The sequence below is a fragment of the Cesiribacter andamanensis AMV16 genome (assembly GCF_000348925.1).
Taxonomy (GTDB): domain Bacteria; phylum Bacteroidota; class Bacteroidia; order Cytophagales; family Cyclobacteriaceae; genus Cesiribacter; species Cesiribacter andamanensis.
Map to the genome: position 1 here is coordinate 1 of NZ_AODQ01000003.1, position 57,295 is coordinate 57,295.

The 57,295-nt window shown below is 55.6% G+C and carries 50 protein-coding genes, 3 pseudogenes and 1 riboswitch (1 of these 54 cut by a window edge); of the genes and pseudogenes, 23 read left to right on the forward strand and 30 right to left on the reverse strand.

Annotation, left to right across the window (positions count from 1 at the left end; genetic code table 11):
• The 3 genes from ADICEAN_RS00845 to gyrB form a co-directional block, all read left to right on the forward strand.
• Window positions 1–724: NAD(P)/FAD-dependent oxidoreductase (locus tag ADICEAN_RS00845; protein ID WP_040395898.1), on the forward strand; the 724-nt coding region annotated here is incomplete at its 5' end.
• Between the two features lie 34 nt (window positions 725–758).
• On the forward strand, window positions 759–1,127 hold the full coding sequence (locus tag ADICEAN_RS00850; RefSeq protein ID WP_009193596.1) for a CoA-binding protein: 369 nt from the start codon (window positions 759–761) through the stop codon (window positions 1,125–1,127).
• A gap of 259 nt (window positions 1,128–1,386) precedes the next feature.
• Window positions 1,387–3,345, forward strand: coding sequence for a DNA topoisomerase (ATP-hydrolyzing) subunit B (gyrB, locus tag ADICEAN_RS00855; RefSeq protein WP_009193597.1), 1,959 nt, complete (start codon window positions 1,387–1,389; stop codon window positions 3,343–3,345).
• Between the two features lie 159 nt (window positions 3,346–3,504).
• Here gyrB and ADICEAN_RS00860 read toward each other — a convergent pair whose 3' ends face one another.
• A complete protein-coding gene (locus tag ADICEAN_RS00860; protein WP_152426251.1) occupies window positions 3,505–4,017 on the reverse strand; it encodes a hypothetical protein in 513 nt (170 codons plus the stop codon).
• 402 nt (window positions 4,018–4,419) lie between these two features.
• Between ADICEAN_RS00860 and ppk1 the strand changes: the two are divergent.
• Window positions 4,420–6,532 (forward strand): annotated as a pseudogene (gene ppk1 / locus ADICEAN_RS00865) (polyphosphate kinase 1); the annotation flags it as partial.
• Window positions 6,533–6,829: 297 nt separating this feature from the next.
• Here ppk1 and ADICEAN_RS00870 read toward each other — a convergent pair.
• A complete protein-coding gene (locus tag ADICEAN_RS00870; RefSeq protein ID WP_009193601.1) occupies window positions 6,830–7,726 on the reverse strand; it encodes a Ppx/GppA phosphatase family protein in 897 nt (298 codons plus the stop codon).
• 83 nt (window positions 7,727–7,809) lie between these two features.
• On the opposite strand from ADICEAN_RS00870, the gene ADICEAN_RS00875 reads away from it, so the two are divergent.
• The 5 genes from ADICEAN_RS00875 (at window position 7,810) to metF (ending at window position 14,977) form a co-directional block, all read left to right on the forward strand.
• The gene (locus ADICEAN_RS00875) at window positions 7,810–8,352 is read left to right on the forward strand and encodes an LVIVD repeat-containing protein (RefSeq protein ID WP_009193602.1); all 543 of its coding nucleotides are present in this window, start codon (window positions 7,810–7,812) and stop codon (window positions 8,350–8,352) included.
• A 29-nt stretch (window positions 8,353–8,381) separates the two neighbouring features.
• A complete protein-coding gene (locus ADICEAN_RS00880; RefSeq protein WP_009193603.1) occupies window positions 8,382–9,143 on the forward strand; it encodes an LVIVD repeat-containing protein in 762 nt (253 codons plus the stop codon).
• A gap of 21 nt (window positions 9,144–9,164) precedes the next feature.
• Window positions 9,165–9,866: a hypothetical protein gene (locus tag ADICEAN_RS00885; RefSeq protein ID WP_009193604.1), complete on the forward strand. Its 702-nt coding sequence runs from the start codon at window positions 9,165–9,167 to the stop codon at window positions 9,864–9,866.
• Window positions 9,867–9,909: 43 nt separating this feature from the next.
• Window positions 9,910–10,020: riboswitch (SAM riboswitch) on the forward strand.
• Window positions 10,021–10,091: 71 nt separating this feature from the next.
• Entirely contained in the window at window positions 10,092–13,787 is a 3,696-nt protein-coding gene (metH, locus tag ADICEAN_RS00890; RefSeq protein ID WP_040395899.1) for a methionine synthase, read from the forward strand.
• Between the two features lie 236 nt (window positions 13,788–14,023).
• Entirely contained in the window at window positions 14,024–14,977 is a 954-nt protein-coding gene (gene metF, locus ADICEAN_RS00895) for a methylenetetrahydrofolate reductase [NAD(P)H] (protein ID WP_009193606.1), read from the forward strand.
• Between the two features lie 140 nt (window positions 14,978–15,117).
• On the opposite strand, the gene ADICEAN_RS22485 is transcribed toward metF, so the two are convergent.
• From ADICEAN_RS22485 to ADICEAN_RS00915, 4 genes are all read right to left on the reverse strand, one after another.
• The gene (locus tag ADICEAN_RS22485) at window positions 15,118–15,876 is read right to left on the reverse strand and encodes a hypothetical protein (RefSeq protein WP_009193607.1); all 759 of its coding nucleotides are present in this window, start codon (window positions 15,874–15,876) and stop codon (window positions 15,118–15,120) included.
• A gap of 63 nt (window positions 15,877–15,939) precedes the next feature.
• Window positions 15,940–16,854: an AraC family transcriptional regulator gene (locus tag ADICEAN_RS20765; protein WP_009193608.1), complete on the reverse strand. Its 915-nt coding sequence runs from the start codon at window positions 16,852–16,854 to the stop codon at window positions 15,940–15,942.
• Between the two features lie 155 nt (window positions 16,855–17,009).
• The gene (locus tag ADICEAN_RS00910) at window positions 17,010–17,264 is read right to left on the reverse strand and encodes a DbpA RNA binding domain-containing protein (protein WP_040395900.1); all 255 of its coding nucleotides are present in this window, start codon (window positions 17,262–17,264) and stop codon (window positions 17,010–17,012) included.
• A complete protein-coding gene (locus ADICEAN_RS00915) occupies window positions 17,191–18,699 on the reverse strand; it encodes a DEAD/DEAH box helicase (protein ID WP_161622641.1) in 1,509 nt (502 codons plus the stop codon). The genes ADICEAN_RS00910 and ADICEAN_RS00915 overlap by 74 nt, the downstream gene beginning before the upstream one ends.
• A 448-nt stretch (window positions 18,700–19,147) precedes the next feature.
• Here ADICEAN_RS00915 and ADICEAN_RS23660 point away from each other — a divergent pair, with 448 nt between their 5' ends.
• Complete coding sequence (locus ADICEAN_RS23660; RefSeq protein WP_316928495.1) at window positions 19,148–19,252, forward strand: Lacal_2735 family protein; 105 nt, start codon at window positions 19,148–19,150, stop codon at window positions 19,250–19,252.
• A gap of 33 nt (window positions 19,253–19,285) precedes the next feature.
• Here ADICEAN_RS23660 and ADICEAN_RS00925 read toward each other — a convergent pair whose 3' ends face one another.
• Genes ADICEAN_RS00925 through ADICEAN_RS00935 form a run of 3 tightly spaced genes read right to left on the reverse strand, consistent with a single transcriptional unit; the run spans window position 19,286 to window position 22,083 of the window.
• A complete protein-coding gene (locus ADICEAN_RS00925) occupies window positions 19,286–20,680 on the reverse strand; it encodes a hypothetical protein (protein ID WP_009193611.1) in 1,395 nt (464 codons plus the stop codon).
• Window positions 20,664–21,215 (reverse strand): RNA polymerase sigma factor, encoded by a 552-nt coding sequence (locus tag ADICEAN_RS00930; RefSeq protein ID WP_009193612.1) that lies wholly within the window; start codon window positions 21,213–21,215, stop codon window positions 20,664–20,666. Before ADICEAN_RS00930 ends, ADICEAN_RS00925 begins: the two co-directional genes overlap by 17 nt.
• Window positions 21,216–21,240: 25 nt before the next feature.
• Window positions 21,241–22,083, reverse strand: a complete 843-nt coding sequence (locus ADICEAN_RS00935; protein WP_009193613.1) for an Ig-like domain-containing protein — start codon at window positions 22,081–22,083, stop codon at window positions 21,241–21,243.
• 250 nt (window positions 22,084–22,333) lie between these two features.
• On the opposite strand from ADICEAN_RS00935, the gene ADICEAN_RS00940 reads away from it, so the two are divergent.
• On the forward strand, window positions 22,334–22,750 hold the full coding sequence (locus tag ADICEAN_RS00940) for a Dabb family protein (RefSeq protein ID WP_009193614.1): 417 nt from the start codon (window positions 22,334–22,336) through the stop codon (window positions 22,748–22,750).
• A 341-nt stretch (window positions 22,751–23,091) separates the two neighbouring features.
• A complete protein-coding gene (locus ADICEAN_RS00945; protein WP_152426256.1) occupies window positions 23,092–23,493 on the forward strand; it encodes a hypothetical protein in 402 nt (133 codons plus the stop codon).
• A 284-nt stretch (window positions 23,494–23,777) separates the two neighbouring features.
• Here ADICEAN_RS00945 and ADICEAN_RS00950 read toward each other — a convergent pair whose 3' ends face one another.
• The 7 genes from ADICEAN_RS00950 to gndA form a co-directional block, all read right to left on the reverse strand.
• Window positions 23,778–24,404, reverse strand: coding sequence for an SET domain-containing protein (locus tag ADICEAN_RS00950; protein WP_009193617.1), 627 nt, complete (start codon window positions 24,402–24,404; stop codon window positions 23,778–23,780).
• Window positions 24,405–24,589: 185 nt separating this feature from the next.
• Window positions 24,590–25,780 carry an NRAMP family divalent metal transporter gene (locus ADICEAN_RS00955; protein WP_009193618.1) on the reverse strand — a complete coding sequence of 397 codons (1,191 nt, stop codon included), beginning with the start codon at window positions 25,778–25,780 and terminating at the stop codon, window positions 24,590–24,592.
• A complete protein-coding gene (locus ADICEAN_RS00960) occupies window positions 25,777–26,553 on the reverse strand; it encodes a LamB/YcsF family protein (protein ID WP_009193619.1) in 777 nt (258 codons plus the stop codon). Before ADICEAN_RS00960 ends, ADICEAN_RS00955 begins: the two co-directional genes overlap by 4 nt.
• Window positions 26,550–27,578 (reverse strand): 5-oxoprolinase subunit C family protein, encoded by a 1,029-nt coding sequence (locus ADICEAN_RS00965; RefSeq protein ID WP_009193620.1) that lies wholly within the window; start codon window positions 27,576–27,578, stop codon window positions 26,550–26,552. Before ADICEAN_RS00965 ends, ADICEAN_RS00960 begins: the two co-directional genes overlap by 4 nt.
• A complete protein-coding gene (gene pxpB / locus ADICEAN_RS00970; protein ID WP_009193621.1) occupies window positions 27,568–28,299 on the reverse strand; it encodes a 5-oxoprolinase subunit PxpB in 732 nt (243 codons plus the stop codon). Before pxpB ends, ADICEAN_RS00965 begins: the two co-directional genes overlap by 11 nt.
• 12 nt (window positions 28,300–28,311) lie before the next feature.
• On the reverse strand, window positions 28,312–29,661 hold the full coding sequence (locus ADICEAN_RS00975; RefSeq protein ID WP_009193622.1) for a GntP family permease: 1,350 nt from the start codon (window positions 29,659–29,661) through the stop codon (window positions 28,312–28,314).
• Window positions 29,662–29,714: 53 nt separating this feature from the next.
• Window positions 29,715–31,622, reverse strand: a complete 1,908-nt coding sequence (gndA, locus tag ADICEAN_RS00980; protein ID WP_040395914.1) for an NADP-dependent phosphogluconate dehydrogenase — start codon at window positions 31,620–31,622, stop codon at window positions 29,715–29,717.
• A 231-nt stretch (window positions 31,623–31,853) separates the two neighbouring features.
• Between gndA and ADICEAN_RS22215 the strand changes: the two are divergent.
• The 5 genes and pseudogenes from ADICEAN_RS22215 (at window position 31,854) to ADICEAN_RS01005 (ending at window position 36,579) form a co-directional block, all read left to right on the forward strand.
• Window positions 31,854–32,287: pseudogene (locus tag ADICEAN_RS22215) on the forward strand (nucleoside deaminase).
• 239 nt (window positions 32,288–32,526) lie between these two features.
• Window positions 32,527–33,624, forward strand: a complete 1,098-nt coding sequence (locus ADICEAN_RS00990; RefSeq protein WP_152426257.1) for a hypothetical protein — start codon at window positions 32,527–32,529, stop codon at window positions 33,622–33,624.
• 136 nt (window positions 33,625–33,760) lie between these two features.
• Complete coding sequence (locus ADICEAN_RS00995) at window positions 33,761–34,609, forward strand: S41 family peptidase (protein ID WP_009193626.1); 849 nt, start codon at window positions 33,761–33,763, stop codon at window positions 34,607–34,609.
• A gap of 8 nt (window positions 34,610–34,617) precedes the next feature.
• A complete protein-coding gene (locus ADICEAN_RS01000; RefSeq protein ID WP_236612846.1) occupies window positions 34,618–35,139 on the forward strand; it encodes a S41 family peptidase in 522 nt (173 codons plus the stop codon).
• 183 nt (window positions 35,140–35,322) lie between these two features.
• The gene (locus tag ADICEAN_RS01005; RefSeq protein WP_040395902.1) at window positions 35,323–36,579 is read left to right on the forward strand and encodes a pyridoxal phosphate-dependent aminotransferase; all 1,257 of its coding nucleotides are present in this window, start codon (window positions 35,323–35,325) and stop codon (window positions 36,577–36,579) included.
• A 229-nt stretch (window positions 36,580–36,808) separates the two neighbouring features.
• On the opposite strand, the gene ADICEAN_RS01010 is transcribed toward ADICEAN_RS01005, so the two are convergent.
• Complete coding sequence (locus ADICEAN_RS01010) at window positions 36,809–37,831, reverse strand: ferredoxin reductase family protein (protein ID WP_009193630.1); 1,023 nt, start codon at window positions 37,829–37,831, stop codon at window positions 36,809–36,811.
• Entirely contained in the window at window positions 37,794–38,120 is a 327-nt protein-coding gene (locus tag ADICEAN_RS21655) for a hypothetical protein (RefSeq protein WP_009193631.1), read from the reverse strand. Before ADICEAN_RS21655 ends, ADICEAN_RS01010 begins: the two co-directional genes overlap by 38 nt.
• 189 nt (window positions 38,121–38,309) lie before the next feature.
• Here ADICEAN_RS21655 and ADICEAN_RS01015 point away from each other — a divergent pair, with 189 nt between their 5' ends.
• The 3 genes from ADICEAN_RS01015 to ADICEAN_RS01025 all read left to right on the forward strand — a co-directional run bounded on the left by ADICEAN_RS01015 (window position 38,310) and on the right by ADICEAN_RS01025 (window position 40,581).
• Complete coding sequence (locus ADICEAN_RS01015; RefSeq protein WP_009193632.1) at window positions 38,310–39,182, forward strand: hydroxymethylglutaryl-CoA lyase; 873 nt, start codon at window positions 38,310–38,312, stop codon at window positions 39,180–39,182.
• A 99-nt stretch (window positions 39,183–39,281) separates the two neighbouring features.
• Complete coding sequence (locus tag ADICEAN_RS01020) at window positions 39,282–39,725, forward strand: DUF6146 family protein (RefSeq protein ID WP_152426258.1); 444 nt, start codon at window positions 39,282–39,284, stop codon at window positions 39,723–39,725.
• Between the two features lie 244 nt (window positions 39,726–39,969).
• Window positions 39,970–40,581: a tetratricopeptide repeat protein gene (locus ADICEAN_RS01025; RefSeq protein WP_236612845.1), complete on the forward strand. Its 612-nt coding sequence runs from the start codon at window positions 39,970–39,972 to the stop codon at window positions 40,579–40,581.
• 117 nt (window positions 40,582–40,698) lie between these two features.
• Here ADICEAN_RS01025 and dprA read toward each other — a convergent pair whose 3' ends face one another.
• The gene (gene dprA / locus ADICEAN_RS01030; RefSeq protein WP_009193635.1) at window positions 40,699–41,802 is read right to left on the reverse strand and encodes a DNA-processing protein DprA; all 1,104 of its coding nucleotides are present in this window, start codon (window positions 41,800–41,802) and stop codon (window positions 40,699–40,701) included.
• A 16-nt stretch (window positions 41,803–41,818) separates the two neighbouring features.
• Window positions 41,819–42,157 (reverse strand): MerR family transcriptional regulator, encoded by a 339-nt coding sequence (locus ADICEAN_RS01035; protein ID WP_009193636.1) that lies wholly within the window; start codon window positions 42,155–42,157, stop codon window positions 41,819–41,821.
• A gap of 284 nt (window positions 42,158–42,441) precedes the next feature.
• On the opposite strand from ADICEAN_RS01035, the gene ADICEAN_RS01040 reads away from it, so the two are divergent.
• Entirely contained in the window at window positions 42,442–43,356 is a 915-nt protein-coding gene (locus ADICEAN_RS01040; RefSeq protein WP_009193637.1) for a glutamate--tRNA ligase family protein, read from the forward strand.
• A 107-nt stretch (window positions 43,357–43,463) separates the two neighbouring features.
• Here the strand turns inward: ADICEAN_RS01040 and ADICEAN_RS01045 are convergent, their stop codons facing one another.
• Both ADICEAN_RS01045 and ADICEAN_RS01050 read right to left on the reverse strand, forming a co-directional pair.
• Window positions 43,464–43,967, reverse strand: coding sequence for a hypothetical protein (locus ADICEAN_RS01045; protein ID WP_009193638.1), 504 nt, complete (start codon window positions 43,965–43,967; stop codon window positions 43,464–43,466).
• A gap of 50 nt (window positions 43,968–44,017) precedes the next feature.
• On the reverse strand, window positions 44,018–44,479 hold the full coding sequence (locus ADICEAN_RS01050) for a hypothetical protein (protein WP_009193639.1): 462 nt from the start codon (window positions 44,477–44,479) through the stop codon (window positions 44,018–44,020).
• A 95-nt stretch (window positions 44,480–44,574) separates the two neighbouring features.
• On the opposite strand from ADICEAN_RS01050, the gene ADICEAN_RS01055 reads away from it, so the two are divergent.
• Window positions 44,575–44,997 carry a hypothetical protein gene (locus tag ADICEAN_RS01055; protein ID WP_009193640.1) on the forward strand — a complete coding sequence of 141 codons (423 nt, stop codon included), beginning with the start codon at window positions 44,575–44,577 and terminating at the stop codon, window positions 44,995–44,997.
• A 206-nt stretch (window positions 44,998–45,203) separates the two neighbouring features.
• Here the strand turns inward: ADICEAN_RS01055 and ADICEAN_RS01060 are convergent, their stop codons facing one another.
• The 8 genes and pseudogenes from ADICEAN_RS01060 to ADICEAN_RS01095 form a co-directional block, all read right to left on the reverse strand.
• Window positions 45,204–45,665, reverse strand: a complete 462-nt coding sequence (locus ADICEAN_RS01060; protein WP_009193641.1) for a hypothetical protein — start codon at window positions 45,663–45,665, stop codon at window positions 45,204–45,206.
• 193 nt (window positions 45,666–45,858) lie between these two features.
• A complete protein-coding gene (locus ADICEAN_RS01065; protein WP_009193642.1) occupies window positions 45,859–47,046 on the reverse strand; it encodes a phosphoglycerate kinase in 1,188 nt (395 codons plus the stop codon).
• Between the two features lie 73 nt (window positions 47,047–47,119).
• A pseudogene (locus ADICEAN_RS01070) lies at window positions 47,120–48,113 on the reverse strand (L-threonylcarbamoyladenylate synthase).
• A 31-nt stretch (window positions 48,114–48,144) separates the two neighbouring features.
• Window positions 48,145–48,855, reverse strand: a complete 711-nt coding sequence (locus ADICEAN_RS01075; protein WP_040395904.1) for a tetratricopeptide repeat protein — start codon at window positions 48,853–48,855, stop codon at window positions 48,145–48,147.
• Window positions 48,856–48,895: 40 nt separating this feature from the next.
• Window positions 48,896–51,703, reverse strand: a complete 2,808-nt coding sequence (locus tag ADICEAN_RS01080) for a FlgD immunoglobulin-like domain containing protein (RefSeq protein WP_009193646.1) — start codon at window positions 51,701–51,703, stop codon at window positions 48,896–48,898.
• A gap of 53 nt (window positions 51,704–51,756) precedes the next feature.
• Window positions 51,757–52,752 carry a calcium/sodium antiporter gene (locus ADICEAN_RS01085; protein WP_009193647.1) on the reverse strand — a complete coding sequence of 332 codons (996 nt, stop codon included), beginning with the start codon at window positions 52,750–52,752 and terminating at the stop codon, window positions 51,757–51,759.
• A gap of 50 nt (window positions 52,753–52,802) precedes the next feature.
• Window positions 52,803–54,059 (reverse strand): DEAD/DEAH box helicase, encoded by a 1,257-nt coding sequence (locus ADICEAN_RS01090; protein ID WP_009193648.1) that lies wholly within the window; start codon window positions 54,057–54,059, stop codon window positions 52,803–52,805.
• A 380-nt stretch (window positions 54,060–54,439) separates the two neighbouring features.
• Window positions 54,440–55,180, reverse strand: coding sequence for a TerC family protein (locus tag ADICEAN_RS01095; protein WP_009193649.1), 741 nt, complete (start codon window positions 55,178–55,180; stop codon window positions 54,440–54,442).
• Window positions 55,181–55,457: 277 nt separating this feature from the next.
• Between ADICEAN_RS01095 and rpsA the strand changes: the two genes are divergently transcribed.
• Window positions 55,458–57,295: the 5' portion of a 30S ribosomal protein S1 gene (gene rpsA / locus ADICEAN_RS01100; protein ID WP_009193650.1), read on the forward strand. 145 nt of this gene lie beyond the right edge of the window; 1,838 of the gene's 1,983 nt are visible here — the first part of the coding sequence; its start codon is at window positions 55,458–55,460; its stop codon lies beyond the right edge, outside the window.

Genomic DNA, 57,295 nt, shown 5'->3' on the forward strand with positions numbered 1-57,295 from the left:
CCATTGCACCTCGCGCAGCGCATGGCTGCCGGCTGCAGCCTATTCGCTGGTGGCGCAGGTGCCCTTTAAGGGGGTAGAGCGCGGGGTGTTCTCCTTCTGCATGTGCCCCGGAGGTTTTATTGTGCCCGCCGCTACGGCGCCCGGTGAGGTGGTGGTCAATGGCATGAGCCCAAGCCGCCGCGATTCGCGCTTTGCCAACTCGGGCATAGTAGTGGCCGTGGAGGCCGATGATGTAAAGCCCTATGCTCAATGGGGTCCGCTGGCCGGCCTTATGTACCAGCAGGCAGTAGAGCAGGCTGCCTGCCAGGCTGGAGGGGGTACGCAGGTGGCCCCGGCCCAGCGACTGGCCGATTTTGTAAACCGGCAGCCAAGCAGCAGCCTGCCCGATACCAGCTACCAACCCGGCCTGCAATCGGTCATGATGCAGGAGGTGCTGCCCCCGGCCATCGGGGAGCGGCTTCGGGAGGGCTTTAAGGTGTTTGGGCAGAAAATGCGCGGCTACCTGACCAACGAAGCGCAGATTGTGGGGGTGGAGAGCCGCACCTCCTCTCCGGTAAAAATTCCGCGCCAGGCCGATGGGCTGGAGCATGTGCAGATCAGCCGCCTGTACCCCTGTGGCGAGGGGGCGGGTTTTGCCGGCGGCATCGTATCGGCGGCCATGGATGGGGAGCGCTGTGCCGAGGCCCTGGCCCGAAAGTGGGCGCCCAAAGGGGCGGGTATGTAACCTGGCCGGTCCGGAAGCAGTTTATATAGATGTTATGAACAAGAAAACGGTTGTAATCGGCGCTACCCCCAATCCCTCCCGCTATGCCTACATAGCGTCCCACATGCTTAGGGAGTATGATCATGAGATTGTGCCCGTAGGCATTAAAACCGGCGAAGTGGCCGGCGAGCAGATCCACGACATGCGGGACAAGCCCCAGTTCACTGAGGTCGATACCGTTACCCTCTACATTGGCACCCATAACCAGGCCGAATGGTATGAGTATATCCTGGGCCTCAACCCCAAGCGCATCATCTTTAATCCCGGCACCGAAAACCCCGAGCTGGTACAGAAAGCCAGGGAAAAGGGTATTGAGACCGTTTATGGCTGCACCCTGGTGATGCTGCGGGCCGGAACCTATTAAGAGACCTACAGCAACTTTTCTTACATACTTGAATTTTTTGAAGAAGCTCCATTTATTTAGCCTTTAAGATAAGAGGCTGAAAATGAATGTTTTTCGTTGCGGAATTGTTTTCAAAGTAGCATCAGAATTTGCCAACACTGCTTTTGCAGACAGTGCCTTTTTTGTATTTTTCAAATCCTAAAAAGGGGCATCTGCAGGCGGTTTTTCTGTGCTATATTGGGAATTAATTGCTAACTTTGATCTTTTCGAAAACGTACATATGAGTCCTCAGGAGAAAGCGAATTCAAGTGAATACGGCGCCAGCAATATACAGGTGCTGGAAGGTCTGGAAGCGGTGCGCAAACGCCCGGCCATGTACATTGGTGATGTAGGGGTAAAAGGCCTCCACCACCTGATCTGGGAAGTGGTGGATAACTCCATCGACGAGGCGCTGGCAGGCTACTGCGACCACATCATCGTAGAAATTTTTGAAGACAATTCCGTAAGGGTAACCGACAATGGCCGGGGCATCCCCACCGACCTGCACGTAAAAGAAAACCGCTCTGCCCTGGAGGTAGTAATGACGGTGCTGCATGCCGGTGGCAAATTTGATAAAGATACCTACAAAGTATCCGGTGGCTTGCACGGGGTAGGGGTATCCTGCGTAAATGCCCTCTCCATACCCATGCGGGTAGAGGTGCACCGCAAAGGCAAGATCTTTGAGCAGGAGTATGCCAAGGGTATTCCGCAATACAGTGTGCGCGAGATCGGTACTACCGAAAAAACCGGTACCATCGTGCACTTTAAGCCCGATGCCGAGATCTTCACCACCACGGTTTACAATTTTGAAACGGTGGCTTCGCGCCTGCGGGAGCTTTCCTTCCTGAATGCCGGCATTACGCTTGAGCTGTTTGACCACCGGGAGAAAGACGATGACGGCAAGGCGATCCACCAGAAGTTTCACTCGCAGGGCGGCCTGAAGGAGTTTGTGGAGTACCTGGACAGTACCCGCGAAAAACTGATCCCCAGCCCCATCCACATCACCAACGATAAGGGCGATATACCGGTAGAAGTGGCCATGAGCTACAATACCTCCTATTCCGAAAACGTGGTGAGCTATGTGAATAACATCAACACCATAGAAGGGGGTACGCACGTAGCCGGTTTCCGCCGCGCCCTTACCCGCACCCTCAAGAGCTATGCCGATAAATCGGGCATGCTGGAAAAAGTAAAGCTGGAGATCAGCGGCGACGACTTCCGTGAAGGCCTCACCTCTGTGATTTCGGTAAAGGTGGCCGAGCCGCAGTTTGAGGGCCAGACCAAGACCAAGCTGGGCAACTCCGATGCCATGGGCGCAGTTGATACCGCCGTGGCCGAGGCCCTGGGCTACTGGCTGGAGGAGCATCCGCGTGAGGCCAAGCAAATTGTGCAGAAAGTAATTCTGGCTGCGCAGGCCCGCCATGCTGCCCGCAAAGCCCGGGAAATGGTGCAGCGCAAAAATGTACTGGGCAGCAACTCTCTGCCCGGCAAACTGGCCGACTGCTCCGATAGTGATCCGGCCGTATGCGAGCTGTACCTGGTGGAGGGTGACTCGGCCGGTGGATCGGCCAAGCAGGGCCGCGACAGAGGGTTTCAGGCCATTCTACCCCTGCGGGGGAAGATCCTGAACGTAGAAAAAGCGCAGGAACACCGCATTTATGACAATGAGGAGATCAAAAACATGATCACCGCCATGGGCGTAAGCTTTGGCACCCCTGAGGATGATAAGGCGCTGAACATGGACAAGCTGCGCTACCACAAGATCATTATCATGACGGATGCTGATATTGACGGTAGCCACATCCGTACGCTTATCCTTACCTTCTTCTTCCGCTACATGCGCGATCTGATCGATAAAGGCTATCTCTACATTGCCCTGCCACCCCTTTACCTGGTGAAGCGCGGCAAAGACGAACGTTATGCCTGGAGCGAAGAAGAGCGTATCCGTCTGGTGAAAGAAATGGCGCCCGAAGGCAAGGAAGACAGTGTGGGCATTCAGCGTTACAAAGGTCTGGGTGAAATGAACCCCGAGCAGCTCTGGACTACCACCATGGATCCTGAAATGCGCAGCCTGAAGCGCGTATCCGTAGAGTCAGCTGCCGAGGCCGATCACCTTTTCTCCATGCTGATGGGTGATGAAGTGGCCCCGCGCCGCGATTTCATCGAGCGCAATGCCAAGTATGCCAAGCTTGATGTATAAGAAGTGTACGAGCTAATGATAGAACGAAGGCCTGCTTTAAAAAGCAGGCCTTTTTTGATAGGAAGGTTTCGGAGATAGTCTTTTCAAACCTAACCGGTTTTGGAAACCGAGCCGCGTAGGCCTGTCAGATTCTTTCATTTGCATTCAGGTACACCTGCATCAGTTCGCCCGACGTACCCGAAAGCGGCCTTCAATGGGGCTGCTGCCAGTGGCTTTTTCATCTGCTACACGAAGGCGGGTGGCCGGATAGAGAAAAAAGGTGCCGGAAACCAGCTCATCGGTCTCCTGGCCAAATTCTGTGACCACCAGCGCCCCGCGGGTATCGGTAAAGGTTTGGGTGCTGTCCGGAACCAGGCCGGTAAATACCCAGTCTAGCGAAGGGGGGTAGTAGCTAAACGCGATGTCCTGATCACCCTCCCTATCCAGCCGCCAGGGAAAGCGTCCCTGTCCGCCGGTCCAGCTCAGGCTCAGGGAGCCGCTTTCCTCATCGCCTCCGGCAATAATGAAAATGCCCTCCATGGGGGTGTACGCCAGGCCCTCCATCCTGATCCAGGGACCTTTGCCAATCTTTAAGAAAATTCCTTCTGCTTCAGGCTCAGCCTCCTGAGACACAGCGGGTGTAGCGGCAAGCAGCGCTGTTCCGGCGGTCTCCAGCTGAGTAGGTTCATCCACTGGGCGGTAAGCAAGCCGCTCCGTAGCCAGAGGGGTAGTGCTGTCGGGTGCAGAGACTAAGGCTGCATCAGGGCTTGCACCATCAGGGAAATAGTTGATTCCCAGCAGGGGGAGCAGGAGCAGCCCAAAAAAAAGAAGGCTGGAAAAAAATTTCATTTCAGCACAAAAAAACTATTTAATTGACTATTTCCCATAAAGGTACAAAACTGTCATTTGCCGGTAAAGCACTTTTCGGGCTTTTATGTAAAGGGGCATTGGCCGGGATGAGCGGATAAAACAGGCGAATTTTGTAAAGTTGCTGGATAGGGGTAGAGGGGGGTGAAAGCGGCTGTTGCTTTCTTGCCAGGAGCATGGCGATGCGTTGGTTTTTTTCGTATATAGGGCTGGAGATTATTTTTTACTATGCTCAGACCAGATCGCATTTCTTCCTACATTGAAAGTAGCCCCTTTATCAGCCGCGATTTAAGCTGGATCAAATTCAATGAACGGGTGCTGGACCAGGCTCGTCATCCGGAACGGAACATTTTTGAAAAACTGAAATTTCTGGCCATCTGCTCTTCCAATCAGGATGAGTTCTTTATGATCCGGGTGGGCAGCTTGTATAACTATATCGACTATGGCCGGGAGCGGATCGACTACTCGGGCCTGCGGGAGATCCCCTTTAAGCGCAAGCTGTTTGCCGATCTGCAGTCCCTGCATACCGACCAGCATGCCCATTTTCTTAAAAACCTGGTGCCGCAGTTTCCGGAATGGGGCTTTCGCCTGGTGGGCCTGGAGGCCCTGGAGGAACATGAAGTGAAGCAGGTAAAGCGCTATTTCAAGAAAACGGTCTACCCCATGATCACCCCCATGGTGTATGATAGCTACCATACCTTTCCCATTCTGATGAACCGGCTGCTGATCTTTGGGGTAATCACCAACAACCCTACAGATAAAAAAGATCATCGCAAGCTGTCCTTTATTCAGATCCCGCAAAACCTGCCCCGCTTTTGAGATCGAGCGGGAAGAAGAGATCCTTTTTGTACCCATTGAGAACATTATCCGGGAATACATTGCCAAGTTTTTTCGCAATGTGGAGATCCTGGCCATAAACCTGTTTCGCATTACGCGTAATGGCGATTTTACCCTGGAGGAGAGCGAAGATATTGATACCAACTTTCTGGAAGAGATAAAACAAAAGCTCAAAACCCGCAAAACGGGCCGGGTAGTGCGCATAGAGGTAGAAGAAAAATACGACCCCTGGATGATGCGCCTGCTGAAAAAACGCTGGGCCATAGATACCGACAATGTCTTTGAAGTATCCAAAAACAGCCTGATGGACTTTACCGGCCTGTGGCAGATCATTGGCCATCAGGAGTTTGTGGATGTAATGCCGCCTCAGCATCCGCCGGTGCCCCCGCTTACCTATTCCAATGCCGACAGGGGGGATAATATTTTTGATATCCTGAAGGCCAAAGATGTGCTGCTGCACCACCCCTATAATAGCATTAGTCCGCTGCTTACCCTGCTGAGCCAGGCTGCTGAAGATCCCGATGTACTGGCCATCAAGATCACCATTTACCGCCTGGCAGATGACTCCCGCATCATCTCGGCTCTGCTCAAAGCAGCCGAGAATGGCAAGCACGTATCGGTTCTCTTTGAGGTGAAGGCCCGCTTTGATGAAGAGAATAACATGCGCGAGGCCAAGCGCCTGCAGCAGGCCGGCTGTTTTGTGATCTATGGGGTTGGCAGTTTTAAAACCCACACCAAGCTGCTGATGATCGTGCGCAAGGAGGGAAACAAGGTGCGCCGCTATGTGCACATGAGCAGCGGCAACTACAACGAAAAGACTGCCCGCCTGTATACCGACCTGAGCCTGCTGACGGCCAATGACAAATACGCCGATGACGTATCGGAATTCTTCAATGTAATTACCGGCCATAGCAATCCTGAGACTTACCGCTACCTGATCACAGCCCCGCGCGATATGCGCCAGCAACTGATTGAGCTTATCCGAAGCGAAGCCCGGAATGCCCGAGAAGGTAAGGAGGCAGGCATTATCATAAAGGTAAACTCGCTGGAAGACCGCGAAACCATTCATGAGCTTTATCAGGCCTCACAGGCTGGGGTGCCCATTAAGCTGATCGTTCGGGGTATCTGCTGCCTGCGGCCGGTGCGGGAAGACCTGAGCGAAAACATACAGGTACGCTCCATTGTGGGCGAGTACCTGGAGCATGCCCGCATCTACTATTTTCACAACCAGGGCAAACCGCTGGTGTATGGGGGCAGTGCCGACATTATGGTGCGTAGTTTTGACCGTCGGCTGGAATCGCTCTTTCAGGTACTGGATCCGGCCGTGCTAAAAGAGTGCATGCTGATGCTGGATTTTAACCTGCGCGACAATACCAACAGCTATACCCTGCAGGAAGATGGCAGCTACCGCAAGATCGTGCCTGCTGAGGATGACCTGCCTTTCAACATCCACAAAGAATTCTTTCGCCTGACACAGGAAGATCTGGAGGCCGTAAACCTTTATGAAGACCACCTAAAGGGAGTAGTGCAGCGACTCCTTAAGACCAAGGCGGCTGAAGATAAAAAGGCCCAGGCAGCCGTAAAAAAGGCGCAAAAGGCAGAGCCGCAGCAGGAACTTGAAGATGAAGCCGTACAGGAAGTGAAAAAGTAAGTTAACGCAAATTATGGCTTCCTTTTCTTGGAAAGTTACTATGCCAAACAAATCCCCCTTGGCGAAGGGGGATTTCGTACGTAATCCTACTGTGGGTTAAGAGCTTAATCCAAAATTCACGTTAAGATAGCGCCGCCAGATGTGCGGCGCTCATTTTTTATCTATTGCTGCCTGGTCCTGGCGCTGGCGGTAGAGGTGCCGCAGCAGGCCGTCTTTTAAGCCCACATTGGGTACCAGTATGCTGGTGCAGCCCGCCCAGCGCATGATGGTCAGGTAGAGATCGCTGGCCGGCAGGATCACATCGGCCCGGTCGGGGTTCAGCTGCAGCTTTTGAATACGCTCATCCAGGCTGTGCCGGCCAATAAAGGAGCGAAGCTCCTGCAGCTTGCGCAGGCTCAGGCGCTGGCCCGGCTTTTTACCCGACATGCTAAAGAGCTTTGAGATGTTACCACCGGTACCCAGGGCTACAATCTTATCGTCGATCTCACCGGTGTGCGCATCCACCCAGTCTTCCAGCAGATCCCACTCCTGTGCGCTGTCTTTTTTATTTAGATTCCGCACCGAACCGAGGGCAAATGAGCGGGCGGCAATCTTGGCACGGTTCAGGTACAGGTTAAGCTCGGTGCTGCCACCCCCAACATCAATGTGCAGACAGTACCCCTCGGGCAGCGAATCCATCAGCGCCAGGCTGATAAAGGCGGCTTCCTGGTCGCCATCGATGATCTGAATGCGAATGCCGGTGGTTCGGGCCACCTCCGCTACCAGCGCCTGCCCGTTGTCGGAACTGCGCATGGCCGAGGTAGCGCAGGCTACATAATCCTCCACCTCAAAAAGATCCATCAGCAACTTGTAGGCCTCCATGAGCTTCAGGAATTTGGCATAGGCCTCCGGCCCTATAACCCCCCTGTCAAACACATCCTGGCCCAGGCGAAGCGGAAAGCGCACATACTCTACCTTTTTATAGACCGGAACCAGATGTCCGTTCAGCAGGGCGCTGATCTGGAGCCGAACGGCATTAGACCCAATGTCTATGGCTGCAAATTTCAAGTAGTTAATGTTAATTTAATTTGTAACGATGTTGCAAAAGCAAAATCATTTTATACCTTTGGTAAAAGTAAACAAAAAAAGCTGTGAACCGTCCAACTAATTTTTTGCTGGCCCTCCTGCTAGTCGGAACCTTTCTGACCGGCTGTATGGGTCCTGATGAGGATGAACAACCCTTCAGAGAGTACTACCGACCTGTGTATGCCGCAGAGCAGCTAGCTTACCGCATCCAGGTGCAGCCCGCCCGCACCCTCCAGAATCCGGGCAGGATCTATGTAAAAGATCATCTGCTGATCATCAATGAACGCTTTAAGGGCTTCCACCTGATTGACAATAGCGATCCGGCCAATCCGCAGCCCCTGCTCTTTCTGGAAGTGCCCGGCGCTGGCAACATGGCCATGCAGGGAAGCTTTATGTACGTAGATAACATGACCGACCTGCTTACGCTGGATTTGAGCAACCTGCAGGATATCCGGGAGGTAAACCGCCAGAAGGGGGTGTTTGACGGACGCCAGAACTACCCGCCCATGCGCAATGTAGCCTTTGAATGTGTAGACCCCAAGCGGGGCGTGGTGGTGGGCTGGGAAAAAGCCGATATGCCCGGCAAGGGATATGAATGCTTCCGCTGATATTTTTTTAACGCCTAATCTCGATCCTCATGTTTAAAAAATCCTTTTATACCCTTTTGGCGGCAGCCCTGCTGCTAAACCTAAGCAGCTGTGAAGACTCCGCCGCCACGGCCGAAGTGGGTATTGGCGCCGGAATTGGTGGTTCCATGGCCCAGTTTACCGTCTACAATGGGCAGCTCTACCTGCTGCAGGCCGATAAGCTACACACCTACGATCTGCAGGATCCGGCCACTCCCGCCAAAAGCAACAGCCTTACCGTGGGGCAGGATGCCGAAACCGTATTTCCCTATGCCGGCAAGCTCTATATCGGTACTCAAAGCGGCATGCACATCCTGTCGCTCCAGAATCCCCGCCAGCCCCAGTACCTGTCTACCTATCAGCACATTACCAGCTGCGATCCGGTGGTGGTAGAAGGCAACTATGCCTACCTTACCCTGCGCACCGAATCGGAATGCCGCTGGGGCGTAGATCAGCTGGAGATCCTGGACATCAGCAATCCGCAAAACCCCCAGCTCATCTACCAGCGGGTAATGCACAACCCCAAGGGGCTTGCCGTAAACAATGGCATCCTTTACGTATCCAATGGCGATAGGGGACTACTGGTGCTGGATGTGAGCAATCCTTACAATCCTGTAGAGCTAAAGGAATATCCCGATTTTAATGGCTGGGATGTGATCTACACCTGGCGCAGCCTGATGATGGTAGGAAGTGATGGCCTGGTACAGTATGATCCGGCAGACCCGGCCAACCTGCGTCAGGTGAGTGTAATTCCGGTGCAGCCTACGCTTTAATATTTCCTGACAAACGAACTGATGAAACTCCTCTATAGCCTGGCGGCACTCTTGCTGCTGCTCCCTTTAGCCGGCCGCACGCAGCAGGCCACTGTAAGCCCTGAGCCCCTGCCTGCAGCCATTCCCTGGACCAAAAGCATAACAGCGGGATTTAGTATCTGGCCGGTGGCAAAAGAGCGCCTGCGCCTGGGCTATAGCTGGGAGCATATGCCCAATAAGCATTGGGTGCTGGAAGGGGCCTATGTAAATGCCATTGAACGGGATTTTCTTTTCCAGAACAATTCCACCGTGCTGGAAGGGGGGCAACTGCGGGGCGAGCACCGCTGGTATGATCCCGGCAGCCGCAATAGTTTTTTCTACTACGGCGCCATGCTGGCCTATATGTACTCCCAGTATCCCGATCGGGTGGTAGAAGGCTTTGAGTGCAATGAGCAGGGCGATTGTGCCTATTTTAAGCAAAGCCAGGTGCCTGTACGCCACCATACCGGCAATGTTGGCTTTACGCTGGGCTGGGTTGTGCGGGCTACACCCGTCTTTATGTTCAACTTCCACGGCGGTATTGGCCTGCAGGGTACCCGTTTTTCGGGCCAGAAAAATGATGATTTTTTTGGCAGGGGGGCTGTATTTGCTGAGAGTAAGCAGTTTGTGCTGGAGCCCCGCCTGCGCCTGGGCATGAATCTGCAGTTTGCCCTGCGCCAGCGCAATCAGGCCGCGAACGATTAGGCAAGGGACTTGCAGAAGAGGCTTTAATTTAGCACCTTTGCTCTGCTTATCCAGAAAGACGGAGGGATCGGGCCCGATGATGTCTTAGCAACCTGAGCAACGTGCTTGGTGGTGCTAACTCCCTTGCCAACTGCATGTTGGCAGAAGATGAGCGCATCCGAATTCATTCCGGTGCATCCGCTCGCTCCCCTTTGTGGGTAAGCCTTATTATAAGAGCGGATATTCATGACACCACAACCTGCCCAGCGTACCACCCTTCTCCATCAGCAGCTAAAAAAGCGCATTCTTGTACTTGATGGCGCTATGGGTACACAAATTCAGAAATATACCCTCACCGAAGCCGATTTCAGGGGCGAGCGCTTTCGGGATCATCCCCATGACCTCAAGGGCAACAACGACCTGCTGAGCCTTACCCGGCCCGACATTATCAGCGCCATTCACCGGGCCTACCTGGAGGCCGGGGCCGATATCCTGGAAACCAATACCTTTAGCGGCACCTCCATTGCCCAGGCCGATTATGGCCTGCAGGCAGCGGTATACGACATCAACAAGGAAAGCGCCCGCCTGGCCCGGGAGGCCTGCGATGAATTTACCCGACAGAACCCAGACAAGCCCCGCTTTGTGGCCGGGTCCATCGGGCCTACCAACCGTACTGCTTCCATGTCGCCGGATGTGAACAATCCCGGCTACCGGGCCATTACCTTTGATCAGCTGGTGGAGGCCTACACCGAGCAGGTGCAGGGCCTGGCCGATGGGGGCGCCGACATCCTGCTGATCGAGACCGTTTTTGATACCCTCAACTGCAAGGCCGCTATTTATGCCATTATGGAATGGCAGCAGCATACCCGCATTGAGCTGCCCATCATGATCAGCGGCACCATTACCGATGCCAGCGGCCGAACCCTCAGCGGGCAGACCCCCGGGGCTTTCTGGGCCTCCATCAGCCATGCCCCCCTGTTAAGCGTAGGCTTTAACTGTGCCCTGGGCGCCCGCCAGCTGAAGCCCTACCTGCAGGAGCTGAGCCGCCTGGCCTCCTGCGGCATCAGCGCGCACCCCAATGCCGGCCTGCCCAATGAATTTGGCGGCTATGATCAGTCGGCCGCCGAAATGGCCGGCATCATCGACGAATTTTGCAGAGAAGGCCTGGTCAACATCATTGGCGGCTGCTGCGGCACCGGGCCCGAGCACATCCGCGCCATTGCAGCCGTAGCGGCCCGGCACCAGCCCCGCCAGGCCCCACAGCCCGGCATACAGCCCCTGTATAGCGGCCTGGAGGCCTTTACCATTACGCCTCAGACCAATTTTGTGAACATTGGGGAGCGCACCAATGTGACCGGTTCCCGCAAATTTGCACGGCTTATAAAGGAGGGGAATTTTGAAGAAGCCCTTAGCGTGGCCCAGCAGCAGGTAGAAGGGGGTGCCCAGATCCTGGATGTGAACTTCGATGAGGCCATGCTGGATTCCGAAGCTTCCATGCAGCATTTCCTGAACCTGATCGCCTCCGAGCCGGAGATTTCCCGCCTACCCATCATGATCGACTCCAGCAAGTGGAGTGTGCTGGAAGCCGGCCTTAAGTGCGTGCAGGGCAAAAGCATTGTTAACTCCATCAGCCTGAAGGAAGGCGAGGAGGCCTTTCTGGAGCGGGCCCGCAAGATTCGCCAGTATGGCGCTGCTACCGTGGTAATGGCCTTTGATGAAGAAGGCCAGGCGGCTGATTACGAACGCCGCATCGAGATCTGCCAGCGCAGCTACGAGCTGCTGACCAAAAAAGCTGGATTTGCCCCGCAGGACATTATCTTCGATCCCAACATCCTGACCGTTGCCACCGGCATCGAGGAGCATAACGGCTATGCCGTAGACTTTATCCGGGCTACTCGCTGGATCAAAGAAAATCTGCCGGGCGCCCTTGTGAGCGGCGGGGTCAGCAATGTATCCTTCTCCTTCCGCGGCAATGACCACGTGCGGGAGGCCATTCACAGCGCTTTTCTCTACCACGCCATCCGGGCCGGGCTGGACATGGGCATTGTAAATGCCGGGCAGCTGGCCGTGTATGAAGAGATTGAACCCGAGCTGAAGGAGCGGGTGGAAGATGTGCTGCTCAACCGCCGCCCCGATGCCACCGACCGCCTGCTGGCCTATGCCGAGGAAGTAAAGGGGCAGGGCCAGGAGAAGACCGCCGCTCAGGAACTGGCCTGGCGCCAGCAGCCTGTAGCCGAGCGCCTCAAACATGCGCTGGTAAAGGGGATCGTTGAGTTTATCGAAGAAGATACCGAAGAAGCCCGTCAGCAGTTTGCCAAACCCCTGCAGGTAATTGAAGGCCCCCTGATGGCGGGTATGAATGTGGTGGGTGATCTCTTTGGCGAAGGTAAGATGTTTCTGCCCCAGGTAGTAAAAAGCGCCCGGGTCATGAAGCGGGCCGTGGCTTATCTCTTTCCCTATCTGGAAGCCGAAAAAGAAGCCGGCGCCTCCAGCAGTGCCGGCAAGGTGCTGATGGCCACTGTAAAAGGCGATGTGCATGATATTGGCAAAAACATCGTGGGCGTGGTGCTGGGCTGCAACGGCTATGAGGTATTTGACCTGGGGGTGATGGTGAGCCTGCAGAAGATTCTGGATGAGGCACAGGCCCACGGGGTGGACATCATAGGCCTGAGTGGCCTGATCACCCCCTCGCTGGATGAAATGATCTATGTAGCCCAGGAAATGGAAGCCCGCAAGATGCGACAACCCCTGCTCATTGGCGGCGCCACTACCAGCCGCATCCATACGGCCGTAAAAATTGCGCCGGCCTACTCCGGTCCGGTAGTGCATGTGGCCGATGCCAGCCGGGCTGTAACCGTTGCCTCCAAACTTCTGGGTGCCGAAGGGGAGGCGTATACGGCTGAGGTGCGGGCCGAGTATGACCACATGCGTGCCGGGCATGGCCAGCGGCAGCGCGACAAAAATTACCTGAGCATCGAAGAGGCCCGGCAGAATCGCTTCCAGCCCCAATGGGAGGGGTATCAGCCGCCCAAACCCAAGTTTCTGGGGCAGGAAAAGTTTGTAAACTACCCCCTTGAGGAAATTGCCGCCTACATTGACTGGACTCCCTTTTTCCAGACCTGGGAGCTTAAGGGGCGCTACCCCAATATTCTGGACGATGAAACCCAGGGCGAAGTGGCCCGCAAGCTCTTTGATGATGCGCAGCAGATGCTGCAGGAGATCATCCGCGGCCGCAAGCTGCAGGCCAATGGAGTCATTGCCTTCTGGCCGGCTACCGTCCTTGAGAGCGATACTATTCAGCTCTTTACTGATGATAGCCGCCAGCAGCCGCTGGACCAGTTCCATACCCTGCGCCAGCAGGGGCAGAAAGCCAGTGGCATCCCTAACCTGAGCTTCGCCGACTTTGTAGCCCCCAGGGAAAGCGGTCTGCCCGATTATGTGGGCGGCTTTGCCGTAACGGCCGGTCTTGGTCTTGATACGCTGGTGAAGGAGTACGAAGCACAGCACGACGACTACAGCGCCATCCTGGCCAAAGCCCTGGCCGACCGCCTGGCCGAAGCCTTTGCCGAGCGCATGCACGAGCGGGTGCGCCGGGAGTTCTGGGGGTACGCGCCAGACGAGCAGCTGGATGCCGAGGGGCTCATCAAGGAAAAATACAGGGGGGTACGTCCGGCGCCGGGCTATCCCGGCTGTCCCGATCATACCGAAAAGATCACCCTCTTCCGCCTGCTGGGGGCAGAGGCCATTGGCATGCAGCTGACCGAAAACCTGGCCATGCTGCCCGCCGCCGCGGTCAGCGGTCTTTACTACAGCCACCCCGACAGCCGCTACTTTGGCCTGGGCAAAATAGGCCGGGATCAGGTAGAAGACCTGGCCCGCCGCAAGGGGGTGCCTTTCGCCGAAATGGAACGCTGGCTAAAACCTAATTTGAATTATGAGTAAGAGAAGTTAGAGGGTAGACTGAAGCTCTGGAAACAGCTGGCAAACACTTCTAACTTCTGCGTTCTAACCCCTCTATTCTCTTTGATACGTGTTGTTGGTGTTTTCACCAACAATTCTTCCGGCAGGCTTCCAATTAGTTGTTGGTGAAAACACCAACAAAGGGGGTGCATCCAGCCTCTAGCCTATACCTTTTCATGTCTACCTTCTACCTTCTTTCTTCTAGCTTTTAATCAAAAATGAAAATAACCGAGCATCTCTCCAGCGCCAGTAATACCCTTTTTTCCTTTGAAGTGCTGCCGCCGCTGCGGGGGCAAAGCATCCACAGCCTGTATGAGCACATGGATCCCCTGATGGAATTCAAGCCCCCCTTTGTGGATGTTACCTATCACCGGGAGGAGTATGTGTATAAGAAACGGGAAAATGGCCTGCTGGAAAAAGTGAGCGTGCGCAAGCGGCCCGGTACGGTTGGCATTTGTGCGGCCATTAAAAACCGCTACAATGTGGATACCGTGCCGCACATGATCTGCGGCGGCTTTACCAAGAGCGAAACCGAAAATGCCCTCATCGACCTGGATTATCTGGGCATCGATAATGTGCTGGTGCTGCGGGGCGATCCCATTAAATCTGAGTCTACCTTCACCCCTGAGCCAGACGGCCATCCCTATGCCATAGACCTGGTGCACCAGGTACGGAACATGAACCGGGGCATTTACCTGCATGAAGAAATGGAAAATGCAGCCCCCTCTAATTTTTGCATCGGCGTGGCGGGCTATCCCGAGAAGCATGAAGAGGCCCCCAACCTGCGCACCGATATCCGCTACCTGAAGGCCAAAATGGAGGCCGGCGCCGACTACATTGTGACCCAGATGTTCTTTGATAACAGCAAGTACATCCGCTTTGTGGAGATGTGCCGGGAAGAGGGGATCACCGCCCCCATCATTCCGGGCCTAAAGCCCATCACTGTACGCCGGCAGCTGGCCATTCTGCCCAAGATCTTCCACATTGATATACCTGATGCGCTGGTGCTGGAACTGGAGAAGTGCAAAACCGATGCCGAAGCTCGGCAGGTAGGCATCAACTGGTCCATTCAGCAAAGCCGGGAGCTGATGGAATGGGGAGTGCCCTGCCTGCACTACTACAGCATGGGCAAAAGCGACAGCGTGTACCGCATTGCCCGGGAATTGTTCTAAGCCCTCTTCATTACCTGCAGGAGTAGGTGTACACAAGCCTGCTCTTTATAGGCCTGAGGCTGCGTAGGGGTACTGCAGGCATGCTCTGTGCCACACCTCAGCCCTGAGAGGCAGGAAACACCTTAGTGAATGGGGGTCAGTTAAAGGCTTTGATGGAAGAAACTGATTTGCCGGCAGGACTTTTTTTTACGCAGCAGGAGCAACTGCCTGATCGAGAACACATGCAGGTAGTAGGCCAGGGGTACCAGCACCAGCGGCAAAAATGAAACCGGAAAATGGGTGATCAGCGTATTGGCGGGTTCGTTCATAAACACCCGCAGCGGAAAGGGAAAAGAAAGAATGGCAATGATAACAATGTTCAGGAGCAACCCCAGCCCCAGCACATTCCAAACCAGGGCTGCATGTATACGCCACTGGCCTTTACCAAGCAGCAGTATTCCCATCAACGGACCGCTCAGGCCAACCAGAATATCAAAGTTCTGGCCTTCCAGGGTCATCTGAACGGGAGTAAAGCCTACGAGAAACTGTGCCCACAGCAGCAGCTCTACCGGAATGCGAAAAGCCTGCAGGTACAGCAGCCACTGTGGGGGGATGGCCAATAGGAGCTGGCGTGTGCGCGCTTGCCTCATCAACCAGATGAGCGCTATCACTGGCAAAAGTAAAAAAGGAAAAAGGCGCGGCGGAAACGTGTCAAAATGCTGCAAAAAGCCGGTGAGTGAGAGAATGCTTACGACTGCAATCCATCCCAGTATCACCAGCAGGCTTCTACTGAATAGTCTTTTTCTAACCTGTACTTCTGGCTCAGCATGTTTAAGCGCGTAGGCCAGACCATAGCCTATGGCAAGCAGGCATAGGGCAGTAAGCAGGAGGTAGCCGATTTTAATATAGATCAGTTCCATGGGGGTAGGGGTTGTTTTATCAAATATCCGCAGGCAGTGTCAGACAGCGCATACCCAAAATTGCTAATTTTTTGCGCGCAGCAGAGAGGGCGCGCGGCCACTGTGCTGAGAGACCAAGCGGCTCAGGGAGGAAGCGCTTTGCAGCCCAACCCGATCGGCTATTTCACTCAGGGTATATCCGGTGTTTTGCAGCAGGGTATAGGTGCGGGCCAGCCGAACTTCCTGCAGGTACTGGTTTGGCGATTGGCCAAAAACCTGCCGGAAAAGGCGCAAAAAATGAAACTTCGATAAACAGGCAGCCGCTGCCAGCCGCTCCAGGGAGAGGGGTTCGGCATAGGCCTCATGGATCAGATTGGCGGCCAGGTGCAGGCGGCGCTCAATCTCAGTTCGGGTAGCTTTTTTCTGAAGGCCCAGCTGCTGCATAGCCCTGTGCTCCTTTAGCTGCCCGGCACACAGTAGGCTAAACAGGCTATAGAGATCCTCTTCAAAAGTCTCCTGGTGAAAATTGGTAGAGTGTCGCTGCAGACGCTGGATCAGGAGGTTAAAGGTGGGACTACGGTAATGGGTGCGGTTGGGGAACTGAAAGGGGCGTGTGCTGTCAGGATGTGGATTATCCAGCAGCTGCCCCTGCGTATGGAGCAGGCTATGCAAGGCCTCCCGGGCAAAAGCATCTCCAAAGTGAATGTTAAAGGTTTCGGTTCCCTGTTTCCGGTTATCCAGTTCCAGGCTGTAGACCTGCTGCTGGTTGGTGAGTAGAAAGGTATCGTCCTTCAGGAGGGTCCACTGCCCGCCGGCCATCACCCGACTATAGCCCTGCAGGTTCAGAAAAAGTGAATAGGGTCCCTCAATTTCCGGCCTTAGCTCCTGGTGCCCCCGCACATGCAGCACTACGGTGGGCCATAGGGGCAGGCCCTCAGACTTTCTGCTGTGAAGTAGTGCTTTCAGCCAGGCCAGTTCCGGAAAATTATGGCGGACCATTGGAGGACATGTTGTGAAAGAAAGGTAAAAGGATTACGTATAAGTTCAAAGTGGTATTTCTGCCATGGGCACTATTCTTCCGGGAATGGAACTAGGGCAAAAAAAAGCAGCAGTCCCAGGGGAACTGCTGCCATTTTTATCAGGAAAAAAGCTGCTTACCAGCTTCGTTTCTTATCACTTTTCTTATACGCTTTTTTGGCGCTGGGATAGCTTTTCTTATCGCTGGGCGCTACAGAGAACAGGGGGTTCTGTCGGCCGTATTTCTTTGAGAATACCTGTAGGATCTTCTCGGCTTCGGCTTCGCCCAGGTTCAGGTAGGCATGAGAATCGAACAGCTCAATCTTGCCAAGACGGCCCGAGCGGATGCCGGTTTCCTCCTGGATCAGTTGCAGCAGATCGGTCTTGCTCATATCGTCCCGGCGGCCCATGGCCACAAACAGGCGGGTCTGCTGGCTTTCGCCACTTCTTTCCCACTTGTTGGTTTTTCGCCAGTATCTTTTTGCGCTCACCGGCAGCCTGAATATCGGGCATGTTCACAAAATCAGGCCCAACCGACTGCATCAGCAGTGCGGCTACGGTGTCTTCGGCCGAGTACTGCTCCAGCAGGCTGGCAGCCAGTTGCTTGAAATCGTCGGTGCCGCCCTGGTTCAGCGCAGCAATCACAGACTCTTTCAGGCCATTGAGGCGGCGCTGAATTACTTCCTGCTTGCTGGGCAGCTGGCCTTTGCGCAGCTCTACCTTGGTTACCTTGCGGATAATGTCCAGCAGGCGGCGCTCGCCGGGAGCTACCAGGCTAATGGCGGTACCCTGCTTGCCGGCACGGCCGGTACGGCCAATGCGGTGCACATAGCTTTCGGGCTCATAGGGCAGGTGGAAGTTCACCACATGGCTGAGATCCGTTACATCAATACCCCGGGCGGCCACATCGGTCGCTACCAGAATCTGGATCTTACGATCGCGGAACTTCTGCAGGATCTTCTCCCGCTGGGCCTGGGCTACATCGCCGTGCAGGGCATCAGAGGGGTAGCCACGGCTGTCCAGCATCTGGGCCAGCTCGGTGGTCTCAATCTTGGTGCGGCAGAAGATAACGCCATAGAAGGCGGTTTCCGCATCGATCAGACGGGCCAGGGCATTGAACTTGTCACTCGGACGCACCTCATAATATACCTGGTCGATCAGGGCGGTGGTCATCTCGGCGCGCTTGGCTACCAGGTTCTGGTAGTCGCCCATATAGGTCTTAGCCAGTTGCAGAATGCGGGGCGGCATGGTGGCTGAGAACAGCAGCATGCGACGATCGGCATTTACACTTTGCAGAATACGCTCCACATCTTCGGCAAAGCCCATGTTCAGCATTTCATCTGCTTCGTCGAGCACAACGTACTTTACGCCTTCCAGCTTCAGTACGCCGCGATCCAGCATGTCGATTACACGACCGGGTGTACCTACTACAATATCGGCACCCCGTTTGAGGTCCTTAATCTGCAGGCTGATGCTCTGTCCGCCGTAAACCGTTACGATGGATAGTTTCTTGTCGCCCCTCAGGCTGTCGATCTCGCTGGCTACCTGCATACAAAGTTCGCGGGTAGGTGTAAGAACAATGGCCTGCACAAATCCAGCTCTCTCTTCGGCACGGTCGATCACAGGAATGCCAAAGGCGGCCGTTTTACCGGTGCCGGTTTGGGCCTGTGCTACTACGTCGGTACTGCCGTTCAGCAAAAGCGGGATGGTGAGGGTCTGGATTGGTGTGGGTGTTGTAAAACCTTTTTTCTCCAAGGCCGCCAGTACGGCATCGGAAACACCCAATGAACGAAATTCTTCCAATGAATAGATTTTTTGAAGCCGCAAAGGTATGTCTTTTTTTTGGCTTTGCAGCGCGTGATTACTAAAACTCTGATGTTGAAGCCTGTAGCGGTATCAGAATAGGTGTCGCTTTTCAGGGGAGAGAAAAACGAAGCAGGTCTTGTTAGGCGGGGGTGGGCTACCTGCTTATGGTATGCTATTGGCTGTTTACTGCCTTGCGTCAGAGGGTATAACCTGAGGCAACCCTCCAGAGTTCCCGGCTGGGTAAAATAGTCGCTTAGCAATGGATATCAGTATAGTTAGATACGGGCAGGTTGCAGGGGGCGCAGAGGTTTGCCGGCATTGGAAGGAGATGATGTTTATTTATATGTATTAAAAATTAAACAAAAATATCCTCCTGTGATTATCTTTATACCCCATTAAACCCTTTACCCATGTTCGGATTATTCAAGAAAAAACAGAGCGGGAAAAACTGCAGGAACAGTATAAAAAATTGCTTGCTGAAGCCCATGCGCTTTCCCATACCAACCGCCGGGCAAGTGATCAGAAGGCGGCCGAAGCCGACGAGGTAGCCCGCAGGCTGGAGCAACTGGGCTAATTCCACCCGGCAGAACAGGGCCGCCCCATATCCCTAAGGCCTGTTCATGCTGGCGCCCAGCTGCAGGCCAAAAACCAGCGGCTTTTCCTGGAAGTGAGGGCTCAGCTCCTCACTGCTGTGCAGCTGCACCTGCAGGCTGGGGCCTATGTGGATACCAAACCCGGTATCGAATGGCAGTTCGATGCTGTAGGCGAGGGTAACGAAGCTGCTTATTTTCTGATAGCTGTTGTAGAAGGTAAGCAGGCGGGCATCGGCATGGCTGGTGCTAAAGCGGGTAGGCATGCTGTAGCGGAAGCCCGATGTAAGCCCCAGGTTATGCAGGGTGTGGTTAATCTCACTGGTATGGGTGCGATATTCCGGCACTACGGTGTAGGCCCCCGACTCGCTTATGCTGGTCCGGTAATAGTCGGCCTGTGCATTGCGGTAGGTATAGGACCATTGTTCCTGCTGCATTCCATAAAAAGCACCTGTTTTCCATTCCAGGTTTTTCCGCACCGGCAGTGAAACTCCCAGGGCCGCCTGTGCCCCAAAGCGGGAGCCCGAGAAAGCCGGCTGCGATTCCATGGCAGTGATCACTACAGCATCGGCTGGGTTAGGCTCTACCTGCCGATACGACCAGGTGGGCATCAGCTCTGACCAGAGCAGTGCCTTACCCCCTTTTTTTGCTTGCTTCTCCGCTGGCACCACGGCATACCAGTCGTCCTGTGGGCGCTCTAGCCTGGGTACTGCCAGCTGGTAGGTGAGGGGAAAGCCCTCTGGGCGGCGTGCAGCCAGCTGGGGCAGGGTAGTGTAGGTAGCTGCCTCTACAACAGGTGTCATGCTGCGTGTAGCTGGTTTGTCATGCATGGTACTGTGTGCAGTCTGTCGGGCGTAGGCCCTCTCAGAAGCCGTGTGTGCCTGAACTGCGCCTGGCAATGCAGCCTCCCTACTGCTGGAAGCAACAGCAGCCCTGGCTGGAAGGGGTGTTTCTCCCCCTCTGTTTATTTTTAATCCTTTGGTTACCGGAGCTGTAGCGTCTGTAGGCCTGTGGGTGGTGGTGGGCGACTCAGCAGACACTACCTGCTCGTTATCAGGCGCAGCAGCAGCAGCAGAGGGCGAGGGCACTGCAGGCTGCGGCACGGCCTGCTGCTGGTGAAGGTTCAGAGCAGTAGGGTCATCTGCCGGGCTGAAATTCTGGTCCGGAGCGGGCGCAAGGCTGTTATCTCCTGCCAGTTGGTTCAAAGGGGCGCTGTCGCCAGCTTGCCAGGCCATATACGCGCCGGAAGAGATCAAAAGACCGATGGCAGCTGCCATCCACCAGGCGCTGCGGCGGGGCTTCTGGTCCAGTTCGGCTTCCAGCCGCTCCCAGGCGTCTGCCGGAGGCTGGCCTTCCAGCCCCTGAAGGCGCTGGCCTAAATGGGATTCCCAGGAGTTATACTGCTTTTTCATACCGTTTTACCCCCATTTCTGCTAATCGTTTCTGAAGTAGGTGTCGGGCAGCGTGCAGCTGCGATTTTGACGTGCCTGTGCTAATGCCAAGCATCTCGGCTATTTCGGGATGGGTGTAGCCATCCACCACATAGAGGTTAAAAACCAGCCGGTAGCCCTCTGGCAGGGCCTGTATGAGCTCGGTCAGGGTCTGGTCGCTCAGCTGGTCAATGATCTGGGTGTAGCTGTCATCTACCACCTGCACCCCCTGCACATCCAGATGGGCCATGAGTTTGGCCGAGGCCTTATACTGATTAATGGCATGGTTGATCATGATGCGGCACATCCATCCCTCCAGTGAATCGGGATTCTTCAGGCTGTCAAGGCTTTTGAAGATCTTTACAAAGCCCTCATGAAAAATGTCTTCGGCATCGGCAGCAGAGCGCGTATAGCGGAGGCACACCCCCATAAGCTTATGGCGGTACGCTTCGTACAAAGATCGCTGTGCCCTTCTGTCGCCGTTTCTGCAGCCGGCCAGAAGCTCATTTTTCGTCATACAGCTCAGGTGGGCCCGTCGCCCGCTAGGTGCTTACGCGCATTGATTGATGGTTGATGCTGGTTTCCATACTGGGGCTTCCGGTGCAGCTCCTGTCCTTGTCCAGCCTATCGAGCGCTATACGTTTTGTGATAATCTCCGTATTGGCAGAACGTATAAACATTTCGGGTTTGAATTCAATACTACAGCTTTCTGCGGAGCTTTCCGCAATCTGCAACTGTACATAGGCATAGCTGCAGGCAGGGGGTGCTCCCGTGCCGGATTGCTGACAAAACTGGTAAATAAAATAGTCCGACCCTTTGTAGCCGCGTGCCGGTGTATAGTACAGCTGGTCGCCCTCCTGACGAATAGCCCCATGGGCGGGCGCTACTGCAATGCTTATGGCAGGTGCTGCGCCCTGGCAGTAGAGGTCATTGGTTAGCACGTCCAGCCGCTGGTCAATGCAATTTGGAACAATTTCCAGACTATCACTAAAGGCACCCGTCTGGCAGGGGGGCTGGCTACTTTCGGTCAGCATCTGGATATAGAGGGTATCACTGGCGAGCACTTGTCCGTTTTGCAGCACCATATACCCCATGCGGTCCCGGCCGCTGCGAAAATCCGGGTCGGGCTTGTAGAGCAAAAAGCCATGGGGATTGATCTGCAACTCACCCCGCCGGGGAGCAGCCGTAATCTGCAGGCTAAAGGGGCTGGTACTGGAATACAGGCTCTCCAGGGTAAAAACGCTGGGCCCATGCCCGGATGCCCAGATAGACCGGCTGCCGTTTGCCAGAAGTTCTCGCTGGGGAACTACATCTTCTGCCAGCTGATCGCAGCTGTAGAAGCCAGGGCCAAGGAGTAGGAGCAGAAAAAATAAGGGCCGTTTCATGCTGGGGGTAGAAGAGCGGTTTATCTCTATGACAGCAGCTCTGCAAAAAGGGTTGGGTGGTTCCCCAAACTGCAGGGAGAATTTTTATAGACGGCTGGCGGACGCTATAAAAGGGTCTCTGCAGCCACTGAAAAAGGGAGGTCCGCCAGCGACAGCCTGAAATTTTACGGGAGTCTGCTGCGGTCTTCCGGCCGATAATACTGGATTCCTACCTGCTTTTTTATACCTTACTGAAAAAAACATTTCTGCCATGACCGAACAAACGCGCCGCTCCTTTCTTGGGAGATTAGCAAAGGGGGCAGCCCTTGGCGGACTGCTGCTACTGCCTGGCCAGCCTGCCAGTGCCGGATCTGCTAAGAAAGGCTTTATCCATCAGGTTTATTTCTGGCTTCGCAAGCCCGAGAATGAGCAGGACAAGGCCCGTTTGCTGGAGGGCCTGCGCATGCTCAGCAAGGTAAAAACCATCCGGGAGTACCATATAGGGGTGCCGGCCGGTGCTACCCGGGATGTAGTGGATGCCTCTTATGCCATTTCCTGGATGTTGGTCTTTAAGGATAAAGCAGCTCAGGATGCCTATCAGGTAGATCCCATTCACCTGAAATTTGTAGAAGAGTATTCAGCTTTATGGAGCAAAGTAGTGGTGTATGATTCAATTGCTGTTGAATAAGTACCCTATTCTTATAATTTGCTGCAAAATCAGTTCCTGTTTAGTTGTTATTTCTATAAAAAGAGAATATTAATTTGCTATTGTTGATATTTTTTCGTATACTAAAATAAAGGCTTTTCGGTGCTCTATACTCCTGCAGTCCTTTGATAATACTACATAATCGAGCCTTAATTTGCTGATTGATAGTAGGCTATAGGAGGGTAGTTTTCGGTACTATATAAAATACCCTATATATCTTATTTGCCTGAGTGGAAGCAGAAAATGTGGATCTGGGCATAGTATAAAACTACTGTAGGTTACAGCCGTTAGCCGCTTTTATAATGATCAACAATTGCCCTATTATGCTTTATACACGCAAAAACACCCAAGATTATACCTCACTGGCCGAACAGGTGATCCTGTATGCTGAAAAAAGAGGATTTGAAGAGATCAAAGCCGACTTTGATGGATACGATAAGCCTGCATCGCTTAACATGCTTCAGCAGCAAATTAAACTTACCCCTGATTTTACGGCAAAGCGTGGCAACAACAAGCACTACTTTGAGCTGGTGGTGAAAAATGAAGAGCGGGAAGATCAGCTAAAACTGGTTAGCAAGTGGAAGGCCCTGGAAATGATCGCCGGTATGAAGGGCGGTCGCCTGCACCTGTTTGTCCCCCGCGGAAGTTATAAATTTGCCACCGACCTGGTGCGGGAGCATGGCATCGAGGCCAGGATCACCAAATTATCCGATATCCAGAACTAACAATTCCAGTCTCAGCCAGATGAAAAACATGAGTCATCCCGAATTTTTAGCGGGACACTTAATAAAAAGGCCTCATAATGAATCTTGAGGCCTTTTTTATTAAGGTAGGCTGTCATCTCGACCACCGGGAGAGATCTTGGAAAGTTTTAAGTAATGAGTTGTCCTATGCCGGATCTCTCCCGCTGGTCGAGATGACGTCCCTTCTTTATGTTTTTGGGCTAGAATACAGTAATCTAAGGCTGTTTTAGCCATTTAGAAAATTCGGGATGACTCATGTTTCTTATTTATCTGCTACCATTGTTTCTGAAAAGCTGTGATGCAGTCTGTCCCTGAAGCCGCAGGCTATACACCGATTTGTAGTGGCTGGGGTCGGCCAGGTATTGCTCCAGCTCTTCCCGGATCTGTGCGTCCATCAGCGGCAGAAGGGGTTGGGCTACCTGTTCAAACTTTTTCATCGATTGCTGAATGCGGGCATCCCATTGAGGATAGAGGCGGTCAAAATCATCGGGACGGATCACTTTGCGGCACTGGCTGTTTCCGCAAAACACCTCCATTTCCCGTTCCAGGTTAAAAATGCCGTATTCATCGGTGATCTGTTCGCCGGCCTCAATGTCCCGTATGGCAAACTCAAAGCCCCAGCCCGTGGAGATGGTATTGCACTGGCAGCAGTGGTTCACATACTTGGCAATATCCCAGCTCACAATGCGGTAGCCCCGCTCATCGATATAGGAATATTTATCAATGGCCTGCTGCATCACAGGCGGATGTTTCTGAAAATCTGCTGGCGCCACCTCTATTTCCAGGCTATCCCGGATGTAGGTAATAGTGCCCTCGGGAATCCTTTTTTTCGCAAACACACCATAGCCTATGGCGTCGTTGATATAGCGAAGCTCGATATCGGGATGTATCATAGAGAGTGTAAACTGGCCGAACGGAAAATGTGTTCTGCCAACCATCAAATTACTGAAAGTGTGCAATATCACAAGCGCTGCCGTGGGCTTCAGTAGAAAAATATCTCTGACTATTTCTGGTACAGTATGGGAGTATGTGTTGTGAAATGAAAATGGGCAAAGCTACAATTGTCTCCTTTGCTCTCTCAATCAACTAGCAAGGGTACTTGCTGCAGCAGCGTATAGCCTCCCATCCAGGCCATGAGCACCACTACCACTCCCCCAAAAATGCTCAGCCAGAGGGGGTGCCGGTACTGGCCTACAATGCGCTGCTTGTAGGCCGCCAGCAGCATGGTGGCCAGTGTAATGGGCAAAATAAGGCCATTGAGTGCTCCGGCCAGGATCAGCAGCTGTACCGGCCTTCCTATCCCTACAAAAACCAGTGTTGAAATGGCAATGAAACCAATGATGAACCAGTTTTCCTGCCTGGCTACAAGTGGATGAAAGGACTTTAGAAAGGAAACCGAGGTATAGGCCGAACCAATCACCGAGGTAATGGCGGCAGAAAGCATCACCAGCCCAAAAAACCGGTAGCCCAGCGCACCGGCGGTTAGCTGAAAAACTGAGGCTGGGGGATTGCTCTCCTCCAGCACCAACCCCTTGCTCACCACCCCCAGGGCGGCCAGAAAAAGAAAGATCCGGACCAGGGAAGCGACCCCTATGCCTGATACGGCACTGCGGTTTACCTGCGGCAGCAAGGCCTGCCCGCTGATGCCTGCATCCAGCAGCCGATGTCCGCCGGCAAAGGTGATGTATCCGCCTACCGTACCCCCCACCAGGGTAATAATGGCTATGAAATCAACCTCAAGCGGAAGTACTGAGCGCAGCGCAGCTTCACCCAGGGGAGGCGCCGAGAGGATAGCTACATAGATGATCAGCAGGATCATCAGAAAGCCCATGACCTGCGCAAAGCGGTCCATAACCTGTTTGGCTTCCCGCATAAGAAAAACCCCTATGGCAACGCCCGCAGCCAGTACAGCGCCCAGTTTAGGATCCAGCCCCAGCAGGGCTTGTAACCCCAGCCCGGCACCGGCCACATTGCCAATGTTAAAGGCAAAGCCGCCCAGCACAATCAGCAGGGCAACAAAGTAGCCCAGCCCCGGCAACAGAAGGTTGGCAATGTCCTGCGCCCGCTTGCGCGATACCGCTATGATGCGCCACACATTCAGCTGCACCCCTATGTCCAGCACAATCGACATCAGGATCACAAAGCCAAAGCTGGCCCCCAGCGATTGCGTAAACACAGTGGTCTGGGTAAGAAATCCCGGCCCCACCGCAGAGGTGGCCATCAGAAAGGCGGCGCCCAGAAGTACACTCCAGGAAGTGCGAGCGTTCATGCTTGCACAGAAGTAAAGGGTTGCAAACGTACCCCTTCCTGCTGCAGGCGGGCATGGAGTTGCCGGGCAAAGTCCAGCGCATGGGGTCCATCGCCATGCAGGCAGACCGTATCGGCCTGCAAGGCTACATCCGACCCCTGCACCGACTGCACCCGGCCTTCCCGCAGCATGCGTAGCACCTGGCCAACGGCAACGTCTGCATCCTCAATGAGAGCGCCTGTCTGGTTGCGGGGGGTAAGGGCGCCGTTCTGCTGGTACGTGCGGTCGGCAAACACCTCCTGTGCCGTGGCAAGTCCGCGCTGCTGGCCGGCCTTTACCAGCGCGCTGCCGGCAAGGCCAAACAGGATCAGTTGCGGATCGAAGTGGTAGACAGCTTCGGCTATGGCCCTGGCCAGGGAGGGGGCGGCAGCGGCCATGTTGTAGAGCGCGCCATGGGGCTTTACATGCCGCAGGGAGCTGCCTGCTGCCCGGGCAAAGGCGGACAGGGCGCCCGTCTGGTACAGCACCAGCTCATAGGCCTCCCGGGCCGAGATCTGCAGCGGGCGGCGGCCAAAGCCCTGCAGATCGGGCAGGCCCGGATGGGCGCCTAGGGCTACCCCGTGCTGCAGCGCCAGGGCTACCGTTTGGCGCATAACGGCCGGGTCGCCGCCATGAAAGCCGCAGGCAATGTTAGCGGAAGTGATATAGGGCATCAGGGCCTGGTCCTGGCCTATGCGATAAGCGCCAAAACTTTCGCCCATGTCGCAGTTCAGGTCTATGGAAAGGGTACTCATGCGGGATAGTTCATTTTAAGATCAAGGGCCCGTTGGAGCTGCTGCAGCTGCGCCTCCTGCTGCATAAGCGCCTGCTGTGCCTCTGCCATGCCCACTTCCCTAAAGTGCAGGGGGGTGCCTGGGCGGGCCTGGGCCAAGATCGGTAAATCGGCGCTAATAACCTGAGCAATGCGCGGATAGCCGCCGGTGGTCTGCCGGTCGGCGCCCAGCACAATGGCCTGGCCGCCGGGCGGAACCTGCACCGTACCAAAGGTTACGGCACTGGAGAGCAGCTCTGCCTGCTTCTGCAGGTGAAGCGCCGGTCCCTGCAGGCGGCAGCCCATGCGGTCGGACTGAGGACTCAGCACAAAGGGGGTCTGCCAGAATTGTTGCTGGCTTTCGGCGGTGAACACTTCCCATTCCGGGCCAGGCAGGCAGCGGAGAGAAAGGGGCTCGGCCATGGCAGGAGCCAGGGGGAGGTCCCTATTCCAGCCAGAAATACCCCAGCCCGCCGGTGCCCAGGGGGCTGGACCTGCCTTGGCCCTCAGCAGCTCCATAAGCCGGAGCGTCTGTGCCTCTGCAGGGCCTGTCTGCAGAAGGTCATCCGCCTGCAGGGCCCTTCCCCTGAATCCTCCCAGGCCGGCTCGCAGATAGGTAGAAGCACTGCCCAGCAGTGGCGGAACGCTTACCCCCCCGGCCAGCGACAGGTAGCTTCTGCAGCCCCTGCTAAGGGCGCCCAGCCGAAGTATGCTTCCCTCTTTTGCCCAAAAAGGCTGGTGAAGGGGCAGGGGAGTTCCCCCCAGGCTGGCCCGCAGGGGAGCACCTGTGAGGGCCATCAGCTGGTCTTTTTCCAGGAGGAGGGTGGGACCCGTCAGCGTAAGCTCCAGGGCGGCGGCTCCCGGCAAATTGCCCACCAGCAGATTGCCCAGCCGAAGCGCTACTGCATCCATAGCGCCGCTCACCACCATCCCCAGGGCTTGGAAGCCCCGGCGGCCGCAGTCCTGCACGGTTGTTTGCAGGCCACTCTGCAGTACCCTAAGCGCCATGGGGCCTCCTTTCCAGTTTGCGGAATTCAGGCTCGCTGATGGCCACAAAGCGCAGGCGGTCACCCATCTGCAGCTGGCTTGGAGAATCCTGCCGGGGATCAAAGAGCTGCAGCGGACAACGGCCGATCAGCTGCCAGCCGCCGGGGGTTTCCAGAGGATAAATGCCGGTTTGCAGGCCCGCTATGCCCACCGAGCCGCTGGGAATAGCTTGCCGGGGTTCTGCTTTCCGGGGTGTTGCCAGCTGCTCCGGTAGCCCGCCCAGGTAGGCAAAGCCAGGGGCAAAGCCCAGCATGTATACCAGGTACTCCCCCTGCTGGTGCAGTTTAATTACTTCCTCAGGGCTAAGGTGGCAGTGGCGTGCTACCTCATCCAGGTCAGGCCCAAAGGCCCCGCCATAGCAAACGGGAATTTCTACCAGCCGGGCGGGAGGGGGTGCAGCCTGCTGCAGTTCCGCTACGATCTCCTCTACCTGACTCAGAAACTGCTCATAGGGGGTGATCTCTGTACGGCTGGCTACTGCTGCCGGCTTGTAATAGAGGGTAAGGGTGGTATAGGCCGGTACTATCTCCAGCAGGCCGGCCAGGGGGTGCTGCTCCAGATGGGTGGCCAGGCTGCGCACCCGGGCATGCACCTGCGGGGAGATGGCATCGCCAAACTGTACCACCAGGGCGGCATCGCCCAGGGGGTAAAAGCAGGGATAGGAGGGGGTCGGTTCAGGCATTTAACGTAGCGGCTAAGTAAACAAAAGGCTCAGCAACAGTACACCCCCCAGGCCACAAAGGGCAATCAGGCTGGTCATCACCGTCCAGGACCGCAGGGTCTGCTGTTCGCTCAGGCCAAAATACTTGCTTACCAGCCAGAAGCCACTGTCGTTTACATGCGAGAGTATGGTGGCGCCCGAAGCGATGGAGATCACCAGCAGCGCTTTGTGGAACTCACTGTAGGCTGTGCCTTCCAGAAAGGCGGCCGTCATGCCCGCAGCGGTGATCATGGCTACGGTAGAAGAACCCTGCATGATGCGGATGGCCGCAGCCGTTACAAAGGAAAACAGGAGTGCGCTTAGCCCCCAGTCAGTCATTACTTCAGCCAGCATTTTGCCGGCGCCGGTAGCGGTCAGGATCTCTTTAAACACCCCACCCGCCCCGGTAATGAGAATGATAAGTCCCGCAGGTGCCAGCGAACGGGCGCTGATGTCCAGTAGCGCTTTGCGGCTATACCCCTTTCGAACCCCCAGCAGGTACCAGGCCAGCAGGTTCGCCAGAATGAGGGCCATGAAGGGATGCCCCAGCAGGGCCATGCTGTTCCTAAGGCCCGAGCCAAAAGGCCAGCTGGTGCTGAGCGGGCTGTTTAGCAGGGTGTTGAGCAGGATTAGCAGCAGCGGCAGGCCTACCAGGCCGCCAATAAGGCCGGCAGAAGGCAGCCGCAGGGGAGGCTGACCGGATTCTGGAAGGCCTGGGGCAATGGCTACGATACGGCGGGCAATGTAGCGGCCAAAAAGGGGACCGCTCACCACGGCAGCCGGCAGCCCCACCAGGGCCCCCACCATGATCACCCAGCCCAGGTCGGCCCCCAGGATATCGGCCACCGCTACCGGCCCGGGCGTAGGAGGGATAAAGGCGTGCGTAATGGCCAGGCCCGCCAGCAGGGGAATGCCATAGAGCAGCAGCGATTTGCCCGTTTTCTTCTGCAGGGCATAGGCAATGGGCACCAGGATCACAAAGCCCACATCAAAGAAAACCGGAATGGCCACCAGAAAGCCGGTTGCCATCAGTGCCCAGGAGGCCCGCTTTTCGCCCAGGCTGCCCAGAATGGCGGCCGCCAGTGCCTGCACCCCGCCCGAATGCTCCAGCATGGCCCCAAACATGGCGCCCAGCCCAACCACAATGGCAATAAAACCCAAAGTATTGCCCATGCCCGTCTGCACACTGCGGATGATCTCCAGGCCAGGCATGCCCGCCATCAGACCAACCGCAATGCTGGCAATCAGCAGGGCCAGAAAGGCCTGGATCTTTACATACAGGATCAGGAACAGCAGCAGGCCAATGCCTGCCAGGACGGCCAGAAGCAGGGAATAATCAAGCATGCAGAGGGGCGCGCAAAGAGGTTAGTAGTGGGTAAGTGTATGCAAAAGTATACCTACGGCTGGCCCCATTCTGTATGAAAGTACTCATCTGCTGCTCTATCTACCCGCCGGTAGGTATGTGCGCCAAAGTAGTCCCGCTGGGCCTGGATCAGGTTGGCGGGCGACTGGGCGGTCTGGTAGCCAAGATAGTAATTTAGGGCAGAAGTAAACACAGGCAGCGCAATTCCCGCCCCTACACTTTCGGCAACAATTCGGGCAAAGCCCGGAGCAAAGCCCTTCATGCGCCGGATGATGGAGGGGGCCAGCAGCAGCTCCTCTTCAGTTTTATAAAGCTCTACCAGTTCCTCCATCAGCTCGGAGCGGATAATGCACCCGTTGGTCCAGATACGGGCAATCTCGCTAAAGTTCAGCTGCCAGCCCTCCCGCTCCGATACGGCCCGCATCAGCGCAAAGCCAATGTGGTGGTTGAGGATGCGGCAGGCCTGGTAGGCCCCCCGGAGCTGCCCCAGAAATTCCTGTGCATTGCCGCTATGGCGGGCAGGTGTGTGCTGGTACAGGGTGGCGGCCTTTACCCGCTGGGCCTTGCGGGAAGAGATTGCCCGCGCCATCACTGCTTCGGTAAGGGGGCCATAGGGCACCCCATGCTCCAGGGCAGCGCTAACCGACCAGCCTCCGGTGCCTTTTTGCTCGGCCTGGTCCAGGATCTTGTCCAGCAGCAGTCCACCGCCTTCCTGCTTGCGCATAATATCCACCGTAATGCCCAGCAGGTAGCTGTTGAGTTCTTCCTGCTGCCAGGCAGCAAAGGTATCGGCAATGGCGGGGGGTGCCAGCCGCAAATATTCCCGCATCAGCTGGTAACACTCGGCCAGGGCCTGCATCTCGGCATACTCAATGCTGTTGTGCACCATCTTGATAAAGTGGCCGGCGCCCTCCGGCCCAATGTAGGCGGTGCAGGGCAGGCCGCGCCGGTCTTTGGCCGCCATCAGTTCCAGGTAGTGCTGCACCAGCTGATAGCCCTTCTGGGCGCCTCCGGGCATCATGCTGGGCCCCTTACGGGCACCCTCTTCACCCCCCGAGATGCCGGTGCCGACAAACTCAATGCCCTTTTCGGCCAGAAGGCGGGTGCGGCGGGCGGTATCCTTATAAAAGGAATTGCCGCCGTCTATGAGCACATCTTCTGCATCCAGCAGGGGCAGCAGGGCTTCTATCTGCAGGTCTACCACCGGTCCGGCTACAATCATGAGCAGGATCTTGCGGGGCCGCTCCAGCGAGGCTACAAAGGCCGCCAGATCATCAAAGCCCTGCATGCCGGGAATGTGGGGATGCTCCTCCAGGATCCTGCGGGCCACCTGCTCTTCGGTGCCGGTCACATGCCGGTTGTACAGGGCCAGGCGCACCCCTTTTTCGGCCAGGTTCAGGGCCAGGCTTTTGCCCATGACCCCCAGGCCAATAATGCCAAATTCAGATAAGGTATTCATAGCGTTCAGATTTGTTACCACTTGCTCTACCAGCTCCTGGGGTGATAGAGCAATGTTCAGATGGATGCCATAGTCGGGCTTTTCAAGGGTAGCCAGCTGGGAGTCCAGCAGCTCGGGCGACATAAAGTGGCCGGTGCGGTTCTTGAGGCGTTGCTGAATGAGCGCCCTGGACCCCTCCAGAAACACCCAGCGCAACTGGGTGCGGGGTATGGATTGAAGCGTAATCCTGTACTGCTCTTTCAGGGCCGAACAGGCCAGCACGGCACCTCCGCCGGCCTCCCATTGTTTGATGTGGGCGGCCAGTTGTTCCAGCCAGTCCTTGCGGTCCAGGTCGGTCAGGGGCTGGCCCTGCTGCATTTTGCGAATGTTGGCCGGAGGATGAAAATCGTCGGCATCATGGAAGGGAAGCCCCAGCCGTTGGGCCAGCAGTTGGCCGATGGTGGTTTTTCCGCTTCCCGATACCCCCATTATGATACAGATCATGCGAAAAAGTAGTAATGTAGGATCGGCTTCCTCAATATAGCGAAAAGCCTGAAAAGCGGCAGATGGTTTTGGGGCTTCAGCAGTCTTTGCCCAAAAAATGGCTGTAACATCCCGCAGCCCGGCATGTTTACTAGCGGTAGCCTTCCCCCTGTTGCTGCAGAAGCAGTGCAGCCGGGTGGAAAAATTCTGGCTACGACAGGGCCACAGTATAAACGAAAAAAAGCAAAACGTATGGATGACTTTATGGAACTGGCCATTGCACAGGCCAAAAAGAGCCGCTCCGAAGGGGGTATTCCCATTGGTTCGGTGCTGGTGCAGGGGGGCATGGTTGTTGCCCAGGGCCACAACAAGCGGGTGCAGGAGAATAACCCCATTCTGCATGCGAAATGGACTGCCTCAACAATGCCGGACGGCTTGGCAGCTACCGCAATACGGTCATTTATTCCACCCTTATGCCCTGTTACATGTGTGCCGGTACCATTGTGCAGTTCAAGATCCCGAAGGTAATTGTGGGCGAATCGCAGACCTTTCCCGGCGCCCGGGAGTTTATGGAAAGCCATGGAGTGGAAGTGATAGACCTCAACCTGCCCGAATGTGTAGAGATGATGCAGGCCTTTATCCGGGAAAAGCCCGAGCTCTGGAACGAGGATATCATGGAGGAGTGAGGGCAAAAGCTCAGAACTAAGGGGAAAAGCAGAAAAACAGCCTTGCCCGAACTGCCAGCCTCAGACCGGTGTTTATCAGGCAATTGTCAGTAGTCAGCATGCCTCCGCCCATCCTGTAGTAAGAAGGATAGACGATGGCCCGGTGGCAATTCCTGTTGCATCCTATGAACCTTAGCTGTTTACAATACCTCCCACTCCAGTTGCCATCAGGTGCCGGCGGCCCTTCCTGTAGGCTGCTGTTGGGCATATTGCTGCTGGTAGGGGTGCCGGCCATGCTTTCGGCTCAGGTAGCTCAGGCGAGGGAGGGGCTGCCCGTTTCCCTGCAGCTGGAGCCCCAGAAGCTGCCGTTTACCCCCTCCGAATTCTGGATTGCCGATGTGCAGGACGAACGGGACATACGCTCGGCCGTAGCCTGGCTGCTGCCTGCCGGGCCCGAGCCAACAGGGTCCGCCACTCAGGCCATAGACCTGAAGGGAGGGGGGCATGCGGCCATACGGCGCTTTGTGCAGCAAAGCCTGCCAGCCAATAAAAAACTACGCCCCCTGCAGATTCGCCTGAAGGGCTGCAGCATTACCGAAACGCCGGGCCAAGCCGGAAAGGTAGAAGGGCGCATCTCCGTTTCCATGGAATTTGATCTGCAGACCGAAGCCGGGCCTGTACACCTGACCAGCTACACCGGAGGGGTACGCTATAGCCGGGATGCCCGCCACCATGCCGTCGTGGAGCCGGCCCTGCGCCAGTCGCTCAGCCGGGCGTTGGAGTATCTCCAGGACTGGATGAACGAGCAGGCGCCCCACAACGAAAAGCTGGCCAGGGGGGTCAAGATCTTTTTTACCGACTACAGCAATCCCCTGGCGATCGATACCGTCTACTACTCACCCGAGCGCCCCCTGCGCTGGGACGATTTTAAGGCGGCCCCCAGCCGCAGCAGCCGCTTTGCCGCCAGCGTATTTCCCAGCTTTGCCTATAGGGGCAGCAGCGAGGTGGTAGAGGGGTACATCCACCTTACGCTCAGCATGCGGGTCTATGTGCTGATGGAAAATTCCTGGGTAAAACCGGCCTCCCGGGATGCCTACGGGCTCAACCATGAGCAGCGCCATTTTGATCTGGTAAAGCTGGTGGTAGAGCGCTTCAAGCAGCAGCTGCAGGCACAACGCTATCCGGTGGCCGATTATAACGGCCTAATAGCCACGCAGTACATTGATTTTTTCAGAGAGATGAACAAGGTGCAGGAAGCCTACGATGGCGAGACCGGTCATGGTCTGAACAGGGCAGCCCAGCAGCGCTGGAATGAAAAAATTGATGCCGAGCTGCGTAGTTTCGGCATTAAGGAGTAGGCTGTTCAGTTGACCGGAAAGGGGAGACTTCCATAAATTTAATGGTAGTCCTGGAAGAAAATATGCTACCGATTGCTGAAATTTGCCCAGGACGGGCGTTGTCCGGTCCTTTGCACTTCTTTTCTCACTCGCTACCATGAAACGCATTTTCTTTCCGCTTCTGCTGGCCTTTTGTGCCAGTGTAGCCTATGCGCAGCAGCAACAGCCGGCCTTTAACGAAGAGGCCTATGTGAACGCCCAGCAGCAGGTCCTCAATAATCCGTATCTGCTTAGCCCCTATGCTGAACAGCTGTCTCCGGAAGATCGCCTGGCCGGGCTTAGCCTGCTCTGGTCGGAGGCAAAGTTCAATTTTGCCAACTTTGATCTGGCCCCGATCAACCTGGACAGCCTCTACAAAGCCTACCTGCCGCAGGTTATGGCGGCTCAAAGCACCTTTGACTACTACCAGCTGCTGCGCTCCTTTTACGCCCGCCTGCGCGATGGCCATACCGGCGTAGGCCTGCCACAGGAACTCTGGGCCCGTGCCTATGCCCATCCCGGTGTAGAAGCAGCCCTGGTAGAGGGGCGGGTGGTGCTTCACCAGCTCTATGCAGGGGTAAGCCTGCCAGCCCCCATGGCCCTGGGCGATGAGGTGGTAGCCATTGATGGACTGCCGGTGGCGGAGTACATTCGCCAGCGGGCAGCACCCTATGTCAGCTTCTCCAGCCCGCAGGATAGCATAGCCCGCATTCTTCGCTATGACCTCTTTTTTGGCGATGCCAGCCAGCCCATTCAGCTGCAGCTGCGCAACAGAAAGGGAAAGCTGTATGCGGGTACACTTCAGCGGCTGGCGCCTAAAGGCTTTTTTCAGTCGGGCCTGCCGGTGGGCGAGTATAAAGTGCTGCCCGGCAATATCGGGTACCTGGCCCTAAATACCTTTAATGATGAGGCCGTGCTGCCTTTTTTGAAACCCGCTTTGAGGATATCAGCAAAACCAGCGCCTTAATCATTGATCTGCGCAACAATGGCGGCGGAAATGGCCAGCTGGGCTTTGAGATTCTGGGCCAGCTAACCGAGCAGCCTTTTATGCAGGCAACCACCATTTCCCGCACCTATAGCCCTATGGGCCGGGCCTGGGGCAAGCCTATTGAGATCGCCCAAACCGCCTATGACTGGAAACCGCATAAGGGGCGGGCCTATGAAAAGCCGGTGATTGTGCTGGTAGGTCCCTCTACCTATTCGGCTGCCGAAGATTTTACCCTGGCCTTTAAGCAGTCCGGCAGGGGCCTGATTGTGGGGGAAGCCACCGGAGGCAGCACAGGCCAGCCCTATTTCTTCCAGCTGCCGGGCGGAGGCTATGGCTGGGTGTGCACCAAGCGCGATCTGTTTAACAACGGAACCGATTTTGTAGGCACCGGCATCTATCCGGACATAGAGATAAAACGCAGCCTGGCCGAGATGCAGAAAGGCCGCGATAATGTACTAGAGTTTGCCCGTCAGCGGCTGGCGGCAGCTGCGCCTACCTCTAAACGGTAAGGAAGCAGGGGGGGCTGGCCAGAAACGCAGCAGAACCTGCAGGTCTAATCGGCTCTCACTGGTTCATAACCCCCTATCATGCAGAGTAGGGAGGCTTTCATAAATATTTAGGCCCCGTCCGGTACTTCCTTTTGGATATACCGGGCGGGGCCTTTAGCTTTGTTCAGGTAAATCCAGATAAACATGCAAGTTTCAAAAATGGCCGGTGGCCTGATCGGCTCGGAGATCATCAAGATTGGCAATGAGGTGAATGAAATGATTCGCCGGGGCGAACAGATCTGCAACCTGACCATCGGCGATTTTGATTCTGCCCTGTACCCCATTCCGCAGGAGCTGGAAGATGAGATCACCCGCGCCTACAAGGCAGGGCATACCAATTACCCCCCGGCCAATGGCATGGCCGATCTGCGCCAGTCGGTTGCCGCCTTTTTGCAGGAGCACCTGGGATTAGACTATTCGGTAAATGACATTCTGGTGGCCGGTGGCTCCCGTCCGCTCATCTATGCCACCTACATGGCGCTGATCGATCCCGGCGATCGGGTGGTGTTTCCGGTACCTTCCTGGAACAACAATCACTATTGCCACCTCTCCGGTGCCCTGCAGGTGCCGGTAGAAACCAGCGCCGCCAACAATTTTATGCCCACGGCAGCCGAGGTGGCCCCGCACCTGAAGGGGGCTACGCTGCTGGCCCTTTGCTCTCCCCTGAACCCAACCGGCACCGTTTTCTCCCGAGAAGATCTGGAGGCGATCTGCGAGCTGGTAATTGCCGAAAACAAGGGACGCGGCCCCGGCGAAAAGCCCCTCTACATCATGTATGACCAGATCTACTGGATGCTGACCTTTGGCGACACCGGCCACTTTGATCCGGTAAACCTCAGGCCCGAGCTGCGAGACTATGTGATCTATATTGACGGCATCAGCAAAGCCTTTGCCGCCACAGGTGTGCGGGTAGGCTGGGCTTTTGGCCCTTCGGGGGTGATCGATAAGATGAAGTCCATCCTGGGCCACATAGGCGCCTGGGCACCAAAAGCCGAACAGGTGGCTACTGCCCGTTTTCTGCAACATCAGCCTGCTGTAGCGGGCTATGTTGAGCAGTTTAAGGGAAAGGTGCAGCGAAGCCTGAATGCCCTGTACGAAGGACTAAAGGAACTGAAGGCCGAGGGCCTGCCGGTGGATGCCATAGTCCCCATGGGGGCCATTTACCTGACGGCGCAGATTTCGGTGCTGGGCAAAACCACTCCCGAGGGCAAGCTGCTGGCTACCAACAAAGACATTACCTTCTACCTCATTCAGCAGGCCAGGCTGGCCCTGGTGCCCTTTGGCGCCTTTGGCACCTCCGATACGGCTACCTGGTTCCGGATGTCGGTGGGTGGCGCCTCGCTGGAGTCCATTCAGGAAGCCCTTCCCCGCTTAAGGGAGGCCCTTTTGCAGCTTCGATAAATACGGAATATACCTATATATACAGCTGTACGGCCCGGTTCTGCATTCCCTGTGGGGGTGTGGGGCCGGGTTGTATGGTGTAAGGAGCGCCTGTCCATAGGTGTTCTATCCCCGCAGGGCAAAGAGCAGCGCAGCCAGCAGCAGTACCAGGCCTACCAGATCGGCCATGCGGCGGATCATCAGGTAGAGGATCTTGTTTTGTCGGGCCATGGTGTAGTCAGAGGGGGGGTTAAACAATTTCAAAACGTTCGGTATACACGCTGCGCCAGTCAATGCCCAGCTTGCGCAGCTCCAGCTCGGTTACATCCATCAGGGGTCTGGGGCCGCAGATAAAGTACATATAGTCCTGCGGATTCTCGGGCAGGTATTTTTTCAGCAGCTCATGGGTAACATAGCCCTTTTCGCCTTCCCAGTCGGGCTCGGGATCGCTCAGCAGGTGCACCACCTGCAGGTCTAATTGCTGCTGCAGCTCTTCCAGCTCGTCCCGGAACGTAATGTCTTTATACTTTTCACTTCCATAGATCAGTATTGCCTTGCGGGGATCCTTGGTATCGCGCATCCAGCGCAGCATGCTCATGGCAGGGGTTACGCCTATGCCCCCCATGACCAGAAACAGGTGCTTATCGGGCTCGGGCGTAAAGGAGCCATAGGGCCCTTCCAGATAGGCTTTGGTTCCTTCCTTCAACGAGCCCCACTGGCCGGTAAAATCACCCGATTCTTTAGCCGTAAAGCGGATCACCTCCTCTTTGGGACTGGAGGCAATGGTAAAGGGGTGTTGCTGCAGCGAGTAAGGAGTAGGCCCCAGGGTGATCCAGGCAAACTGCCCGCTTATAAAGTCCATGTTGGGGTGGCCTTCGGGCTGCAGGCTGATGCTCCAGCTACTGTCTTTTTCGGCTCGTACCTCCACAAGGCGGTAGGGGCGTTTTTTGAGCTGCCGGGGCCGCACCAGCCGGGTATGGATCACCAAGTACATGCAGCCACCCATTAGGGCTGCCAGCACTATCTTTTTCCAGAGGGGGTCCAGGTAATGGCCCACCTGCACCGAATGCACTATGCCTACAAACACAATGGAAAGCGCCAGAAAGCCATGCAGCAGGCGCCACTTTTCATAGCTGAGCCCAAAGGCCGTACGCCAGATGCTGGTGATGACGATGAGGACAAGGGCAATGGTAACCAGACTGAGCGAGATGGCGCGGGGCAGGTTTACGGCCGGATCAAAAAATGACAGGTAGCCTGAGTTGGCCAGCAGCATGCAGATGGGATGGCCCAGCACTAAGAAAAAGGAGATGACGCCCCACCTCCCGATGAAACTGCACCACATTGTCCATGCCAAAGGTAGGGGCTATTTTGGGATACCTGCCCGAAAAGAGAAACTGTATCCCCATCATGCCCAGACCAATCAGGCCCAGGGCTACGCCAAATTCTTCCAGAAAGCTGCGAAAAGGGGGCAGTTTACCCAGCAGGGCAATGCCCATGGGCAGCAGGGAGAGCAGGCTGTAAACCAGCAGCCAGAAAAAGCCAAGACGGTAGGTGTAGCGCATAGGGTAGGCTGTAGGCAGGGCAGGAGGTACGCAACCCTCCCTGCCTTATTATAGTAGCCAACCCCTTTCCAGCTTTTTTGTTAGGTCAAAAGGGAGGGCAGGCACCTGCAGGAAGGTTGCAGGAAGGGGCAGGCTTGCCTATCTTTAGGCAGATTTTACCCTCAAGAAGCTGCCGTTATTTTTTTTGATATGACACGTTCTGCTACCCCCCACCTGGTGGAATGCCCCCGCGATGCCATGCAGGGCCTCCACGATTTTATTCCTACCCAAACCAAGATTGACTATCTTAACCAGCTGCTGCAGGTTGGCTTTGATACGCTGGATTTTGGCTCCTTTGTGTCGCCTAAGGCTATCCCCCAGATGCGCGATACTGCAGAGGTGCTGGAAGGGCTGGACCTGAGTACTACCCAGACGCAGTTGTTGGCCATAGTAGCCAATGAGCGCGGTGCGCAGGAGGCCGCTCAGCATGCTCCCATCCGTTACCTGGGCTTTCCGTTAAGCTTGTCGGAAACCTTTCAGCAGCGCAATACCAACCGCAGCATTGCCGAAGCCTTTCAAAGCCTGGAGGCCATCCAGCAGCTCTGCCAGCAGAGCGGCAAGGAGCTGGTCACCTATATCAGCATGGGCTTTGGCAACCCCTATGGCGACCCCTACAGCCTTGATGAGGTGGCCGCTTTTGTGGAGCGCCTGCACCAGATGGGAGTAGGGATCGTAAGCCTGTCGGATACCATAGGCACAGCCACAGAGGGGGAGATACGGGCGCTGTTTGGGCAGATCAGCGGGGCTTTTCCCCAGCTAGAAATTGGGGTACACCTGCATAGCCGCTATGCCGATGTGGCCGCAAAGACCCGGGCTGCCTGGGAGGCCGGATGCCGCCGCATTGATGGGGCGCTTAAAGGTTTGGGCGGCTGCCCCATGGCCAAGGATGAGCTGGTAGGCAACATGGCAACTGAAGAGATTGTGCGAAGCCTGGATGCCCTGGGCGTACCCCTTTCGCTGGACCGGGAAGCGCTGCAACTAAGCCTGCAGCTGGCGGCCAGTATTTTTCCGCCTGCTCACTAGCCGCAGTCGGCAGGGCCGCTGTGCCTTCGGAGGGTCTACACCAGCGCTGCAAACAACTAATTGGGGGGCTGAGCGTTAGGATAGTGGAGACAGAACCCCATGAAACACTTCCCTCTTTTATATGCACTAGCGGCGCTGATGCTGTTTAGCGCCTGTGCCGGCAGCAGCTCTCGCACGGCCGACCGTCCCGCTGCGCCCAACCTGGTGCCGCAGCAGGGCGATGACGAAGAATATGAGCTCATCATCATTGACCCGGGTTTTAACAGCTGGTTTGCCACCAATGCACGGCCGGTCAATTACTACTCCCCCCAGCACTACAAGCAGTGGAACGACCGCTATGTGCGGGCCTGGAATGAACTGGCCGACCGGCAGGGGCCACGCACAGGGCCGGATTACCCCTTCCAGAACCATATTCAGTATGACCCCTCGGAAGACTATGGTCTGGAACTGAACTACGAACTTTACTGGTACTTCCGCTATGTGGAATCTATTTGGGGGCGGCGTTACAACTTTCCCGGGCCAGGCGGTGGACGGCGGTTTTAACGCTATTCCTGCACTCGCTGCTGGTACTCAGCCAGATAGGGAAGTAGAAAGGCGCCTGCCCGTGCCATTTGCAAAGTAGGCTCACCGTTCACTTTAGGTAAATCCCGGATGAAACCTTACACTGTACAGGAATAGGCCTGTTTGGGTTAGATTAGGGCTTTAAGTCCCGCTACCTTAGCAGCTGTATCGGAGGAGTTTTATCCAGGATGTTACGCTTATGAGATCTTTACTACTTACCGCAAGCTTGCTGCTTTTCCTTAGCCTGGGGGCTAGTGCGCAGGGCGATGCCATTGCTTATCTGCAAAACGGCTCAAAATTGTACGCTTCCAAAAACTACAAGGAGGCCTTTGAGAGTTTTAACCGTGCCATTGAAACAGATCCTACTTTTGCTCAAGCCTACTTTATGCGGGGCAATGCCAAAAAAGGATTTGATGACCTGCATGGTGCCATGAAGGATTTTAACAAGGCCCTTGAGCTGAACGGAAACCTGGCCGATGCCTACCATATGCGCGGTAGCCTGAAGTTTGAGCTGCAGGACTACTATGGCGCCATTGCGGATTTTACACGCGCCATCGCCATTAATCCCAGCCATCAGGAAGCTTACTACGCCCGCGGTATGGCCAAGCAGCAGATCGAGGCGTATGAAGATGCCATCAACGACTGCTCAAAACTGATCGAGATCAACCCCAAAAATATAGATGCCTACTTCCTGCGCGGCATTTTGCGCCTGGAGCATGGCCAGACCGAGGCAGGCTGCCTGGACCTGAGCAAAGCCGGTGAACTGGGCGATATCAAAGCCTATGAAGTGATCCGGGAGAAGTGTAATCAAAAGTGTTTTGTACGAGAGGCTTACTAATGTTTAATAGATAAGCTAAGATAAACAGGTGTTATGTGAACGTGTGCTCTGACGTTGGTCAGAGCTTTTTTTTGTCTCAGAAAACGCAGAAGGGGGTGCTGTCTGCAGGGTGCAGGTCTAGGCCAGCAGCGCAAATTTTTTGCCCGGCAGGGCACGCACAAGGCCTCGTAGCTCCAGCTCCAGCAGCAGGCCAGCCAGCTGCGAAAGGGGTACCTGGCTGCGCCAGCTAAGCTCATCGATCTGGTAGCCGCCGGCCTGCTGCTGCAACAATTCCACTACGGCCCGCTCGGCAGGGCTTAAGTCTGGCGGCAACTCCTGCAGGCTGGGGTTTGCGGGTGCTGCTTCGTTCCAGCGCAGCTCCTCTACCACATCGGCTACGGAGGTGTACAGGTGGGCCTGCTGGCGCCGAATTAGCTGGTGGCAGCCGGCCGAGGCCTCGCTGTGCAGGCTGCCGGGTACGGCAAATACCTCCCGGTTGTAGTCCAGGGCCAGGTTGGCAGTGATCAGGGCACCCCCTTTACTGGTGGCCTCTACCACAATGACGGCATCGGCCAGGCCGGCAATGATGCGGTTTCGGGCGGGAAAATTAAAGGCATCGGGTTGCGTGCCATAGGGATATTCGGTGAGCAGACCACCCTGTTTGAGCATCTCAACCGCCGTAGCCCGGTGGGTAGCGGGGTAAAGGATATCCGGTCCGCTGGCCATGACCCCTACCGTAGGCAAGCCTGCCCGCAGCGCAGCACGGTGGGCTACAATATCAATGCCATAGGCCAGTCCGCTTACAATCAGGGGGTTATGCGGGGCAATGCCCTCCAGCAGCTGCTCGGTAATGGCCTTGCCATAGGGGGTAGAACGCCGGGTGCCAACAATGGCTAGTGTTTTGGGAAGGTTGAGCAGGCCGGCGCCACGGTAGTAGAGCACATAGGGAGCATCGGGAATCTGCTTAAGGCGGTGGGGGTAGTCGGGATCGGTATAGGCCAGTATGTGGAGACCTTCTTTTTGGGCCCGTTCCACAATTCGTTCGGCTTCCCGCAGCGGGCTGGGATCGGCCAGGGCTTCAAGCGTTTTGCTGCCAATGCCCGGCACGCGGCTGAGTTTGTTTCTGGGTGAGCTGAAGACCCGGCTGGCGGCTCCACTGTAGCTAACCAGCTGTTTGGCCAGCAGGGGGCCAACCCCCATAACCTGCGATAGGGCTACCTGGTACAGCTTTTCATTGTCCATACCCTACAAACCGTTCTCAGGGCATGCTGTTCTTTAGCTCGTCCAGAAAAACACGGATCTCTTTGAGGGAATCGATCAACTTGAGGCGGTCCTGCAGATGGGGCTGGTTGTTTTTGAGCATGTCTTTGGCGCCCTGCAGTGTAAAGCCTTTCTCCTTTACCAGGTGGTAAATGAGCTTTACATTTTCAATATCTTCCCGGGTAAACTGGCGGTTCCCCTTGCGGTTTTTCTTGGGCTTGATGATGTCAAACTCATTTTCCCAAAACCGGATCAGCGAGGTGGTAACGTTCAGCTGGGTAGCTACTTCGCCAATCGAAAAATATTTCTTCTCTATTTTCTTTTCTTTGTACGCCACGGTGCTCTGGTTTGCTTATCGTACAATCCTATTGTTCAGCTGCAAAGGTACTTCAGGAAACGCTTCTGCCGAATCTTTTGCTGCATTTTAAATTAATTCTTTCAACAGTTCAAGCTAAATTACTGATGTTCAATTAATTAGAATGCATATGAAAGCATTCTGCCAGTGCTGAAGGTACTGCCAATTGCTGTAAAGAAAGTCAGGGGCATGCTTGCATGCTTCCCTTAAAAATAACAACTTTTAGGCCTGTCAAAAAAGCGGCAGGCCGTAAATCTTTATCCACAATGGAGCATGTACCTGCTTTGGCAGCTTCCGGACAACTGCTCAGCCGCCTGGCGCCTACCCCCAGCGGATTTTTGCATAAGGGCAATGGGTTTTCATTTGTTCTCACCTGGCTGCTGATGCGCGCAGGGGGTGGCAAGCTGCTGCTGCGCATTGATGATGCCGACGCCGGCCGCACCCGCCCCGAATTTCTGGACGATATTTTCCGGAGCCTGGACTGGCTGGGCCTGGACTGGGACCTGGGCCCGCAGAGCCCCGATGACTTTCTGGCGCGCTACTCACAGGGCCTGCGCTACTCCCTCTACCACCAGCTGCTGGAGGGCCTGCAGCAGCAGGGGGTGCTCTATGCCTGCCGCTGCAGCCGCAAGCAGATTGCCGAACAGTATACCGATGGCATATACAGGGGCAGCTGCCGGCAAAAGTCCATTTCCCTGAAGGCAGTTGGTGTTAGCTGGCGAATTCGGGTAGCCGAAAAAGAAGTCTGTTTTCAGGAAGCGGCTATGGGCAGGCGCTGCCTGGACCTGGCCCGGCAAATGGGCGATTTTGCCGTAGGCCGAAAGGATGGCCTGCCGGCCTATCAGGTTGCGTCCCTGGCCGATGACCTTCACTGGGGTGTCAACTACATTGTGCGAGGAGAAGATCTGTTGTATTCCACGGCAGCACAGCAGTACCTGGCCCGGCTGCTGGCCAATGGAGCTGGACTTAGCCCTTTAGGCCAGCAGGCCGCTGCATTCTTGAACATTCCTTTTCTGCATCATCCCCTGCAACTGGATGAGCAGGGGCAAAAGCTCTCCAAATCGGCGGGCAGCACAGCCCTTAAAAGCCTGACGCGAAGCCGGAGGGTCGCCGCTGCCCGTTTACGCCCTTGTAGCCGACTACCTGCAGCTACCACCGGATGCGGCTGCCTCCCTGCCTGATCTGCTAACAGCGGCCCAGACCAGTTCTACTGTTCGACAGCTTATCAGGGTGTAAGGGGTCCGGCACAAAAAAGGCAGCTCCGGATAGAGCTGCCTTTTGGCGTAAATTACAGATTGCTGATCAGGAAGCGCAGGCTCAGGGCCACATCATCAAACCAGAGCCCCTGGTGGCCGATCAGGTTTAGGCCCGGTTTCCAGTCTACCCCCAGGCTAAAGGGAATTTCCCGGAAGGAGTATTCCAGGCCCAGGATCAGGTCGGCCCCAAGTACGGTATGATTCACCTCATCATGATCATCAAACCAGGGGTGGTTGCGCCAGTGACGGTGCCGGTGGTTGTTCCAGACCCCTACGTGGGCCCCTAAGCCGCCATAGTACTGCAGCTGCTTTATCTGAAAGGCGGTAGCATGCTTTTCGTACAGGCCTGTAAGGAGTATGCCACCCCAGCGGGGCGATACGATGCCTTCTATAGCCGTATTGCTGTTAACAAAGTGCTTTACGGTAATTCCGTAAATATAGCCGCCCCGCAGACCTACACCGGTTTTGTAATTCTGTGCCCAAAGCGGCGTTGCCGAAAGCAGCAGGGCTGCCAGCGGAAGGATGATCCATTTCATGGCTGAAAAAATTGATACTATCCTTCTATACGCAGCTTTGGGCGGCAGGATTACAGACCGCGAAACAGGCGGGCGCTTTCGGCCCAGGGAATGCGGCTTAGCATTAAAATAAGGGCAATGGTATACCAGATGGCCTGTGTTTTATGTTTGGCCAGATCGCTCACCGCTTTTTTGGCTTTGCTGCGGCCTATCTGGGCCACAACCACGGCTATGATGTTCACCAGAATGTGCTCAACAGCCCAGAAACGCAGGTAAGAATCCTTCATGGCAGCGCCAAAGTCTCCAAAAGCCTGCTGGGTATAAGGGCTCAGAAACACATAGAGCACCAGACCAATGAGCAGGTTCAGGTGCAGCAGGCCCATAAAGCCGGCCGATAGGCCGTTATCGCCTTTCAGGTAGGGCTTGTTGCCCTGCCAGCCGGCAAAGGATTTGAAGATCACCACCAGTCCGATAATAAGAATGAACCAGCGGATCCAGGAATGGAGAAAAAGAAAAATCTCGTATGCGCTCATGTGGGTTGAATTTTTGCGACAAGATAAGCAGGAAGGGGTACTGCACCAAACAATCCGGGCAGGCAGACGCTTTATCTAGGTAAAAGAATACCACCATGATCGATAATCTCTTAACGGAATTAAAAGGGGCCCTGCGGCAGGACGTAAAGCAGAAAACTGGCCTGGAACAAGATAAAGCAGACCAGGCCATAGAACTGGCCGGTCAGAGCGCCAAAGAAGTGGCCGAGGAGGAAGTAAGCCGGGGCAATATACAGGGCCTGATGCAGCTGGTGGGCAACAAGGGAGGAGAGACCCATGCCAACCCGCTGGTATCCAAGATCGGGGCCAATTTTGTGGGCAAACTGGTAAGTCAGCTGGGCCTCACCCCTGAGGTGGCCAAGCAGGTAGAGGGGGTGGTAGTACCGCTGATGGTGCGTTTTGTATCGCAGCGCTTTCAGGAAGGGGGAGGCATGGGCGCCCTCAGCAGCCTGATGGGGGGCGGCCTTGGCGGAATGCTGGGCGGATTCTTTAAAAAGTAAGGGGTAGACTACTGGACAATGGACAATAGACAATGGACGATAGACAATAGATTTTAGACAATAGGGTATACGGATAGATACTAGAGGCAGGGTTAGCGTTTTTGGACATTTTGCGCTAGCCCGCGCCCAAAGACAATAGGCTATGAGTACAGCTGCAGGGAGGTACAGGTTCCGGGCGGCAGATCAGGGTCTGTTGTCTTTTTTTATTACAGATCGATGAGCGTATAATAAGGGCCTTGTTTGCGGATGCGCAGGTAATGTACCTCCCCCTGCTCACCCCGATTAAAATAGCCCGTAAAGCGGTGAATGGTGCTGCCGTTTGGGGCAAAAATGTTGAGCTCATAATCGGTGGTGCGGCTTACGTCGATGGCGCCAATGTAAATATCGTAGGTGCCATCCCGGTATACATCCCGCAGGTGTACCTCCTCAAACTGGCGCAGGCTTTCGGAAGCGGCAATGGGAGTGGAGCCCAGATCCAGGTACAAGTCCAGATCGGTTTCGTAGAGCGCCTGGCTGGCGCTGCCACCGGTAGTCCACTCCAGTTGTATGATCAGGCCCTGGTGGCTGCTAAGGGTATAGGCGGGCACTACAGGGTCTTTATCGCGGCTGCAGGAGGCAGTGAGAAAAATCAGCAGCAGAAGGGTCAGGGGATGCAGGAAGCGTTTCATAAACAAGGCAGGTTTGGTAAAGGAACGGGCCTGAGTTGTGCAGGCATCAGGTCCTATCACTACTATCTGCAAAGCTTGGGCCAAACCGGAGAAAGGTTCCGCAAGGAGCAGAAATATTTTTTAATGGCTTCTTCAAAAAAAGGGAGCTGCTCCCTATGGAACAGCTCCCTCACCTGTAGATACTAGCCAATCCCTACTTACCCAGGGCGGTAACGCCGGGCAGCTCTTTGCCTTCAAAATATTCCAGCAGGGCGCCGCCGCCGGTTGATACATAGCTTACACGCTCACCAAAACCCAGCTGGTTTACAGCTGCGGCCGAATCGCCCCCGCCTATGAGGGAGAAGGCGCCTTTTTCGGTAGCTTCTACTACGGCCTTAGCCACCGTGCGGGTACCTTCGGCAAATTTTTCCATCTCAAATACCCCCATGGGTCCGTTCCAGAGAATGGTTTTGGATTCGCGGATGGTACGCATAAAGATCTCCTGTGCCTCAGGTCCTATGTCAAGGCCCATCCAGCCATCGGGGATGGCGTGGTTGCTGGCTACCTGAGTATTGGCATCTTTGTCAAACTTGTCGGCAATGATAGAGTCGATGGGCAGCTTGATCTCTACCCCCTTCTCCTTGGCCTTTTTAATAAGGCTGTTGGCCAGCTCAATTTTGTCTTCCTCTACCAGTGAATTGCCCGTTTGGCCACCAAAAGCCCGAAAGAAGGTGTAGGACATGCCACCGCCTATGATGAGGTTATCCACACTGTCCAGCAGCTTTTCGATGATCTCGATCTTGTCGGAGATCTTGGCGCCGCCCATGATGGCGGTAAAGGGGCGCTCGGGATTACCAAATACCTTTTCGGCATTGTCCAGCTCGGCCTGCATCACATAGCCGGCTACTTTATCGGGCACAAAGCGAGCCATTACAGCTGTAGAGGCATGAGCCCGATGGGCGGTACCAAAGGCATCCATTACCCATACATCGCCCAGCTGGGCCAATTCCCGGGCAAAGCTTTCATCACCTTTTTCTTCCTGTTTGTGGAAGCGCAGGTTTTCCAGCAGCAGCACCTGACCGGGCTGCAGCGCCTGGGCTTTCTGGCGGGCTTCGTCGCCAATGCAGTCGGAGGCAAACTGTACGTCTCTGCCCAGCTCCTTTTTCAGGTAGGGGAGTAGGTGCTTGAGAGAGAATTTCTCCTCAGGCCCTTCCTTGGGGCGGCCCAGGTGGGACATCAGGATCACCGAACCCCCATCGCTCAGGATCTTATTGATGGTGGGGAGCGCCGCTTTCAGGCGGGTATCGTCTGTGATTTCATGCTGCTTGTTCAGGGGTACATTAAAATCGACCCGTACCAGGGCCCGCTTTCCTGAAAAATCGTATTGATCTAGCGTTTTCATGTAAAAGTATAGGTTAGAATGTAGTGCTCAAGATACGCAAAGGGGTATAGGCAAAAGGTGATAAAGATCACCCTTAAGGAGTTTCTTTTCGGGTCTCGGGTTTCAGCTGGCTGTCTGCCTGACGGCTTCCGGCCGAGGCGCGCCTGAGGCGGTCGTTGATAGCGCGGCCCAGGCCATAATCAGGCACTTCTTCGGCCAGGATGAGGCTCACCGGCAGGCTGTCCAGCAGGCGCAGGGCCTTAAACAGGTTGCGCGCGGCTTCGCCCAGATCGCCGGCGGGCGAGAGGGTGGTCTGGCAGGTTTCGGGATAGGAATCTTTAAAAGAGAGCACTCCCACCCCCTTTTTGCCATGCTCCCGGATCAGGTCCTGCAGCTTGCCCAGCAGCAGGGGCTTGCGGGGAGCATAGTGCCCCTCCAGCTGGCCCGGAGCCACGGGGTTGGAGCTGCTGTGCGCCATCACTTCCAGTTTTGGCACCAGCTGCTGAATATCCTCCAGCTCCATCCCGCCCAGGCGGTGTATGATCACTGTATCCCCCCTAAAGCCCAGGATGGTACTTTCTACCCCTACTTCGCAGGGGCCGCCATCCAGAATGTAGGGGATGAATTCGCCCAGTTGCTCGGCTACATGCTGGGCCGTGGTAGGCGAAATATAGCCAAAGGGGTTGGCACTGGGGCTGCCAGCGGAAAGGGCAGTTGCTCCAGCAGCGCCTGGCTCAGGGGGTGGCGGGGCATGCGAACCCCTACGGTGGGGAGGCCCGAGCTTACCAGGTCCGGGATATTCTTCTTGGCAGAATAAGCGTAAGGGGGCCGGGCCAGAAGCGCTCGGCCAGCGCATAGGCCGTATCGGGTATTTCCTGCACAAACTCCAGGGCTGCCTGTAGCGAAGGGGTATGCACAATTAGGGGGTCGAAGCTGGGCCGGCGCTTTACTTCAAAAATGCGCAGCACCGCTTTTTCAGAATAGGCATTGCCAGCCAGTCCGTAGACGGTTTCGGTGGGGATTGCTACCAGGTCTTCTTCCATCAGGAAGCGAACAGCCTGCTGCAGGTCGGTGCCTATTTGTGCCATATTCTAGAAATCCGGAAAGCGGCGCTTATGTTTAAGAACATACGCTTTGGGCCGCTACGGTGCCTTCCTGATGGCCCAGTTGGGCAGCCTGTTTGTACAGGGTGCAGGCCTGGGCAAGGTCATTCTGCCGCTGGGCGATGTTGCCCAGCAGGTAGAAGGCTTCGCCACGCTGCTTGTCAAGCCGCACGCTTTCCAGCAGGTGCCGGCTGGCCTGCTCCAGGCTGTCCTGGGCGTAGTAGATTTTGCCGGCATTGAGCTGCACCAGGGCATCCAGGGGGGCCTGCTCCAGGGCCAGTTTAATGTCCTGGAGGGCGGCCGCCAGATTATCCATGTCAAAAAGCACCACAGCCCGGTTCAGGTAGGCATCGGCCACATCGGGTTTCAGGCGAATGGCTTCGTTGTAGTCCTGCAGGGCGGCCGGCAGATCGCCCACTTCCCGGCGGGCATTGGCCCGGTTGTACCAGAAGCGGTAATCGCCGCTGTTGTAGCGGATGGCCTGGGAAAAATCGGAGATGGCATCCTGCGGCTGGCTGCTCTCCAGGTGGGCTACTCCCCGCATGTTGTAGGCCGTGGCTTCTTCGGGATTATCTTCCAGAAAGGAATTCAGGGTTTGGATGGCTTGCTGGTACTGGCCATCCTGCAGCTGCTGGCGGCTTTGGCTTAACTTTTCTTCATTAGAAGGGCCGCAGGCGCTAAGCAATAGCGCCCCCAGCAGAACTATAATGGAGCAGGTTTTTTGCATGCTGCAAAGATAGAGGGGCATTTGGTAAAACAAAAAGAGGCTACTCGATTAGTACCACGCGCCGGGTCTCTACCTGATCTTCATACTCCATGCGCAGCAGGTAAGTAGCCGGCGGCAGGCGGTTTCCCTTGCTGTCGGTGCCATTCCAGGTAATTTCGGAGGTGCCTGCAAACTGGGTGCCATGCAGCAGGGTATTTACCAGCTTGCCCTGCGGATCATACACCCGAATGCGCACAATGCCGTTGCGGGGCAGATCGTAGGGAATAATGGTTTGTGCGTTGGCGCTAAAGGGGTTGGGGTAGGGGTTGGCATAGGCAAAGGGCTTACCCTCCGGGTCCTGGTAGATGTTTTCCACGCCATCGTAATTCTTAAAATAGATCCCATTGCCGTGGGTGGCAATGGCTACCCGCCCATCGAGCGAGCGGTAGCGTACCTGCGGCACCACCACCCGGCCAATGAGCTCCGGTGCTTCCTGCTCCCAGCGGGTGGCATTGCCGGCCAGCTGGCGGGTGCTGTACAGGCCCGTGCTGGTGCCGGCCAGGTAGAGGGTGCTGCCATCTTCCATGGGAATGATCTCCACATGGCGGACCGAGGGACCATTGCCGCTGCCGTTGGGAAACTGCTCCAGATTGCCGCTTATGCTCACAAAGGAATTGCCCCCATCGGTGCTGCGGAAGATGCTCAGCACTTCATAATTGGAAAACACCACAAGTACCTCATCGGCATTGGTAGGGTTTATGCTGATGTGCGCCACATAGCCTCCGGATGGAAAGCCTGTGTGGGTAAGGTTCTCCACCACAGGCGTGGCACTGCTAACCTCGGTTGCTTTGTAAAATAGCCCCCTTGAGGTACCGTAATAAAGTATGTCAGCTGGGGTAGTGGAAATGGCAATGGCGCTGATGGAACCCGAATCGGCTGCCGTAGTGCTGAGCCGCTCCCAGTTAAGGGCCGTGGGCGACTGGCTGCCGGCCGGTATCTGGCTTACGTTGCGGTTGCGGTAGACCACATCGCCTGCCGCCAGGTACATGCGGTTGGGGTTGTGCGGATCAAACACATAGGGGTTGATGAACAGATAGGGCTGGCCCGAAACCTGACCCGCCCCAATGGGGTCTATGCGGGCAAAGGAGGTAAGGCGGTACTCATCATTGAGCGTAAGGCGGTAGATCTGGCTGTTCTGGAACGATACATAATAGTAGGCCCCCCGGTTGGCCACATGGGTATAGCCGCCATCGCCCCCCAGTACGCGCAGCCAGTTGGCTTGCTCGCCGGCAGAGGGGGTCAGGTGGCTGCCATTATCCTGCATACCGCCAATGATAATATCATTAACCTGGCTCTGGTCAAGGCCTACGGTATAAAACTGGGTGGTTACATAGCCGCGGTTCAGGCTGGTCCAGGCTACGGTTTCCTGCAGGATATTGTCGGTGCGGCTCAGGCCGCCATCGTGGGCCGATATGGATCTGTTTGGTGCAGAGGGGTAAAAGACCAGTTCATGCTGGTCGGGGTGGTGGTTTTCATAGGGTGTAGAGCGGTTGGTGTTCACATAGCCGCCAATCCAGTCGGTGGCTTCTTTATCGGTAAAGCCAGTAGTAGAGCGAAAAAGGTTGGTGCCGCCCACAAAAACCGTTTGCGATTCGGTGGGGTGTACTTTTACCAGCATGTTATAGCCCCCCTGCAGGTCAAGGCCGGCTACGGGCTCTTCTTCTTCGGGCAGGTTTTCGCTAAGGTTGGTCCAGATGCCATCGCTGCCGCTGATGTTGAGGCGCCATAGAATGGGGCGGCTGGGGGTATGCCCCAGGGCATAGAGTTCGTTGGGATCCTGCGGATTGGTGGCCAGCACCACGCGCCCAAACTCTCCCGGCCAGCCGTTGGGGGTGATGTTCTGCCAGCTTACGCCCCGGTTAATGGAGCGGAAAATGCCGCTTTGCCCGACCACATTCCTGTATTTTTGGGAGCTCAACACGGCGTAAAGGGTACCATCGGGGGCCACTTCCACATCGGTATACTGGGCGGCATTATCTGCCAGAGTGGCCGACCAGCTGGCGCCTCCGTCTATGGAGCGGTATATGCCTCCCGAGGCGGCTGCATACAGTTCCTGCACCAGCAGATTGGTAGTGTTGATCTTGAGGTTGTAAATGTAGTCAAAGGGTGGATCAAAGGTCTGGGGGCGGTTTGTGCTGGTAGAGGGGAGCAGCAGCCAGCTCTGGCCGCCATCCGTACTTTTGAAAATACCATCGCCCCGGTAGGGGGCATTGCCTCCACGGGCCGAGTTGCCCAGCTGCTCGCCGGTGCCATAGTACCACACATTCTCGTTGCCGGGGCGAGTATCCTGCACCAGGGCCGTTACACTGTGCAGCTGGTCGGGGCGGGTGGTCTTGGTCCAGTTCTGACCCCCATCGGTAGAGCGCCACATGCCGCCGGAGACGCCACCGGCCAGAATGGTGTTCTCATCCTGCACATCCAGGCGCAGGGCCCGGGTGCGTCCGCCTACATTGTAGGGACCGGCAGAGGTCCAGGGGGTTTCCAGGCTTGTGCGCTTGCCGGGCAGGGGCTTGGCCTGGGGCAGTTTGCGAGCAAACTGCAGCTCTTTTTCCCGCATGCCCGAGGGGATCTGGCCGGTGGCCGGGTTGTGCAGCATGAGCCATTCCCACTGCTGGCGTGCCTGTGGATTTTCTTTGGTGCCGATGCTCGATTTCTGGTTGCGAAAAGCGGCCAGAACCGAATCGGGCAGGGGGGAGGGTGCTTCCACCCAGGCGGTTGCAGGTGAAGCAAAGGGGTAGAACCAGTAGAGTGCAACCAGCAGTATGCCTGCCAGGGCCAGCAATACAGGGAGTATAGGTTTTTTTAACATGAGCAGATCAAAAAGAGTATCCCATTGGTGGGCACAGCTATAACCTGCACCCCTTAGTGAAATGTTTGAGCGGCCATCCCCGCCCCATCGGTATAAAAGTAATACGAATAGAGCAGGTAGATGGCCAGTAAAAAGAAGGCCTCCCAGCGATCGAGCCGCTGGCGGCCTCCGGTAAACATGGCGACAAACACAAAAACAGTACCGGCCATCAGCACCACCAGCTCCAGATTGAAGCTGGCATCAAAGCTCACCGGGCTGATCAGAGCACTGGCGCCCAGCACAAAGAAAATATTAAAAACGTTTGAGCCAATGATGTTGCCCACGGCAATATCGGCCCGCTTGCGCAGGGCCGCTACCACCGAGGTGGCCAGCTCTGGCAGTGACGTGCCAGCTGCTACAACCGTAAGGCCAATGATGCGCTCATCTACCTCCAGGTAGTGCGCAATGGCCAGGGCCTGATCAATGACCAGCCGACCGCCAATGACCAGGCCGGCCAGCCCCAGCACAATGAACAGTATGCTTTTAGTATTGCTTTGCAGCGGAAGGGCTTCTGCCTGCGCTACTCCAGAAGGTTGCTTGTCCTGCCGCAGCGAGCGGTATACATAGTACAGAAAAAGCACAAACAGGAGCAGCAGGAGAAGGCTATCGAGCCGGCTAATGGCAGAAGGGCTCCCCCAGAGCAGGGCATCATTGGCCAGAACCCAGAGCAACACAGCCGCAAGCAGCGAGTAGGGGATCTCCTTCCAGACGGTGCTGTTCTGCACCCAGAGGGGCTGTAGCAGGCCGGCAAAGCCCAGGATGATAAAGAGGTTGAAGTTGTTGCTGCCAATCACATTGCCCAGCACTACCTCATTGTGGCCATCCAGTGCGCCGATAACGCTTACCACCAGCTCAGGCGCCGAGGTGCCAAAGGCCACAATGGTAAGCCCTATGGCCAGTTCGGATATCCTGTAGCGCTTGGCCAGGGCCGAGGCGCCGGATACCAGCCAGTCGGCCCCTTTCAGCAGCAGGGCAAAGCCCAGAATGAGCAGCAAAAGCTTAACGAACATGGGGTTAGTGGAAAAAATAGCCTGCCTGCAGAACAGGCAGGCAGAATAGGTTAATCATTCCCTTTAGAAGGGCCCGATGGGGCTGCACCTGAAGGACCCTCCCGTCTGGGCCGGTCGTTGCGACGCCGGTTGCCGCCTCCGGAATGGCGTCTGCCACCCCCTCCGCCACTGCCGCCTCTGCGTTCGCCTCCGGAGGAGCGGCGCTGGTGGTTGCCGGCGGGCCGGCCGCCTCTGCGGTTGCCCCCTTCATCGCCACCCCGGCGGCGGAGCTGCTCGGCATCCTGCCAGTCGGGTGCTTTGCCAAACTCCTCGGGCACGGCGGGCTTTTCTACTTCCACACCGGTAAGTTTCTCGATCTTGTAAAAATTGCGCTGCTCCTTGGGTGTAACAAAGGTGATGGCCTCACCGGTAGCTTTGGCCCGGGCCGTACGGCCTACGCGGTGCACATAATCTTCGGCATCATAGGGCACATCAAAGTTAATGACCATGTCCAGATCGGCAATATCGATGCCGCGGCTCATCACATCGGTGGCCACCAGCACCGGAAAGCTGCGGTTGCGGAACTGGCGCAACACTTCCTCGCGCTCCCGCTGCTCCAGGTCAGAGCTGATGCTTTTGGCATTGATGCGCTTGCGCTGCAGGGCTTTTTCTATGCTGCGAACGGTGGTTTTGCGGCTGCTGAACACTATGACACTGTCCAGGCCGGGGCGGTCCAGGATCTTGGCCAGCAGGTTTTCTTTTTGCTCATCCCAAACCGAGTAGGCCGACTGGTGCACGCCTGCCGCTGTTTTGGAAATGGCAATGTTTACCTCGGCGGGATCTTTGAGCAGGCGGCTGGCCAGCTGGCGGATCTTGGGCGGCATAGTAGCTGAGAACATGAGCGTCTGGCGCTGCTGCGGCATGTGGCCCACAATGCGCATGATATCCTCAAAGAAGCCCATGTCCAGCATGCGGTCGGCTTCATCCAGGATCAGGTGCCTGATGTGTTTGGTATCCACATAGCCCATGTTGAGGTGGGCAATCAGCTTGCCCGGTGTGGCTACTATGATGTCGGTGCCTGTTTTCAGGGCAATCTTTTCCCGGTCAAATTCGGCGCCGGTGCCCCCTCCATACACAGCTATGGAGCTGATGGAGGTAAAGTAGGAAAGGCCTACGATCTGCTGATCGATCTGCAGGGCCAGCTCCCGGGTGGGCGCAATGATGATGGTGTTGAGGCCGCCGCTCCGCTCACTGGTCTCCAGCTTGTGCATGATGGGCAGGAGGTAGGCGGCCGTTTTACCGGTACCCGTCTGGGCACAGGCAATCATGTCTTTGCCTTCCAGGATCTGCGGAATGGTGGCCAGCTGTACAGGGGTGGGATCGCGAACCCCATGATATCAATACTTTGTAAAAGCGAGGGGGCCAATCCAAAACCGGCGAATCCTAAATTAGTATCTTCCATATGTCAAATATTCCCCCTTGCGTGCATGAGTGAAGGGGGCTAAGGTGTTTTTCGAAAAAATGCACCTAAATATACGTATTCTTCACCGTATGCACTAAGCCCTTCCTACTATTTCCCATTATGCGGGGGTGCCGGGCAGTTGCTCAGCCCCTGTCCCTGAGGGGGTGGCACAGCAGGTGGCTCTAAAAGAAGAGCCTCTCCCGGCCGGGAGAGGCTCTTGCTACAAGGCGGGCAATACGCCTGGCGCTATTCTTTGTATTGCTGGTGCAGGTCTACCGTTTTTGCTGCATTCTTGCGCACCTTGATGTTTAGGAACTCTACAAAAAGGGAGAAGAAGATAGCGGCATAGATGGCAAATTTTGGAATATGCACTTCTATGCCTTCCAGCACCAGCATCACCCCAATGAGCAGCAGGAAGGAGAGGGCCAGCATTTTTACCGTAGGGTGCTTTTCTATGAAGCGGGCAATGGTGCCGGCTGCCAGCAGCATTACTCCCATAGAGATAATAACGGCTACTACCATGATCATCACATTGTCTACCAGGCCAATGGCCGTCAGGATGGAATCAAAGCTGAAGACAATGTCCAGCAGGATAATCTGCAGCAGTACCGAGCCAAAGCTGATTGCCTTCGCTTCCCGGTTTGACTCTTCCTGGCCCTCCAGCTTGTGGTGAATTTCGGTGGTGCTCTTATAGAGCAGGAAAATACCGCCTCCCATCAGGATCAGATCCCGGGTGCTGATCTCCTGACCAAAGAGGGAAAACAGACCCTTTTCTGCTCCAATGAGCCAGGTAATGGCAAACAGCAGGGCCACACGGACAAGCAGGGCCAGGGCAATGCCAATAAAACGCGCTCTAGGCTGCTGCTGCTCGGGCAGGCGGGCTACCAGAATGGAGATGAATACAATGTTGTCAATGCCAAGAACTATTTCCATGAGGGTTAGCGACAGAAAGGACACTAAACCTGCTGCTGAAAAGATTTCTTCCATACAAAAAAAGAGATAGGGTTAAAAAGGAATGGTGGATAATACGCTTCTCTGCAAAAAGAGTTAACCCTTTAAGGGGCCTAGCGCCTTAAATGTAGCAATTGCGCCGAATACTTCGATATTGTTGGGGATTGCTGCGAAAAATAATCCAAATTTCTTACTTTTGCAGTCCGTTCGGGTGAACGGGGCCTTTGGCGCATGCCCGGGGCACATGTACTACTAAAAACACCTGCCCTGTGGCTCGGGGGCAGCGTGCTTAACAGAGCCAATTTTACGCTTTATGGCAAATACTCCACAAGAGTTTGATTGGGACAGCTACGAAACCAAAGGTTTCGGCGAAGGGTACTCGCGCAAGCAAAAAGAGGAACTCGCCCAAATGTACGAAACTACCCTTAACACCGTAACCGAAAAAGAGGTAGTTAAAGGTACTGTAGTAGGTATTAATGACCGGGATGTGATCCTGAACATCGGCTTTAAGTCAGATGGTCTGGTATCGGCATCCGAATTCCGCGACCTGCCCGATCTGAAGATCGGCGACGAAGTAGAAGTATTCGTTGAGGAGCAGGAAAACCAACTGGGCCAGCTGGTACTGTCTCGCAAAAAAGCGAAGATCGTACGTGCCTGGACACTGATTCAGGAAGCCCTGGATCAGGATACCATTATTGAAGGTACTGTGAAGCGCCGCACCAAAGGTGGTCTGATCGTAGACATCTATGGGGTAGAGGCCTTCTTGCCAGGATCACAGATCGATGTGAAGCCCATCCGCGACTTCGATGTGTATGTAGGCAAGAAAATGGAGGTGAAGGTGATCAAGATCAACTACACCAACGACAACGTAGTAGTATCGCACAAAGTACTGATCGAGAAAGATCTGGAGAAGCAGAAGGCCGAGATCCTGGAGAACCTGGAAAAAGGACAGGTACTCGAGGGTGTGATCAAAAACATGACCAACTTCGGTGTATTCATCGACCTTGGAGGTGTAGACGGTCTGCTGCACATTACCGATATCAGCTGGGGACGGATCAACCACCCGGAAGAAGTGCTGAAACTGGACGAGAAAGTAAATGTAGTAGTACTGGACTTCGACGAAGAAAAACGTCGGATCTCTCTGGGTATGAAGCAGCTTACCTCTCACCCATGGGATTCCCTGGGCGAAAACATCCAGCCAGGCTCTAAAGTAACCGGCAAAATCGTAAACGTGGCCGATTACGGCGCATTCCTGGAGATCATGCCAGGTGTAGAAGGCCTGATCCACGTAAGCGAAATGAGCTGGAGCCAGCACCTGCGCAACCCGGCCGACTTTGTGAAAGTAGGCGAGGAGCGTGAGGCCGTTGTCCTGACCATCGACCGCGATGAGCGCAAAATGTCTCTGGGCATCAAGCAGCTGTCTGAAGATCCCTGGACCAAGTCTGATGTACTTACCAAATATGCCATCGGCACCAAGCACACCGGCATTGTACGCAACCTGACCAACTTCGGCCTGTTCCTGGAACTGGAAGAAGGCATCGACGGTCTGGTGCACGTATCTGACCTGAGCTGGACCAAGAAGGTGAAACACCCTTCTGAGTTCATCAAAGTAGGTGAAGAGCTGGAAGTACAGGTTCTTGAACTGGATGTAGACAACCGCCGCCTGGCCTTGGGCCACAAGCAGCTGGAAGAAAATCCATGGGATACCTTTGAGACCATCTTTACCCTGGGTTCTGACCACAAGTGTACCATTATCAACAAGAATGATAAAGGCGCCGTGCTGGAGCTTCCCTATGGTATCGAAGGCTTTGCCCTGACCAAGAGCCTGCAGAAGGAAGACGGCGGCAAAGCTGAGGTTGGTGAAACCCTTGACTTCAAAGTGACCGAGTTCTCTAAAGAAGACAAGCGCATTGTGCTGAGCCACACCGCTACCTACCGCGAGGAAGAAGGCAGAGCAGCAGCAGCTCCTGCAAGCGCTCCCAAGAAGGAGAAAGCTGCTGGTGCCGCAGCCGGTGGTGCCAAGAAAGGCAAATCAGCTCCTGCGCAGGCAGATGCAAATGCCTCCAGTACCACCCTTGGCGACCTGGACGCCCTGGCAAGCCTGAAAGAGCAGATGATGGAAAGCGAAGCCAAAAAAGGCGCTGCCAAATC

Excerpts from the sequence above, each read along its gene's own strand:
- ADICEAN_RS22485 (WP_009193607.1), bottom strand. The coding sequence starts at position 15,876 with ATGGAACTGATCTATATTAAAATCGGCTACCTCCTGCTTACTGCCCTA.
- ADICEAN_RS00940 (WP_009193614.1), top strand. The coding sequence starts at position 22,334 with ATGACCGAACAAACGCGCCGCTCCTTTCTTGGGAGATTAGCAAAGGGG.
- ADICEAN_RS01075 (WP_040395904.1), bottom strand. The coding sequence starts at position 48,855 with ATGCAAAAAACCTGCTCCATTATAGTTCTGCTGGGGGCGCTATTGCTT.
- pxpB (WP_009193621.1), bottom strand. The coding sequence starts at position 28,299 with ATGCCTGAACCGACCCCCTCCTATCCCTGCTTTTACCCCCTGGGCGAT.
- ADICEAN_RS00995 (WP_009193626.1), top strand. The coding sequence starts at position 33,761 with ATGAAACGCATTTTCTTTCCGCTTCTGCTGGCCTTTTGTGCCAGTGTA.
- ADICEAN_RS01055 (WP_009193640.1), top strand. The coding sequence starts at position 44,575 with ATGATCGATAATCTCTTAACGGAATTAAAAGGGGCCCTGCGGCAGGAC.
- ADICEAN_RS01045 (WP_009193638.1), bottom strand. The coding sequence starts at position 43,967 with ATGAAATGGATCATCCTTCCGCTGGCAGCCCTGCTGCTTTCGGCAACG.
- ADICEAN_RS00955 (WP_009193618.1), bottom strand. The coding sequence starts at position 25,780 with ATGAACGCTCGCACTTCCTGGAGTGTACTTCTGGGCGCCGCCTTTCTG.
- ADICEAN_RS00930 (WP_009193612.1), bottom strand. The coding sequence starts at position 21,215 with ATGACGAAAAATGAGCTTCTGGCCGGCTGCAGAAACGGCGACAGAAGG.
- ADICEAN_RS01065 (WP_009193642.1), bottom strand. The coding sequence starts at position 47,046 with ATGAAAACGCTAGATCAATACGATTTTTCAGGAAAGCGGGCCCTGGTA.
- ADICEAN_RS01020 (WP_152426258.1), top strand. The coding sequence starts at position 39,282 with ATGAAACACTTCCCTCTTTTATATGCACTAGCGGCGCTGATGCTGTTT.
- ADICEAN_RS01015 (WP_009193632.1), top strand. The coding sequence starts at position 38,310 with ATGACACGTTCTGCTACCCCCCACCTGGTGGAATGCCCCCGCGATGCC.
- ADICEAN_RS00935 (WP_009193613.1), bottom strand. The coding sequence starts at position 22,083 with ATGAAACGGCCCTTATTTTTTCTGCTCCTACTCCTTGGCCCTGGCTTC.
- dprA (WP_009193635.1), bottom strand. The coding sequence starts at position 41,802 with ATGGACAATGAAAAGCTGTACCAGGTAGCCCTATCGCAGGTTATGGGG.
- ADICEAN_RS01010 (WP_009193630.1), bottom strand. The coding sequence starts at position 37,831 with ATGCTGCTGGCCAACTCAGGCTACCTGTCATTTTTTGATCCGGCCGTA.
- ADICEAN_RS01040 (WP_009193637.1), top strand. The coding sequence starts at position 42,442 with ATGGAGCATGTACCTGCTTTGGCAGCTTCCGGACAACTGCTCAGCCGC.
- ADICEAN_RS21655 (WP_009193631.1), bottom strand. The coding sequence starts at position 38,120 with ATGCGCTACACCTACCGTCTTGGCTTTTTCTGGCTGCTGGTTTACAGC.
- ADICEAN_RS00975 (WP_009193622.1), bottom strand. The coding sequence starts at position 29,661 with ATGCTTGATTATTCCCTGCTTCTGGCCGTCCTGGCAGGCATTGGCCTG.
- ADICEAN_RS01005 (WP_040395902.1), top strand. The coding sequence starts at position 35,323 with ATGCAAGTTTCAAAAATGGCCGGTGGCCTGATCGGCTCGGAGATCATC.
- ADICEAN_RS01080 (WP_009193646.1), bottom strand. The coding sequence starts at position 51,703 with ATGTTAAAAAAACCTATACTCCCTGTATTGCTGGCCCTGGCAGGCATA.
- metF (WP_009193606.1), top strand. The coding sequence starts at position 14,024 with ATGAAAATAACCGAGCATCTCTCCAGCGCCAGTAATACCCTTTTTTCC.
- ADICEAN_RS01095 (WP_009193649.1), bottom strand. The coding sequence starts at position 55,180 with ATGGAAGAAATCTTTTCAGCAGCAGGTTTAGTGTCCTTTCTGTCGCTA.
- ADICEAN_RS00950 (WP_009193617.1), bottom strand. The coding sequence starts at position 24,404 with ATGATACATCCCGATATCGAGCTTCGCTATATCAACGACGCCATAGGC.
- ADICEAN_RS00850 (WP_009193596.1), top strand. The coding sequence starts at position 759 with ATGAACAAGAAAACGGTTGTAATCGGCGCTACCCCCAATCCCTCCCGC.
- ADICEAN_RS00960 (WP_009193619.1), bottom strand. The coding sequence starts at position 26,553 with ATGAGTACCCTTTCCATAGACCTGAACTGCGACATGGGCGAAAGTTTT.
- ADICEAN_RS20765 (WP_009193608.1), bottom strand. The coding sequence starts at position 16,854 with ATGGTCCGCCATAATTTTCCGGAACTGGCCTGGCTGAAAGCACTACTT.
- ADICEAN_RS01090 (WP_009193648.1), bottom strand. The coding sequence starts at position 54,059 with ATGATTGCCTGTGCCCAGACGGGTACCGGTAAAACGGCCGCCTACCTC.
- ADICEAN_RS00885 (WP_009193604.1), top strand. The coding sequence starts at position 9,165 with ATGAAACTCCTCTATAGCCTGGCGGCACTCTTGCTGCTGCTCCCTTTA.
- ADICEAN_RS00945 (WP_152426256.1), top strand. The coding sequence starts at position 23,092 with ATGCTTTATACACGCAAAAACACCCAAGATTATACCTCACTGGCCGAA.
- ADICEAN_RS01085 (WP_009193647.1), bottom strand. The coding sequence starts at position 52,752 with ATGTTCGTTAAGCTTTTGCTGCTCATTCTGGGCTTTGCCCTGCTGCTG.
- ADICEAN_RS01060 (WP_009193641.1), bottom strand. The coding sequence starts at position 45,665 with ATGAAACGCTTCCTGCATCCCCTGACCCTTCTGCTGCTGATTTTTCTC.
- ADICEAN_RS00925 (WP_009193611.1), bottom strand. The coding sequence starts at position 20,680 with ATGAAAAAGCAGTATAACTCCTGGGAATCCCATTTAGGCCAGCGCCTT.
- metH (WP_040395899.1), top strand. The coding sequence starts at position 10,092 with ATGACACCACAACCTGCCCAGCGTACCACCCTTCTCCATCAGCAGCTA.
- gndA (WP_040395914.1), bottom strand. The coding sequence starts at position 31,622 with ATGATCTGTATCATAATGGGGGTATCGGGAAGCGGAAAAACCACCATC.
- ADICEAN_RS00880 (WP_009193603.1), top strand. The coding sequence starts at position 8,382 with ATGTTTAAAAAATCCTTTTATACCCTTTTGGCGGCAGCCCTGCTGCTA.
- ADICEAN_RS00910 (WP_040395900.1), bottom strand. The coding sequence starts at position 17,264 with ATGAGCAAGACCGATCTGCTGCAACTGATCCAGGAGGAAACCGGCATC.
- ADICEAN_RS01050 (WP_009193639.1), bottom strand. The coding sequence starts at position 44,479 with ATGAGCGCATACGAGATTTTTCTTTTTCTCCATTCCTGGATCCGCTGG.
- ADICEAN_RS00965 (WP_009193620.1), bottom strand. The coding sequence starts at position 27,578 with ATGGCGCTTAGGGTACTGCAGAGTGGCCTGCAAACAACCGTGCAGGAC.
- gyrB (WP_009193597.1), top strand. The coding sequence starts at position 1,387 with ATGAGTCCTCAGGAGAAAGCGAATTCAAGTGAATACGGCGCCAGCAAT.